Raw genomic sequence first — 57,671 nt, 5'->3', positions numbered from 1 at the left:
CGGCACCAGATCCAGAGTATTTTTGATTCCAGACTCAACATAGCCGAGGGAAGCGACGGAACCGGCGTCTCCGCCCGCATAATGCTCGTCGTAGCCCATAATAATCACATAGTCGGCCATGACTCCCTGCTCTCTGCGGTTGTAAAAACGGTTATACGGAGCCGGTACGTAATTGTCCACGGACAAAACCAGCCCTTTCTTCCTGCAGGATACGGACAGCTCCCTGATAAACTGAATATAGTGGACTCCGGCCGCCTCTTTCAGACTTTCAAAATCCAGGTTGATTCCGTCAAAACCATAGGTGTCGGCTTCGTCCATCAGACTGCTGATCAGCTTCTTCCTGACGGAAGTTTTAGACAGCAGCTCCTCGGACTGTACATTTTTGCTTATTTCACGGCTGAAATTGTCCACTACAGCCCAGACCTGAAGTCCCATCGCATGAGCCTTTTCCACATAGCTTTTGCTGGCCAGGGATTCATAATTCCCTTCATTGTCGCTCAGTGTAAACCAGGTCGGGGCGATTACGTTCACGCCCTTAGTGGAAGCAATCAGTTCTTCCATTGCATTATTGGCGGCATCGATTGTCACCTGATGCCAGACCATGCTGATTTTCTCGTCCAGTGATATATTCGTGTATTCCGGCGCCACAAATGTGCTGACCGGAGTCTCTTCATGAAGATTCTCGAGTTTTCTGTTCTCCATATATCCGATATGGCCGTCCTGCGTCATGACTTTAGCCCACTTATCCATGGTTTCCAGAACCACAACACTCTCGTCCTTTACAACCTCCGTGATGATTGGGCTCTTTACCCCGCCCTTAATCCGGAGCTTTCCATTCCGTCTGACGGTGGCAATCGGAACAGGCGACCAGGTATTCTCAACATAAATGCGTTTCTGATCTCCGCTGTCATAGACATTCACCCGGATGTCCGTATAGTTCAGGATAAGTCCCAGCGCCAGGTAGACATTGCCGTTCTTCTCCAACAGGATCTTCTTTCCTCCCGTACCGTCTGTCTCCGCGTTCGCTGTGACCACCTCTTCCGGAAGGGCATAGACCAGCAGCTTCTCCCTGGCATCCCAGTAAAAGCGCTCGTTCAAATTGGCATTTACCCAGTCTATGGGCAGATAAGTCTGTCCGTCCTCGTAAATCCCCCTGATGTCCTGCTTCCCGTAGTTCAGGAAAACAGAAACTTCATCTTCCTTCCCATTATACAACCGGCTTAAATCGGCCCTCTCATTGGTAGGCATATATCGTTTATAGCCATAAACTCCGGCTGCACATACCACCAGGAACAAAAGCACCAGAAACAGGGCTTTAAGCGGCGATCTTCTTCTCTTCATCTCTTCCTCCGGTATCCCATCATGTCTTTATATTACTATCATTAATACAGTTAGTATATCACACCTTTTCCGGGGATTGTTGAATTTTTTCTTACGTTTCTTTATGATCGGGCAATTCAGTTTCTTCCGTCTTCCTCCTGTTTTATTTATAATAAACCCTGTCAAAGCGAATTTCCATCAGCCGTCCGGTATCGGCTCCAATATAGTCTCCCATATAAAAAGAGCCGTCTTCTTTCAGTTCAAATATTTTATCGTACTCTTCGGGCGGACACTCTTTGCCGTCTATCAGGATCGGGATTCCCCTCTCCCTGTACTTCTTTAAACCTTCCACAAATATACGCTGCTGTTCTTTTTCCCGCCTTTCTTTCTCAAGCTGCCTTTTTTCTCTTTCGTTCATCGCTACCCCTCGAATCTCCGGGGACGGGATCCTGGGCGGTATAAGGCGCGCTTTGCAGGCCTTACACTTCATCCTGTCAGAGACCTCAGGAAAGTATATTGTGATATATCAGTTCCCATCCCACTGGTATTTCAGGAATCTCCCAAAGAAAGCCATGACTTCTCCGGTAATGGTAAACGCATCCGGCTGCCAGGGAATACGGTTGACGCGGACTTTCAGACACCGCATGATCATATCTGCAGTCTCTTCATTTCCAAAAGCCGAAAAATATTCCCAGCCACAGTCACGTCTTGTCCGGGAAATCTGCTCCGTAAATGCCTCCAGCTTCCATTCGCTGAAAGCCCCGAGCAGAAACTTTCGGTCACATCTCGAAAAATCTTCTTCGATTCCGTCACCATATACTCCAAAATCCAGAATCACCGTGTTGAACCCCTGCCGTTGACATTCCAGCAGTTCTTTTCTGCCGGCTTTATTATAATAAGAGACTCCATAGGTAATAAACGTCTGATTCTGTCTGTTTGTGACAGTTCTTGTCGAATAAATTTTCTGTATTTTCCCCAGATCTCCGCTGTCGTTCCACTCTAAAACCGCCGCTTTCCCGGCTGAGATTCCTGTCAGATAATTAGCGAGAAGAATGGAAAAATGGGTCACCCCAACGCAGCGGCCGCTTCCGGCAACCCCAATGAGCTCCGTCCTGCGGCGCTCTGTCTCTATCTGTCTTTTATTCCGTCCGCCTCTGCGGGGATGTGGAAAAATCCTGTTATTCTTTTCCGTACCGCACTTTTCCTCTCTCTCTTTCCTGTGCGTTCTTCCGCCAGTTTTCTTATTCTTTGCCCGCCTTTTGTGCCGCCGGCCACCGCTTCAAAGAAACGGCCGAAGTTTGTATCCTCGGGTGCCGTAAAGCTGGGCATTCTGTAAAATGTGAGTCTTGCGATATCTTCCGGCAGTACGATGTCCGTTCCGGAAGAAATATGATTAAAAATGACACGCAGATTTGAGTTCTGCGCCAGATAACGGATCGCCGTTATGGACTTCCCAAGTTCCCACCACTTTCCGCCGCATACGAGAATGAGAAGATCACACTCCTCCTCGGAAACCGACTGGAGTTCAGTTCCAAAGTCCCCGACTACGGCGTCGTATTCCGGCTGTTCCAGCCTGACGCGGCTTCCATACCTCGGTTTCAGCTCCCAGTTTCCCATATGAAAAATTCCATACTGGTCCGGGCTTTGCTCCAGATACCCCGCCATCGACGACACGGCCCCGGAGTCATTATTCTCCTGGTACAGATTTGAGATTCCTTTCTTTGTCAGATACGACGATACGCTTAAAGATACATGGGTTGCTCCCATGCCGTGACTGCTGCATGCTACAGCAATTTTGAGAAGTGATATTTGCTTTTCTTTGAAAACACCCTGTTTTAATTCCATAAGATCCGTGAGCACCTGGCCGACATCCCCGTAACGCTCTTCTCTGTCCCGGTTCATACACCGCCCTGTTATGGCCTCCAGCCTCTCTTCCCATCCTGTTACCGCCGCTTTGCCTCCCGCTTTCCCGCCTTTATCCTCAGACGGTATGTCCCTGGATACAGCGCCTGCGTAAACGTCCGGCAGTCTCCCCTTCCACATATAGAAAAGGAGGGCGCCAATGGCATAGATATCGGTCCTCACATCCACCGGCCCGTCCATATATTGTTCCGGAGCGGCAAAACCGGGCGTCCCGTAACGTCTTTCGGGCATCGTGGCCTGGGCAGCTGAAACGGCCTGATCAAAATCGATCAGCTTCAGTGTTCCTTTGCAGATTAAAATATTATGGGGCTGTAGATCTAAATACAAAATTGGATTGGGTTTAAACGAATGCAGATACTCCATGATTTGACAAAGCTCCATTCCGTATGAAACGATCTTTGTCCCTGTCAGACTGCCCTGTCGGTTCACAAGGGCATATAAGGACTCACCTTCAAGATATTCTTCGATGAGATAGTAATAATTTGAATCCTCTTCTAAGTCATATATAATCGGGATTCCCGGATGCTTCAGCTCCTTCAGTACGGCTGTCTCCCTGAAAAAACCTCCGTCTCCCTTCGGCACTCTCTTGATGGCCCGGAATTCTCCAAGTCCAAGATGCTCCGCCAGAAAAACGGTACCGCTTCTTCCTCCGCCAATCACCCGACATATCTGATATTTTCCAAATAAAATGGTGCTTTCTGCTCCTACACCTCCCTTCGGAAATATCACTTCTCAGAGCTTCATTCTAATACATTGAAGAGGGATTTACAACCTCTTTTTTAAATTTTTTTTAAACATAAGGACGGGGCCGGTCCCTACGCGGTCTTCGGTCCCGTCGATCCCCTGACCTGGGGAATTCGAGGAAAAACTTTCCGAAGGGGACCTTGGAGTCCGTCAGTGCTTGATGAGGTCTTCAACAAATCCAGCACTGTTACGCACTCCACAAGCGAAAGTGAGTCCCCGTAGGAATTTTTTTCCTCGAATTTCCCCTCGCAACACCTTTCCCCGGGACTGAAGACTCACCACTCCCTACCCCGTCCGCCATCCCCCCCAGGCGTCCCCGCCTTTCAACGAAACAATCCCTCTATCAACTCCCATATCCTCCTGAAAATATTCGCAATCCGGTGGAAAATACTCCCGTCCGAGTGGAATTCTTCGTCCACACTGTTTCCGCTTTTTACCTTTTCCTCTTTGATTTCCTCGGTCCGCAGCACGATCTGGATTGTGCGCGGGGACGGGTTTCTTGTGGAGGTAAAGGAGACGGGCGCGGCATCCGGATCCACGTTCAGGATTGTGGTGTCTTCGGTGGTGTACTCATCCCACTTGTCGTCTATCATATCCTTGATCGTGTTTTTTGCGCTCCTTAAGACGTTTGTCTGCCCCAGGCCTTCTCCTGCATCGTCCAGGATGGCCGCCAGACCGTTCAGCGTCTGTTTTGTACTGCTGTTCAGCGGGTCACTTATGCTCTTTAACTGGTTTTCCAAAGCCGTGCTGAACACCGTCAGGGATATCAGGCTGTTGTAGGCGCTGTCTGTCAGTTCTCCCATATCGTTCAGCGTGGACAGGATTTCATCGTGGTGTTCGTCGACTGTCCTGTTAATAGTGTCTACGGAGCTGATGACGTCGTCCGCCGCGTCACAGATGTCCGCTGCCGTGTCCGCGATATCACGGATATTTTTAAGAGCGCCGGAGACACTTCCCCTCTGTGCGGCCAGGGCCTGCAATATCGTCTCAGACTGTGTGATCAGAGCCTCCACGTCGTCCGTCAGGCTGGTATTTCCGATTGTGCCGTCCACTCCCTCCACTATGGCGTCCAATGCGTCCATCAGTCCCGCCTGGCCGGCCCTGCCGGCCTCGGAAGCGGTTGCCGCACGGTCATTTTCCGGCATCAGGTATGCCACAAGCGTGTCTATCTCATCAATGGTGTAATCCATATTGTTGAATAAATAGGAGGCCGCCTCGTCCTCGTCGTAGATTCCTGCATCATCCAGCTCTTCGGCCAGTTCTTCCAGTTCCTCCCGGTCTACCAGCGCGGAAGCTTTTGTTTTCACCGCCCCGGCAGATGCGATCAGGCTCGGGACTGCGCTCGCCAGCCCTGCGACTCCGCCGCTCAGCTCACGCTGGGACACTTTCAGGTTTTCCAAATCCGATTTTGTCTTTTCCATCTGGCGTCCGATACTCTCCGCCGCCATATCCACCGCGGGGTGGTTGATGGCTTCCCTCAAATCATCCATATCATTTCTCAGACCAGCCACGTCATGTCTGAGTTCCGACAGCAGAGGAGACAGTTCATCCAGGGATTCCACCAGATCGCTGATATCCAGGTTTAGATCGTTCAGAAGATCCCGGGCCTCCTTCATATGAGTGGAAAATGGGGCAAACTTCTGGGCCAGAGCGTCCATATTGCCGATTGCCACATCCGCCGCATCGTAAACCTGGGCCTTCGAACCGGCAAAAATCTCCCTCGTCTCATTCAGCCCCCTGATTCCGTCCGCCGCATCCGTCATGCCCGCCTGCATTCCATCCAGTGTATTAAATATTACATCCAGGCTCTCACTGATGGAATCGGCCGAATCCTCCAGCGTCTCTTTGGCATCCCTGATATCCGCAACCTTGTCAAGCTGTGCGGCCGTAAGGGGAACCATCGTAAATACCAGACCGCTGAATTTAAAATCATTGGTTCCGATCCGGATGGAATAGTGCTGTTCCTCTCCCGGCAGGGCAAAAAACAAAACCGCATTCAGATTTCCCATCGCCTGTATCTGCGTCCCCTCCGCTTCCAGGCTCAGGTTTTTATCCATATCCACCACGGTTGTGGCCATCAGGGTCATATTGTTCCGGTAATAGTCCGAAACCCTTTTATTGGGAAGTAAATCTACATTAATTTCGATCAGGCCTGCCGCCCCGGCCAGTTCCTCCGCCTTTTTCTCCTGCCCATTCAGACGGTAACCCACCCGGATCGTCCATGGCAGCTCCTCCTCTTTCACCTGGGTGACTCCCTCAAAATAAAAGCGGTCCGCCGGTTTTTCAAGTTCGAATATTACTTTCCCGCCATCGACCGACGGCTCGGAGTGATCCGTCATATTGGTAATTCCGTCATATGTACCATAATCCTCTATCCTGCTGCAGCCGTTAACCGTATAACCCTTGACGACGCTGCTCTCCCTGATTTCCCCGTACTGGTTCAGAGTGACATAAAGAGTCTCGTCGCAGACGGGTTCGTCTGCAGCGGCCCCGGCCGTCAGCACCGTGCCAAGCCCCAGAACGGCCGCCAGCACCGCCGATATGATGCGTTTATTTCTCTTCATGGCTTTCCCCTCCTTCTCGTTCCGGTTTTACTTCGCACGGCTTTGTTTCCGCCACTTCGATTCCAGCCGCTTTCTTTTCCCCCCTCCTTTTCATCCTCCGCTCCCTGCGTCCGGCCGCTTTCATCTGCTGCCGCCTGATTGGCTTGTCAAAGGCACTCAGCAGAGCGGGAAGCAGGGACAGCACGAGAACCATGCTGAGCATTGCCCCGCGGCCCACAAGCCTGCCCACCTGCGAGATGGCCTGGATGGATGAGGTGAAATACAGAAGGTAGCCGACCACGGTCAGAATCCCTCCCGACGTGACAATGGAAAGAGTACTCTTTGTTATGGCGGCAACCGCGGCCTCCCGGTTTCCCATCTCTTTGCGGAACGCCAGATAATTATTCGTCATGAGAATCGAGTAATCAATCGTGGCCCCCAGCTGCAGACAACTGACTACAATGTAGCCGATATAGATCACGCTGTCCCCCAGCACATAGGGAATCGTCATATTCAGATAAATGGCCACCTCTATCGGAATGATAACGAGAATCGGAATCAGCGGCGTCTGGAAGGTAACAAAAACCACCAGGGCCACACCCGCCAGGGAAAGGATGGATACCCTGTTGTAATCGGCCGTCAGGATTTCCTTGATATCGATCGTGGTCGGCGTCATTCCTATCACATAGGCGTCCTCCGGGTAAAACTCTTTTACCGTCTCCTGAAGTTTCCGGCTGCATTCGAATGCATAGTCGCTCTCCTGCGCCGTATCCATTGAAATCATGATTCTGGCGTACCGCTCCGTCCGCAGTTCCTCCTTCAGGGACTGTGGCAGAAAACGTTCCGGCAGGCCGGACGGCATGGTTCCCGACATGGACAGTGCATAGTTTACAAAGTCCAGATCCTCAAGCGCCTCCGTCAGCTCTCTCTCCGTCACCACGGAACCATTGGGCACAATTCCGATCATAACATTGGATTTGCCGAAAATACCGTTAATCTCATGTGTATCCTCATAAACCCTCGTTCCGGGCCCGGCTCCTATCGCGTCGTCACCGTAATAAAACACATTCATCGCCTGCCCGAAATAACAGGGCACGGCCAGAACGGCGGCCAGCAGAAAGACCGGATGGCGGATTTTGTTCATCAACTTTGCAAACCGGTCAAAGGGCGAAAGGAACGGCCGGTGAGCCGTTTTCACAATCTTTGCGTCAAACTTCAGTATCAGGGTCGGCATCAGCAGCAGCACGGTAAGCAGGCTGCATATAATGCCCTTTGTAAGCACCAGGCCGACATCCCGGCCAATTGTAAACTGCATGCTGACGAGGACGAGGAACCCGACTATCGTGGTTGCACCGCTGGCGAGTATCGAACTGCACGCCTCCCTGACGGCCTCTTCCATGGCCCCGTGGATTTCCATCCCCTTGTTTTTATATGCGGTAAAAGTGTGAAGCAGGAAAATGGAGTAGTCCATCGACACGGCCAACTGAAGAATCGCCGCAGTGGAAAACGTAAAAAATGATATACTGCCAAAGATAAGATTGGACCCCATATTCAAAATAATGGCAACAATCATGACAAAGATAAACAGAACCGGCTCCACCCAGGAAGTCGTGGTCAATGTGAGAATCAGCCAGATAATCACGAGGGACATGGCAATCGCAATGGCAATCTCCCTGGTGATGGATTCCTCACGCTCTTTAGAGGACACCGCACTGCCGGCAAAACAGCCGCGGTCTTTTCCGACAATCCCATATATCCTGCGGATTGCCGCCTTCGTTTCCGGATCGCCGTCCCCTTCGGTAAATACAATGTCCATCACGGCGTTCCCATCGCGGTAATAATCATCCATGGACAGTGCGTCAATCGACATCAGATCCGTCATGCTCTGGGTCAGGAAGGATGCTCCCATATAGACATTCGTCGTCACATCGGGGCCGATTACCATATCCACACCGTCCAGCTCTGAAATCTGATCGCGGATATGTTTTGCCTCCTGCAGAGAGACGTCCTTCACCATCACTCTGGCCATGCCGGGGTATCCGAACTCGTCCTCCATCACATCCAGCGCCTGTTTTGTGGGCGCCGACTCCGGCAGGTATTTGCTCAAGTCGTAATTCACCCCGACAAACGGAAAGCAGAGCGCACAGATTACCGTGAAAATGAAGAACACCTTTTCTATTATTTTTCCTTTGTATACAATAATCTGGATGATCCTGTCAAAAAAACTGTTGTCGTTTTTCATATCCGTTCTCCATTATTGTTTTATTTTCGTTTACTGTATTATTATTGACTTTTGAACACATGTGTATTATAATTCAAATGTCAATAAGTTTCAATAATCAAAAGTCCCCGCCTGATTCAATAATGGCCACGGACCCGGTTACGTGTACATTAACGGATATATTTTCCAGAATTGTTCACCCGTTTGTTACCTGGCACAGTGCGAACAATAACTCTTATTTATACACATACTTTTAAAGGAGATATGAAATATGGACGGACAAAAACAGGATCGAAGAATCCGCCGGACCCAGAAAATGCTGAAGGACAGTCTGGTGGAACTGATGACGGAGAAAGATTTTAAGAATATTTCAGTAAAGGACATCACCGACAGGGCCGACCTCAACAGAGGGACATTTTATCTGCACTATTCGGACACCTATGACCTCCTCCAGAAGATGGAGTCCGATGTTCTGAATGATTTCCAGGAGATGATCGACGCATATCTGAAGGGTCCCAGAAAGGGCTCTCTCCTTCCGGTGCTGCTCCCTATCATCCACTACATTGAACAGAATACAAAAATCTGCAAAATACTTTTCGAAAATACGGCCTCCAATGATTTTGTAAACCGTTTTCACAAGTTGATTTCCGATAATGGAACCGTTGTCATCACAAAACAGTATCCGAATATCAGCGAAGTCATGCTGGCTTACTTTCTGGAATTTATCACTTACGGCCTGACCGGCGTATTAAAACGGTGGATTGATACGGGAATGAAAGAGCCGCGGGAACAGATTGCGGAGATCGCGGACAAGACAACAATGGAGATTGCAAGAAACCTTTTGGCATAAATGCCGCGATTTGCGGTCTTTTTGCCGTCTTAAGCCATGCTTCCATAAATTTTAATAAATTTTTTTCATATATGAATTGCCAATTGCTTATATTATATAGTATATTGAATATGTAAGCTTGGTACTTTTAACCTGAAAAGACAAGGAAGTGAGCCTATGAAAATCGAACGTATCAATGAAAACCAGATTCGTTGTACACTTTCCAGTTTTGACTTAAGTGTACGCGACCTGAATCTGGGTGAATTAGCCTATGGCAGCGAAAAAGCGAAGAAGCTTTTCCGTGAGATGATTCAGAAGGCTTCCAACGAAGTAGGTTTCGAAGCAGAAGACATTCCGTTGATGGTGGAAGCGATTCCGCTGTCCAATGAGAGTATAATGCTTATCATTACAAAGATAGAAGATCCGGAAGAACTGGACACCCGTTTTTCCAAATTTTCTCCAATGGCCGAGGAAGAAGAATCCCTGTCCTCGCTGGCCAGCGAACTGTTAGAAGGAGCTGACGGAATTCTTGGACTCTTTACCTCCAAGACTGCCGGTGATGCAGTGCCTTCCCCGCTTTCCGCTGCCGCAGGATTAAAGAATGTGGAAACTACCGCCTCCGACGGCCAGCCCTCTGTCCGTTTTTTTACATTTGACAACCTGGATCAGGTTTGTCATGCCGCCAGAATAGCAGGACAAGTGTTTGACGGAGCCAACACGCTCTACAAGAATCCGAAGAACAACCGCTATTATCTGGTCATCAGAGAGCCGGAGGAAGACAATGACTCCTTCAAACGAATCTGTAACCTCCTGTCAGAGTACGGCAGCACTCTGAAAGCAGACCCTGCTGCTGAAGCCTACTATCAGGAACACTATGAAATCATCGTAAAAGACCGCGCCCTGCAGACGCTTTCCAACCTGTAGGACACTATGAAGAACTCTTTTACAGTAAAAGTAAACAATAAAAAAGACTTCCGTTCAGAGGACTGGCCTTTGACGAAAGTCTTTTTTATTAAATCCTGCTGCTCTTATTTCGCAGCAAGGTATTCGTTAATTGCAGAAACTACCGTATCCACCTGGATTCCATGGACATAGCAAGCTTCCTCAAGAGATTCTCCCTGTGCGGAAGGGCATCCCAGACAATGCATTCCTGCTCCCATAAGAATCGGGGCAATGCCTTCGTCTACCATGAGAAGCTGGCCGATTAACATATCTTTACTAACCTGCATGTTTCTTAACCTCCTTTTGTAATATAATATTCATGTCGTGAATATGAGTCTCCGACGGAATTCAGCGCCAGGCTTTCTGCGGCAGGCGCAGAAATCTGCATGCGCGTGATATAATGTCCGCGTTGCGTACATTATATCATAACTGTTCTGAATCTTTAAACAGTTATATCTATCCATACTATAATACTTTTCCACAGGCTTGGCAAGAAATAAAATTACCTGTATTCCTTATTTTGCGCATTGCTCCTATTTTTAAACATAAAATACAGTAATTTCTTCTTGAATAATTCCCAGTAATAGTATAGAATAAATGCAAAAGTTAAATTCTAAAGGAGGTACTTAATCATGGCATATGTAATTACAGATACATGCGTTAGCTGCGGTGCTTGTGCTGGAGACTGTCCAGTAGGCGCTATCTCACAGGGAGACAGCAAATATGAAATCGATGCCGATGCATGCATCGACTGCGGTAGCTGTGCTGGTTCATGTCCTACAGGCGCAATTGAGCAGGCATAATTAAGCGGAATGCTTAAGATACATAAGAGGCTGTCAGAGATGACAGTCTTTTTATGTTATATAAAACAGGGATTTTTCAGAGACCGTAAAGAGAGGTGCAATATGAATAAACCGGTGATTGGCCTGACAGCCTCCCACGATTTAAAAACAGATGATCTAAGAATGGGACATTTCTATATCGACGCCATACGGAAAAACGGCGCGATTCCCCTCGTCCTCCCTCTGACGTTAGATGAAGAGGAAGCCGGACAGCTTGCCGACACACTGGACGGTTTCCTGTTCAGCGGCGGACCGGATGTCCATCCGTTTCTCTTTGGCGAGGAAACACTGACCGGATGCGGGGATTTCTCGCCGCTTCGCGATTCCTCGGAGCTGCTTCTGCTCTCCCAGGTTTACGAAAAGAAAAAGCCGGTCCTTGGCATTTGCCGTGGAGCCCAGCTTCTCAACATCGCCCTGGGGGGAGATATCTATCAGGATATTTTTTCTCAGGTCCCGGAACGTTTTCCTATCGCGCACAGACAGCCTTTTGGTGCGTCGCATCCGGCTCACCGCGTAACACTGGAGAGCGGCTCCCGCCTGGCGCAGATAACACAGTCCCTTTCACTGGAAGTCAACAGCCTTCACCATCAGGCTATCCGGAATGCCGCCCCCTGCCTGAACGTCTGCGGGCGCGCTTCCGACGGCATTATCGAAGCAGTCGAACAGCCGGATCATCCTTTCCTGGTAGGCGTCCAGTGGCATCCGGAGCAGCTCGCCGGGAAGTATGAACATGCCGACCGCCTCTTCTCCGCTTTTATAAACGCCTGCCGGAAAGTGTAACAGCGGAATTCCCTGCCTGGGATTTGATTCACGGAATTCCGCCGGACTTTCCTATTTTCAGCCGTGATGGAAACTGCTTAAAGCTTGTTTCCGTTGCGGCCGAATTTTTTCTTTTTAAAGCGAAAAAACGGAAATCCCGTAACAGAAGCGGCAGCTTCCGCCCTGCCCTGGTTGTCCCTCTGATAAGCGCGGATTACTTCATCGAGCTGTTTAAACCGCTCTTCTTCCCTTTCATCCGACACGCGCATCAGATACTCCATCTCCTTCATCAGCTTGTCATGTACCAGATAACTGATGTCCTGGCTCAGCTTCTCGCTGTTCTCTTCCATAGCCCGTCCAATAATATGGTTCATCACCTTCTGGAACTGTTCCATTTTCTCTCCGGCCAGCAGCGCCTCCACGCTGTCCTTGTCGAGAGCGGTAAGTCCGGCCGGTTCGCCGTTCTCACCGGCTTGTCCATCCTTTACCTTGCCGTCCGTCTGCTCTCCTCCGGCCTTTTTTTCATTCCCTTTCTGCTCTTTCATGTCCTGTTCTCCTATACCTGTTTCTTTCAATGCGGCAATCACATCCTCTTCCAGGACCTCACTCGGGATAATCACCTTACCGTCCTGAAGAGATTTTGCCAATGCAGTCTTAATTGCTTTTAACTGATATCCCTTTTCCTTCAGCACTTTAACCTGTTTAAAAAGACGGATGTGAAAATCCGTGTAATATCGATGTCCCATCTCGTTTCTGGGGATAGGAAGCTCCAGTTCTTCCTCCCAGTACCGCAGCACATGTGCTTCTACATCCACTTTTTTCGACGCATCTGAAATCAGATAATGTATCTCAGCCATAATAAATCCTCTCCTTTAGTCCACAATATTTCGTAGCTTACTATTACTATATGCCGGGTTCAGAAGGAATATGAGTATCATGTAAAAATTTTAATACCTGTTTTTTCTTATTTATACAGGAAGTATCTGTCTATTACTGGAAATTTTTTCTTTTTATTTGACAATTAACCCGGTGCGATGGTAGAATTTCAGTATAAGCACATTATGCCGTTATCTGTGTAATAGAATAAGCTTAGAGGAAAATTATATGAAAGGTGGCTTGAGGATGGATTATTACAATCTTGCTATTAAACGTGAATCAACGAGGAGTTTTAAGAAAAAACCGGCTTTGGAAAAACAGTTGAAGGAACTTCAGGACTATTTCCCGGAGTGCAGAAAACTGGTACAGGACATTCGGGTGTCCATTGAACTTCTTGGGCCTGAGACCCATTCCATCCTGTCAGGATGCGCCGGATACCACAACTTTATGATCGAGGCTCCCCATTACATCCTGGTATCTTCACCAAAAGAGGATTACTATCTGGAAAACGCCGGATACATCGGCGAGGATCTTGTTATAAAGCTGACCGAGCTGGAACTGGAATCCTGCTGGATTACAATCGGAGACAGCTCCGAGGTTAAAAAGCGCCTGTCCCTCCCGGAAGATATGGAACCGTGTGCACTGATCGCATTCGGCAACGCCACTATCATGCTCCCCTCCTCCAGACTGGACATTAAGAGCATTTCCGACGTTTCAATTAAAAAACGTACCGGCTTCGTCGCGCCGAAACTTTCCGTGGACCACGCCGTTTATACGAAAAACTGGGGCGAAAGCGCAGAGATTTCCTCTCTTCCGCTTAACAACAGCCTGTATCAGGCATTCATCTCCGCCTGCTGCGCTCCTTCCTATTTAAATCTTCAGTCATACCGCTTCATCCTGGATGGGGACATGATACTCCTTGTTACCCTCCCCGATGAACTGACCACACCGGATGATACGCGCCTCAACGCGGGCATCACGATGCTCCACTTCGCCGGCGCCATGGAGAATCACCACCTCTCCGAAACCGGCTGGACTCTCGGAGCGCCGGAAGGTAAATACGAGCTGCCGGAAGGGGCAAGGATTGACGGGTACTACAGCACCCGGTAAAACGACATATTAGCGAAATGCTCATTTTACACACGTTTCGCGGGAAATTAAGAATAAACGCCAGTACCTTCATCACAGGGTACTGGCGTTCCTACAGGAGAATCAATTATAACATGAACGGCGCTCTGCTTATAACCTGGCTACCCCCGTCCTGACCGCCGCCTCCTTCACGGCCTTTGCGACAGTTTCCGCCACCCTGCTGTCAAATGCGGACGGAATGATATTGCAGGCACACAGGTCCTCATCACCAATCAGACCGGCGATCGCCCTGGCCGCGGCAAACTTCATTTCATAGTTGATATCTCTGGCACGCGCGTCCAGTACCCCGCGAAATATCCCTGGAAAAGCGAGTACATTGTTGATCTGGTTCGGATAGTCGCTGCGCCCGGTCCCCATTACCTTCACCCCGGCGGAAACGGCGTCCTCGTAGGTAATCTCCGGAGTGGGATTGGCCATTGCGAACACAATCGGGTCGGGAGCCATTGTTTTTACCATCTCCGGCGTCAATGCGTTTGCGACGGAAACTCCTACAAAGGCGTCCGCTCCCACTACGGCATCGGCAAGCGTACCCTGTTTTCCTTCCGGGTTTGTAACCTCACAGAGCTCCCATTTGTGGCCCTGCGGTTTCTCGCTTCTTTCCTTATGCAGGATTCCGTGCTCATCACAGGCAATCACATTCTTAACTCCGGCAAACATAAGCATCTTAATGATGGCGGTTCCGGCGGCTCCGGGTCCGTTCAGCACCACCTTCATCTCCTCAAGCTTCCGGCCCGTCAGCTTTGCTGCATTTAACATGCCGGCGGTCACTACAATCGCCGTTCCGTGCTGGTCGTCGTGGAAGACCGGGATATCCAGCTCTTCCTCCAGTCTTCTCTCAATTTCAAAACACTTGGGTGAACAGATGTCCTCCAGGTTGATGCCGCCGAAGGTCGGAGCAAGCACGCGTACCGCCTGGATAATCTCCTCCGTGTCCTGGGTTCCCAGGCAGATTGGAAAGGCATCCACATCACCAAACTGTTTAAATAAAATACTTTTTCCCTCCATGACAGGCATGGCGGCCTCCGGGCCGATATTTCCAAGGCCCAGCACGGCAGAGCCGTCGGATACCACCGCCACCAGGTTCCCTTTGGCTGTGTAACGGTAGACATCCTCCTTATTTTCATGGATTTTCCGGCATGGCTCGGCAACCCCCGGCGTATAGGCGATGCAGAGTTCTTCCCTTGTCTTAAGCTCCACCTTGCTGGTCACCTGAATCTTTCCTTTTTTCTCCTCATGCCTTCTTAAAGCTTCTTCATTAAAATTCATTTTCTCACCCTCTTTTCTCCGATAATGCGGTAAGCATGTTGTATAGAAGCTCCAGTCTCGGTTCAATCGTGTTAAGCTGAAGTGATTCTTTCTTCCCGTGAGCCCCGTCTCCTGCCGGTCCGGCCCCGTCTATGACAGCGGAGCCAGCAAAAGCCGCAAAGTTACCGTCGGAGCCTCCGCCTGTCTTTACCCATTTCATATCCATACCGATGAGCGCGGCCTGCTCCTCCATGAGCGCCATCAGGGATTCTGTCTTTTCCGTCTTATTCATCGGCGGTCTGAAGCCGTCTCTCACTATGGTTACGGACGTTCTCGGGTTAACCCTCCGGCTCTCCAGCCTCTTCAGGCTTTCCTCAATCTTCTCATGCTCCCCGATGGTGTCAAAACGGGTGTCGACCACACATGCCGCCAGATCACAGACCACGTTGGATGCCGTTCCTCCAGAAATCACTCCAACATTAACGCTGGTTCCGATCTCATAATTGTTGAGAGCCTGTAACTTAAGAATCAGTTCGGCCAGCTCATAAATGGCGCTTGCCCCATCCTGAGGCGCTATCCCCGCATGAGCCGCGACTCCTTCCACCGTCACCGTGTACCGCGCAAGGCCCTTTCTCTCATTCACATATTCCCCGTTCTTTCGTCCCGGTTCCATCACGATGGTAATATCCGCTTTCTCAGCCAGTTTTTTAATCCATTCCTGAGAGTCCAGGGAAGAAATTTCCTCATCACTGTTGTGAGCCACACAGATGTTTAACCCTGTGCCATCCTCCACCAGATTCTTAACAAGGTACCAGGTGGATAACAGGCCTGCCTTCATATCCATAATGCCCGGTCCATAACCCAGCTCTCCCTCCTCCCGGTAAGGTCTCCGTTCCGGCTCCCCGGCTGGAAATACCGTATCCATATGTCCGAGAAAAAGGACGTCGATTTTCTCCCGCTCTGCATAGCTGCGGATTTCCAGACAGGGCCCCAGGCCCTTTTCGGATTCGATCCGTTTCACCGTAAGGCCGAGTTCTCTATACTTTGCTTCCATGTAATCCGCCATGAGGGATGTTCCGCCCGGCACCCGGCTTCCGCTGTCGATATTAACCAGAGTCTCCAGTTCATTCAGATATTCTCGTAAATTAAAGTTTTTCATTGTCTAATCCTTTCGCGTTATTGCGGGATATCCGCAATGTTTTCTTAAAACATCAGAAACGTTGACAGTAACAGGGCAGCCAGGCCTCCCGCCATCGGAATAGCCGTACGCTTTACAACGTCAACCGGGAACAAGTCCGCGCTGGCGCTTACCGCCACGATAACGGAGGTAATCGGGGAAATGCTTCTGGCAATACCGCTTGCCAGCTGCATCGGCATAACCATCAGAACGGTAGAGATACCGAAGGCGGCCGCTACGGTCGGAGCAAGGGCGGCAAATGCGTAAAAAGGAGCATTTCCGGACCCCATTACAATGGAACATACGGTAATAATCAGGACCATAACAATGGTCATTGGGACGGGACCGAAACCGGTAGCTTTACAGCTCTCAATAATCGTGTCGATCGCTCCGATTGACATAAGACCTTTTGCGAAGGTCTCTCCCGCAATAATCAATGTTACAATTGTAGCAAACTGGCTGCCCATTCCGTTAAAGAACACCTGAATATCCTTTGCAACTGCTTTGCCGTTTCCTCTTTTCGTGATGAACTCAAAAATCAGGGCAATTGTCACGCCGAGCAGCATGGCCGTGATAACGTTCATGGAAATAGAACTGATGACTAATTTACTGAACACAAAAAGGAAAATCAGCGGAAGCAGAGGAAGAATTGCATAAATCTTCGGAACCGCCTTTTTCTCTCTTTTCCCGTCGGCCGCTGCATCCGGAATAAAATTCATCTTCCTGTCAAAATATTTCTGTACCAGATAGTGAAGAACTGCTATCGTCACCACAACCACTCCCGCTACCGGAAGCTGATACTGCACAAAATATAACATCGGCTCCAGGCCTGCCGTCTGAGCCGCCATGTTCGAAGCGCCGGAAGCCGGTCCCAGATCCAGACAGGCCGCGGTACCGATAAGAGCCGTTGCCGACAGGCGGCTGACTCCCAGTTCAACAAGCACCGGGAACAGCGTTGCCATCAGAAGTACACTGAGTCCCGCCGCACTCGGAATAAATATGTTTAAGAACTGTCCGACCACATAACTGAGAGCCAGAACCAGATACGGCTTATTGAGCGCCTTCAGCGGCTTGATACAGATGTCCACCATTGCGGAGCTTGCTCCAATGTGCTCCATGTAAACGGCAAAGCCGCCGACTGCCATGATAATCATACCGGTCCCCGCCGCGTCGGCTGCAAAAACGGTTTTCATATATTCAAAAATATCAAAGAGCCAGAAGCCGGTTGACTTATCAGCCGCCATAATCTCCCCCAAATGGAACACGGAGGCAATGATCATCAGAAAAATTCCTGCCGCAAAAAGCACGGTCTGCGGTTTATACTTTTTGATAACGAAATACCCCACCACAATTGTTACAAGTAAAGCAATTAACACACTAAACATAACACCCTCCTATTTTGTTTCATCATCTGCCTGTTCATTTGTTGCTTTGTTGTTGGCTTACCTATTTACGGTTATATTAAAGACGTCTTTTATATTTCCAATTATATCACGCAAATCATTAATGTAAATGATAATAATTATTTTCGTTAAAAAGGAACAATTAAAACGTCCGTAATTTAGTAATAAATCACAAATTTCTTTTTTATCCAGCTTACCGGTACCCGCGCGAAGTTCCTCTGTTGTAATACCCTTTATTTTTTGTTATACTGTATAACAAATTACAATGTTTGAAAAAGGTGGTGTTTTTGTGAGAATTGCGATACTGGCTACCGCATATCTAAAAGAATATTTAGAAAAAGAAGTTCAGACGCTTGATTTGGACTGTGAGACAGAACTGTTTGTCTATTATAATTATGAACATATTGTGGAGCTGTACCGCAGGCTGGAATCCGGGTTTGACGGCTTTATCACCACCGGCCCCGGCCCGATGCTTTCTATTCAGAAAAGTGTTCCGGACTGCAAGCCCATCAGCTTTTTCCTCTGTTCCGCAGGCAATTACTACAAAACTTTTTTTGAGGTAATTTATAAATATCAGGATTGGAATTTCGAGCACGGATATTTTGATTTTTGTGATTATCTCTGTCCGGGAGAAGAGAGTTCGCTGATACAGTATCTGAGGGAGGGCACCTTCGAGGAATGGCTTCAGCGCAATAACCGGTATATAGGGGAACTGTCCCCGGAGACGGTCCACAAAACCTCGAAGCAGAAGCTGCAAAAGCACATTGAATTGTGGAATTCTAAGAAGATCAAGTATTCCCTGTCACGTATGAGCCCGATCATGCCGGAGATTCTGGAGGCAGGCGTGGAGTGTTACTATATTTCTTTCAGCAGGGAAGATATCCTGGCCGGTTTTCGCCAGTTGACACACGAAATTCTGCTCAGCACACTGACTAACAATCTGGCGGCTTCCATCGATTTGTTTTTGCCGGCCGCGTCCAGGGAGGATCCCGCCTCCTGGGAGCAGTTCCAGAACCGGTATGATCTGCTGGAAAAATTACTGACCGCCTTCAACAAAAAATATCTATACGATTTCATCATCCGGGATACCCGCTACGGTTTCCGAATCTCCACCAACCGAAAGACCGCCGAAAAGGTGACCGACGGCTTCACCTGCTGCCATCTTCGGGATTATATAAAGGAAAACGGGGGATTCGAGCTGGCGATCGGCTACGGCCTTGCCGAAGATTTGAGTCAGGCGGAGGCCAATGCCATAGTCGCAGCAAAGGAATCCCGCATTACCGGGAACCGTGTCAGCTACCTTTTCTCCGAGAGTCAGGGGCTCCTCGGCCTCCTGGGAGAGGAGGGCGCCGGCCTGTCGATCCAGAGCGCCGTCACGCCTTATATGCGCGAACTCGCCGACCGCACGGGCCTCTCGACCCTGACCGTGCAGAAGCTTTGCTCCGCCCTCGCCGTAACCGGTACGGAGGAGGTTACGACACAGGAGCTGTCCCGCGTTCTGCGCATCACGATGCGCAGCGTAAACCGTATTATTACAACCCTCGTAAAATACAACCTTGCCGAAGTTATCTATACCCGTCAGACGAATACAAAAGGACGGCCCAGCAAGGTGTACCGAATTTCTATTAAAACAAATTAATTCTTAAACCGCCCCGGGTCCGACTCTTCAATCTTTAAAAGAAACAAAAATGCCTCTCACTGATGGAGAGGCATTTTTGTTTCATCTCAATTTTCACTGCCGCCCGGATGCAGCTCTCTTACTCAAATCTTTTTATCTTGCGAATAACTGCCTGAACTCCTTCACCTGCGTTCTCCCAATCGGCAGCAAATCTTTCTCATAATATCTCATCTTAAGGCTGTACCCACTGTTATAGGTTGGAATCATCTCAAGCACATAGTCAAGATTCACCAGATAACTTTTATGTATTCTGAAAAACCGGCAGTTTCTCAGCCTGGTTTCATAGTAATTCAGGGATTCATTCTGGAGGTATGCCTTTTTGGCCGTATGGATCTTGCAGGAGCGCTTTTCCGTCTCAATAAAAACGATATCCGCCACATCCAGCACCTGGAAGCTGGCTCCGGCATTCACCATGATTTTATTGATGGCCATCTCCCTTGCCCCTGCTGCCTCGACTCTTCTCTCCTCCAGCCTGCCCATCGTCTTCCTCACCCGGTCCAGGTCAAAGGGTTTCAGAAGGTAATCCGTGGCCCCCAGTTCAAATGCCTTCACCGCATATTCCCTGTATGCGGTGGCAAATATAATCTGAGCCTCCGGCAGCTTGCTTTTTATCATAGACGCCAGCGTCGTCCCATTGGCCCCTCCCAGATCAATATCCACAAAACAGACGTCAAATTCCTCCGTATCAAGAAGCTGCATCAGCCTGTCACTGCTCTCGGCCTCTGTGATTTCCACCCCGGGACTGCACTGTCTGATCAGGTACACCAGCTCGCTTCTGGCAGGGCGTTCATCATCTACTACCGCTATCCTCATCCGTCTTCTCCTTCTGGTTTGGAATGATCATGCGCACAATGGTCCCCGAACCGCCGGAAATAATCTGGAGGCCGGCGCTTTTTCCATAGATCCCGGTCAGCCGCCTCTGGACATTCAGCATTCCGATTCCGTGGCTCTCATTCTGGTGCGGCAGTTCCGTGCTGCTCTCATAAAGCCGGTCCACGATCTCTTTGTCCATTCCGGGCCCATTATCTATCACATCGATCATTGTTGACTTTTCTTCCTTCCTGATGCGGATTGCCACCTGCCCCTTATCCCTTTTCATCGCGCCGTGACGCACTGCATTTTCCACGATTGGCTGCAGTATCAGGTTCGGCACGCGGCAGGTACAGTCTTTCGGCTCAGCTTCGATTTTGATTTTCAGGTGTTCCTCGAACCTGGCCTCCTCCAGCATCAGATAGGCTTTCACATGCTCAAGCTCCGTCTCCAGTGTCACCCTGCTGTCGATATCCTCCAGCATGTTCCGGAAATAGGAGCTTAAGGCCATCAGAAGTTCCCTGGCCTTCTCCGGCTTTTCCCGGCAAAAGCATGAGATTGTATTTAAAGCATTAAAGAGAAAATGAGGGTTAATCTGGGACTGGAGCGCCTTTATTTCCGCTTTTCTCAGATGTTCCTTCTGTTTCTCCATATCCACCAGTTTAAACTGGGTTGCAAAATAATTCGCGATACCTGTTACAAATTCAATATCGGCCCTGTAAGAATAGGCATTCTTTCTGACCATCATGACAAAAGAGAGCACGTCGTCCTCCCCGCGGACAATCGGAGCCGAGAGAATCACATTCTTTTCATACAGCGGATAAAACGCATCCTCGGGCAGAGGCACTTTACTGATCCTGGTGGTCCTGTATGTTGCGGTGGCCGCCAAAAGCCTAGGGTAAGAAGTCTTATTAAGCTCAATATCGTCAAATGCACTGCTTCTGCCCAGAAATTCATATCCCTTTATCACCGCCACCCCGACGCATTTATATTCGGACATGACGATTTCTATAATCTTCTGCATGCTGCTGCGGTTCGTCTCCGCATCCCCCAGGTAAGGGGCGCATCGTTCCGCCGTCCTCAGGGCCAGCGCCACGTTGGCCGCCACCTTCAGATCTTCATTGTTAAAAATCGTCTTGAAAATGCTGAAAAAGATAACCATTCCAAAGGAATTTATGATAACCATGGGCACCAGGACGATTTTTACAATCTCCAGCGCCTCAATAAACGGTCTTGTCAGTATGAGGATCAGAATCATATGAATCGCTTCCGCGACAAATGTGCTCATCAAAAGAAACCAGTTGGAATACTGCCGGTTCTCCCTCCTCGCATATCCAATCCAGGAACCAATGATGCCATGCAGAATTGCCGCCAGGATACAGGCCAGGGTGCTGATACGTTCCGGAAAAATCTGATACCGGTGGATCGAGGCAATAAGGGCCGTGGTCATTCCCGAAACGGGACCTCCCAGAAAACCGGCGGAAAGCACGCCTATGACACGGGCATTGGGAAGAGCTCCCTCCACCTGTATCCCGATATAGTCGGAAATAATGCAGAAAACGCCGAAAATCCCACCCAGGACAAGCTGGTTCCTGACTTTCCTCCTGACATTCCCGCCTCCGTTTCCATTCTCATCGTCCTCATTGAGCAGAAGCTCCTGGACAAACTGGATTTTGGTCAGCATCAGAGCCAGGACAATCAGCAGAGAAATATTCATACAGACACTCATAATAACATCATATACCATAGTGATCCCCCAATTCCTCACCGCCGCAGTGCGCTTCTGCAACTATTTACCTCTGCGCGGCATGTGCATCCTCGCGGAGCGTTTTCAATTCATAGGACGTAATTTCCTATGAATTGAAAAAGGGGCGCCGCGGAATCCTGTGCAGTCCCGCAGCACCCCATCATGCCGGTTTTAGTAACCTCTAAAAAAGCTACGTCACCATTGTAACATTTTTTTTCGCCAATGTCTTCTGTAAAATGACGATCGCCGCGCAGATGGCAATGCCGATAATATCGGTGATGAGTCCGCTGTCGATCAGGAGGTAGGCACCGACAAAACAGAGGATCCGCAGTGCAACGTTTACCTTCTGGAACAGGAAACCTTCCACCGCCACACTGATCAGGAATACGCCGACGGCCGCCGTGATGGCTACCTGGATTCCTCTGGCAATCGGTGTGTCGAGGAGCAGAAGTTCCGTATTATACACAAACATGTAAGGCAGGATAAATCCGGCCAGGGCCAGCTTCACCGACGCCCATCCCGTCTTCATCGGACTGCCTCCCGCTATGCCTGCCGCGGCAAATGCAGCCAGGGCAACCGGCGGCGTCAGGTTTGCAAACATTGCAAAGTAGAAACAGAACATATGGGCCGCGATAGGCGGAATTCCCAGTGTTACAAGGGCCGGGGCCGCAATCGTGGATGTGATGATATAGGAAGGAATGCTCGGAAGCCCCATGCCGAGAATCATACACGTTACCATTGTAAACATCAGGGTGAACATCAGGTTCTGGCCGCCAATCTGGATGATGGTGCTCGCCATGTTGAGGGCGAAACCGGTGATACTGCTCACGCCTACGATAATGCCGACGCAGGCACAGGCAATGGCAACCGATACGGTCGACTTGGCGCTTGCCACCATGGCGTCGATAATGTCATCCAGGCTCATCCTCGTGTTCGGACGCAGCTCTGCGACAACGATTGTGAAAATAATAGTATAGAATGCAGCCATAATTACCGTCTTGCCGCTGAAGAACAGCATGTAAACCAGGAAAATCAGCGGAATCGCCAGATGGCCGTATTCCTTCATAACTTCACCTATCTTGGGAAGCTGATCCTTCGGCGTCCCCTGCATCCCCATTTTCTCAGCGCGCATCTGGATCTGAAGCAGGATTCCAATATAGTAAATGACGGCCGGAATAATTGCTGATACAAGCAGAGTGCTGTATTTAATACCCAGCGTTTCCGCCATGATGAATGCCGCGGCGCCCATAACAGGAGGCATTAACTGACCGCCTACGGAACCGGTCGCAACAATGGCGCCCGAAAACTCATTGTCATATCCCGTTTTCTTCATAAGCGGTATTGTAAACGAACCGGTTGTCACAACTACGGCCACCGCCGCGCCGTTGATCATGCCCAGAAGACCGGATGCCACAACCGCCACTTTGGCTGGGCCGCCTTTACTTCCGCCCGCAAGGGCATTTGCAATATCATTGAAGAATTTGCCCATGCCGCATTTGTTCATAATCTCGCCGAATGCAATAAACAGGAATATGTAGGTTGAGGCCACGTTGACCGAGGAGCCGTAGATACCCTCCGTATTGGCGAAGAAATGGCTCATCAGCTTCTGCCAGGTGTAACCTCTGTGGAGGAAGATTCCCGGAATATCGATTGGAATCAGCCCCTGTTTTGTGCCCATCAGGCTGTATGCAATAAAGATAAGGCCGAGAATCGGAAGCGCCAGGCCGCATACGCGTCTTGTGGCCTCCAGCACCAGGAGCGTAAGCAGGGTTCCAATAATGACGTCCATGGAATTCGGCTTGCCCGCCCGGTTGATAATATTAAAATAATCAAGCCACATATAAAGAGGCACTGCCGCCGAAAGCGCCATCAGGATATAGTCGTACCATGCAATCACCTTGCGGCTGGCTTTTTTTGTTGCCGGATACATGGCAAATGCCAATATCAGAATCATTGACACATGGAGAGAACGGTGTTTCAGCGTCTCAGGCATCCAGAAACCGGATGCAAATACAAGGTGGTACAGTGTCACCGCAATCGCAAAAATCTTATATACCCTCGCAACCATCGGTGATACAAAGGTGCGCGTCTTGCTCTCTTTATCAAACTTTTCAAGGAGTTCCTGCTTTTTTGCATCCGTCAGTTCAGCCTCCGGTTTCCCATCGGCATTTGCCGGTTCCGGACTTGCTAATGCCGCATCCCCGAACGCATCGGCGTCCTTCTCAGAAGCAGGATCCTGTCTTTTCTCTTCCTCGCTCATTTCATATCCTCCTTTCCCTATTCGATACAGAGCACCATCTTCTCATGGTGAGGCATATCCTCGCCCCTGATCAGAAGCCGGCCGTTTAGTCCTATCTCTTTTAATGCCGTCTGTGAATTAATCCAGTTAAACTGGGGAAATTCACTCCCTATATCGTCCATATAAATCAGTCCGTCTTCATACCGGTAGGTGCAGTCCATTTCCGCCGGAATTCCGGCGCCGAAACCCGCCACCGAAATTGTGTTTAAAAGAAAACTCCCGTCTTTTTCTACCTCATAATATTCATTCCATGGGATATGCTCAAAAGAATGCTCCCAGCCGAAGTTCAGTTTGTCTCCGGTCTCCACCGGCACTCTCACGTAAGTCTCTCCCGTCTCCTGGTTCCTGATGACCAGGTACTCCCTCTGCCGCAGTCCGAAGGCGGCGGCAGAGAGAATGACCAGAGCTGATGCGATCAGCAGGAGGGTAAATTTAGTTCTGCGGCGTTTCATATCCGTGATCCTGCCACCATTTTGCAGCGCCGTCGTGGAGTGGGATCTTGACGTCATCGACGCCGAAGCTTATGTCGATGTTCTTATCCGCCGTGTTGTGGGAAGCTTTGATACTTCCGATATCATCAAAAATGCAGTTCATCATGTCATATACCATGTCATCCGAAAGGTCTTTGTTGACGATCATGATATTATAAACAAATACACTCTCAACATCTTCCTCATTGTTATAGGTATCGGCCGGAATGATGCTTGCCGCAAAGAACGGATACTTCTCAACCAGATGGTCTCTGCCCGCCCCGTCGATCGGCACGATTACCATGTCGTAGCTGAATGCCAGCTCGCTGACTGTGGAGTTCGGAAGTCCCGAGGTTACGAATGCAGCGTCACACTGGCCGTTTTTCATCTGGTCAATGGCCTCGCCGTATGATAAATAGTCCACGTCACTGTCTTCATAAGTCATCCCATATGCCTCATAAATCATGCGTGCATTCAGCTCCACACCGGAGTTCGGTGCACCCACGCCGACACGTTTGCCCTTCAGATCTTCCACACTCTTAATCCCGGTTCCTTCCGTTGTTACAAGCTGAACATAGTTCGGCCAGAGACGCATTACTGCGCGGAGGTCGGAATTGGGCGTATCAAAAGCTCCAAAACCTTCATAGGCCTGCATAACGGAATCCTGCATCGCAATAGCCAGTTCGGCCTCCCCGGCGGAAATCAGGTTGATGTTCTCAACGGAAGCGCCCGTTGCCTGTGCCGATGTCTTATATCCCGCGTTGCCCAGAACGGTTGCAAATGCTCCTCCAATCGGATAGTAAATACCGCTGGTAGGACCGGTCGCGATAGTAACAAATTCTTTTGCCCTGTCAATGTCCACAGTAGATGCCTGGCCGCTGTCCCCTTCAGCCCCCTGCGTGGCCACTGTCGGCACCGGCGCGGCGGAACTTCCCGCATCTGATGTCCCCGTGCTGCCCGAGCAGCCCGCAAGCGACGCCGCCATTGCCAGACAAGTAATACATGCAATCACTGATTTCATTTTTTTCCTCATATCCCGTACCCTCTTTCTTAAATGTTCACTGACTTTTTATAATTATTTAATAATTATGAGCTAATTTTACAGTTCCTTAACATCATCGTCAACGGACCTTGTACAAACTGCCCAAAATGGCGCGTGAAGCGCAGAAATCTATGTATAAAATGCAGACAAAAAAAGCCGTTTCCGGCGATTCCGGAACCAGCGGTAAAATCCGGTGCGGACAATGTGTAAAACAGGGCTGGATCATGACGGAATGATTTGCTACAATAAGCGGAGATAATAGTGAAAGGGAGGAAGCTCATATGGACTACCGCAGATTTCAGAACACAATCATAGCAAGGATTGACAAAGGGGAAGAAATCCTCGAGCAAGTAAGAGAAATAGCCTTAAAAGAGAACATAAGACTGGCCGGTGTCACCGCCCTGGGCGCGATCAATGATTTTACAACGGGAGTGTTTAAGACCGGGGAGAAAAAATATTATTCCAATGATTTTAAGGGTGATTATGAGATCGCATCCCTGAACGGGACGATAAATACCATGAACAGCGGATTTTATTCCCACCTCCATATGAGCGCGGGAAATGATAAAGGAGAGGTCTTCGGAGGCCATTTAAACAGAGCGGTCGTAAGCGCGACCTGCGAGATGGTAATTACCGTGATAGACGGAAGCGTGGACAGGGCTTTTGACGAAGAAATCGGTTTAAACTTATTCAAGTTTTAAAAAATAGAGAAAAGGAGACAGAACATGAAGAAGAAATTTGCTTTTATCCTGATGAGCGATGCCTATAACCCGGAGGAACACCAGGCGTGTTTTGAAAAGGGCAGCATGACAAGCTATATTTACACGGTCCGCAGCTTCGACGAGGCCTGCACAAAAATGAAGGAACTCGCAGCGGAGGGCTTTGGAGCGGTGGAACTCTGCGGCGCATTCGGCCCGGAAAAGGCGCAGAAACTGATCGAACTGACGGACAACAAGATAGCGGTCGGTTATGTGGTCCATAACCCGGAACAGGACAGCTTATTCGATGCATTCTTTTCAAAATAAGACTGCGGATAGAACAAACGGACTGCGCTTCTTCCCATAGGGGATGAACAGGCGCAGTCCGTTTTTAATATATAGTGAACTTCTTTATATGGCTCTCTTACATGCTTCTCTTACACGTCTCTCTTAACTTACTTCGCGAGATTGGCAAACTTCGTCAGCTCAGGCCTCCACATCAACTGAATGGTGCCGATTGGGCCGTTTCGCTGTTTCGCAATAATTACTTCCGCAATGTTGGGCATATCCGTGTCTTTATTATAATAATCGTCACGGTACAGGAACATAACGACGTCGGCATCCTGCTCGATGGCTCCCGACTCTCGAAGGTCGGAAAGCATCGGTCTGTGGTCGGGTCTCGTCTCACAGGCACGTGACAACTGGGACAGTGCGATAACCGGGGCATTCATCTCCCTGGCGAGCGCTTTCAGGGATCGGGAAATCTCCGAAATCTCCTGCTGCCTGTTATCTCCGCCCTTGCCGTTACCCGACATCAACTGAAGGTAGTCGATAATAACGACGCTGAGCCCGTATTCCAGCTTCATCTTACGGCACTTCGACCGCAGTTCCATAATAGAAATACCCGGCGTGTCGTCAATAATCAGTTTGGAATTTCCAATGACTCCGATTCCTTCCACCACGGCATCCCAGTCCGAATCGGTCAGCGTACCGGTACGCAGCTTCTGGGAATCCACGTTGGATTCCATTGAGAGCATACGGTTTACAAGCTGTTCCTTGGACATCTCCAGGCTGAATACCATGCAGGGCAGACCTTTTTTGACGGCCACATGATCCACGACATTCAGTACAAACGCCGTTTTACCCATGGACGGACGGGCCGCGATCAGGATAAAATCCGATGGCTGGAAACCGGATGTCCGGTAATCCAGATCAATAAATCCGGTCGGCACACCGGTAACGGTTCCCTGGTTTTTGGATGCCGTCTCAATCTTTTCCAGTACATTCAGGGCCACCTGCCGGATCGGCACGAAATCTCCAGAACCCCTGCTCTGAAGCAGATCAAAGACCGATTTCTCCGTATGGGCCAGGATGTATTCCAGCTTGTCCTTCCCGGCGTAGCAGAGACCTTCTATCTCCTCATTCACCTTGATAAGCCGCCTTAAGACAGCTTTCTCTCTCACGATATTGGCATATGTTTTAACATTGGCGGACGTCGGCACGGTCGTGACAATATCCCGGACAAATTCCAGGCTGCTTACTTCCGGCGGCACATCCTTCTCCTTCAGGCGGTTCTGCAGCGTTACCAGATCGACCGGCTTGCCCTCGTTGAACAATTCCACCATGGACTCAAACATCACGCCATACTGATGCTGGTAAAAATCGGCGCCTGTCACAATCTCAGACGCCGAAATAATTGCCTCTCTGTCCATCAGCATTGAGCCGATGACCGACTGTTCCGCTTCTACGCTGTGGGGGAGTACCCTTTTTATCAGCGCTTCATCCATCTGTAAACCTCCGATTTCCTCTGTGAGCGGTATTCTTAGCTTTCCACTACCTTAACAGCCAGTTTTCCGGTTACATCTTTGTGAAGTTTAACAGGCACTTCGTGGGTTCCAAATGTTTTAAGCGGTTCCGGAAGAACCAGTTTCTTTTTATCAATTTCCATTCCGAGCTGGTCCTGGATTGCCTTTGCGATCTCCTTGGATGAAACGGAACCGAATGCTTTTCCGCCTTCCCCTGCCTTGATGGAAAGTGTAATTGATTTACTTCCAATCTCTGCCGCCAGATCCTTGGCCGCCTGTAGCTGCTCCGCAGCAATCTTGTCGGCGTTGGCCTTCTGCAGTTTTAAGTCGTTAAGGTTCTTTGAAGTTGCTTCAATTCCCAGTTTTTTAGGCAGGATAAAGTTTCTGGCATAGCCGTCGTTCACCTTTACGATCTGTCCCTTTTTCCCTAATGCTTTTACGTCTTCCAATAATACAACTTCCATTTCTATATATCCCCTTTCTCGAGCATTACTGTGATAATCTCTTTTAATTTGTCCTTTGCTTCCTCTATCGTCGCGTCTTTCAACTGGGCGCCTGCTATGGTTCTGTGACCGCCGCCCCCCAGTTTTTCCATCATGATCTGGACATTGATCTCGTCGATGGAACGCGCGCTGAAATAGATGGTATCTCCCAGTTCCGTAAGGACAAAGGAAGCTTTAATCCCTACGATATCGAGCATCTCATTGGCCGCCTGGGCACCGACTACCGTCGGGCTCTCAATGCCTTCGGCCGGGCATTCTGAGATGGCAAAATAGTCTTTAAATATCTCCGCTTTCTGGATGGCCTCGGCTCTCGCCTTATAATCCTCCAGCTTATCGCGGAACAGCTTTCTGACCCTGACCACATCGGCGCCGTTCCTGCGCAGGAACGCTGCCGCCTCAAAGGTTCTGACCCCGGCCTGGTTCATGAAATTATTTGTATCGATTACAATTCCGGCATACATAGCGTCCGCCTCGGCCGGTTTGATCTTAATGCCATCGCCAATATACTGGAGCACTTCCGCAACCATCTCACAGGTGGAGGACGCATACGGCTCTACATAGGACAGCACCGCATTGTCGATAATCTCGCTGCTCTGTCTGTGGTGATCCAGCACTACAATCGTCTTAATCTGTTTCAGCAGTTCTGGCGCTTCCGCAATGCTCGGCCTGTTGACGTCGACAACAACCAGCATCGTATTGGCATCCGCCCAGTCCGAAGCCTCTTCCCCTGTCATCAGCAGATCGTCGGGGTAATCGGGATTATTCTGAAATCTCGCCATCATCGGTTTAACGGAGGAATTGACGCTGTTGACCACAATCCTTGCCTTCTTGTTAAAAGAGGTGGCAATCCTGTAGATACCGATGGCTGCGCCGAATGAATCAATATCGCCGATATGGTGCCCCATAATTAATAATTTGTCTTTTGTATCCATGAGTTCACGCATTGCATGGGCTTTAACACGCGCCTTCACGCGGGTCGTCTTCTCAAGCTGCTGGGATTTGCCGCCGTAATAGCGGATTCTGGCCCCATCCTTGACTACGGCCTGATCGCCGCCGCGCCCCAGAGCCATATCGATGGCAGTTCTGGCATACTCATAGTTTGTAATATAGCTGCTTCCGTTCATACCCATACCGATACTGAGCGTAACAGCCATCTCGTTACCGATGTTTACCGTTTTGACATCTTCCAGAAGATTAAAACGGTTCTCCTGGATCTCTTCCGTATACTGCTGTTTGATAACAAACAGATATTTATCCTTCTCCAGCTTCTTGACAATACCGTCCATATTCGAGATGTATTTATTGATCTTGCGATCGATCAGCGCGGACAGCAGGGAACGTCTTACTTCCTCCACACTTTCCAGCGCCTCCTCGTAGTTGTCCAGATAAATCAGTCCTGCCACGAGCTTCTGGTTATCAATCTCCCTCTTATAAGAGAGCACTTCCGTCTCATCAAACAGGTAAACCGCAAGCAGCAGCTCCTCCGGGATTTCCTGCGTCTGGTTGAGTCTCAGACCTTCGTTTTCATCCATGTAAATCTGTCTGATATCAACACGGTAAAACTTTCCGTCAAATGAAGAATGAATACAGGAATTTCCTTCTATCTCATCCAGCATTTCCTTTGTAATCTCAGGGAACAGCGCCGCCAGATTCTTCCTGCAGCCCTTATCCTCCTGCACAACTTCGGCAAAAGCCTTATTCATCCAAATCAGATGGCCCTCCGCATCGGCTACTGCATATGGCATAGCCATCTCGGAAAGTAACTGTTTCTGGACCCCGGCATATTCTGCCGAGAATTCCACCAGCCCGCCCATGAGCCTCTTTCTCCTGTACAGGAACAGCCATAGGGCAACCACAACATAAAGTAACGTAAATCCGGACATGGCAATACCGGCCTTGGGGCTTATCGCTCCCACAACCAGATTCGCTGCCATCAAAAAGACCGACAATATCAATGGCCATTGCAGGTAAAACCGCAGTTGGCCTTTTATTTTTGTATTTTCTCTCATTCTCTGTCTCCCGTGAAAAAACACCCACCTATTCTCAACATTATAACATAAAGAAATCTGTTAGTCCAGAAATAGATTAGGCCACAGGCGGCGGACGGCGGCCGCAGCCGCTCATTTGCACGGTTTCTGCGTGCTCCGTTTCAACAATTGCGGCAAAAAATAATGTGATTTGTCACCTCTATCTTGACTTAGCGGATGATATGATAAATGATAAGTAAAAAGGAGGAAATCTTTATGAAACTAAGCCATTCATTCAGTGGTTCATTAAGGCAATTTTCATATTGGATTGCGAGTGGAACCGTGGGTTATCCGCTGTTAGAGGGGATTGACTATATAAGTGTTTTCAGGGAAGAGCCATCTCTCCTGGAGTGTGCGTATGCAATTTTCGCAAACAATATTGAAATGGACGATAATGGCACGGTGCTCAATGAAAAGTATGCCGAGCAGCGCGCCGCACAATATATCAGACAGTATTGTGACCCCGCCTATACTGCGACACCCGGGTTTGACGGTTCTGATGAATGTGAGCTGTACTGATTCCATTGCATATTCTTCCGGGTATATCTGCCGTAATATGCAAACAAAAAATTTATCGCGTACAAATGAGGGCTAATGAGTATGATTCTATTAAGCATGATCGACGGGGAAGCAGAGCTCTCCAAATTTCGCCATATCTATGAGCGGTACAAAAATATGATGTATCAGGTTGCTTTTAATGTTGCCAAAAATCAGCATGATGCAGAGGATATCGTTCAACTTTCATTAATCAAACTTATTGACATTTTATACAGAATTGACGAGAATGAAGTTGAAACGCCGCGTTGTAAAAATTTACTGATTACAATAACAAAAAACACCGCAATTGATCACATCAGAAAAGCCAACCATGCACCAATCCCCTTTGAAACGGTTGAAAAAACTGAAACCGGCAGAAGCACAGAGGATCTGTATATCGAGACAGAAGATTACAAAACAGTAATTCAACTCATAAACGAACTGGACGACAAGTATAAAGAAATACTGCGTCTGAGAATTCTTCACCACTTAACTTCCAAAGAAACAGCACAAATCCTGAACATAACCGAATATAACGTCAACACACGTCTTTCCAGAGCGAAAAAAGTACTGGCCGAAAAGTTAAAGGGGTGTAAAAATAATGAATGACGATTTAATGAAAAAGAAAAGTGATTATTTGTTAGAATTAGCCCTGGAGGAGCAGCTTGAATCCGACGAAGAAATGAAGGCTTACAAACTCGATCCGGAAAGCGTCCACACCTTTTCAGACGAACATAACCGCAGGGTCGATGAAATCCAGAAAAGGGCGGAAAAACGGAATTTATCCCCCAAAATATTCCCAAAGAAACGGCTGCAGGCAGTCGTCTGCCTGTGTTTCGCATTAACAATCAGTGTTTTTGCCGTAACCAGGGTAGAGGCGTTTCGTTTACCGTTGATACGGTTTTTCACGGAGGTTAAAGAAAAGTCAACTAAGTTTAACTTTCAGGGGGAGAATAACACCAACTTGACAAAGAACTACCAGGCCTATGAACCGGGATATATTCCTGATGGCTATAGTTCTGCTGAGGTGAGTGAGGGGAAGGGATCATTTTTTATAAAGTATGTGAACAGCACAGGAACTCAGTCTTACATCTTCTACTACTATGGTAATCCTTCGGCCATCGCAATTGATACAGAAGAAGCCGGAGTGAGCAAAGTTTTAATTAATGGAAATGAGTCTTATGTGATTCAAAAAAATGACGAATTAAAAGTTTTGATGAATAAAGATAATCATCAATTTTATATCCATGGTACACTCTCTTTGGATCAAGCCTGTAAAATTATGGAGAGTATAAAGTAAGTTTTAAAATCCGATTTTTTATCTTATCTAAAAACAGGTGGTGAAAGTAGTACTCAACTTTCACCACCTGTTTTTAATTTATTCAAAGATCAATCAAATCAAAACAGCGTATATCAGGTAACTAAGTACCAGGCGCTTCGTGTAAAATGAAAAGAGCCACAGGTATCCATATTTTCATAACTTCGGTGCTCATCGCCTTCACATCTTTCTGATAAATCTTTTGACTTACCATTTTCTCTCCTGTTTATTGTACTGACAAAATAGGCATTATATATCAATATTCTCATATCTTGTTATATTTATAATCTCCTATTCGTATAACTAAGAGAAAACAAAAAGGAGGAATCTGTGTATGAAAAACAAGATTCGAAAAATCATTGTAACTTTAGTTGTGGCTGTTTCTATGGTAACCTGCCTTGCCATGACTGCATTTGCGAACACCCCTCAGCCAAGGTGGTCTCACTGGGCGATGCTGAGCGGCGGCATCGAAGTTCCGTCCGACAATCTGGCGGAATGCACTGTTTTTGCCGATTGCAGCCCCGCGGAGGCCGATAATATCAAAGTGACCTGCGAACTGCAGCAGTACAAGAGCTCTTGGAAAACCATAAAATCCTGGACAGAGTCAGACCCCGACGGCACAACACTTTTGATGCAAAAATCTTATGGGATTGCCAAAAACTACAGCTATCAGTTAAAGGTAACTGCAAAAGCCTATAAAGGCACAAAATTATTAGAAACTGTAACGGAGTATTTTTCCTATGGTTATTATCAATAAACTAATTACAATATTATAAAATATCCACAGGGAGACAGCTAAACATAAAAAATTTGGCTGTCTCCTTTTTCATTGCGGCAGCCTGTATACAATATGTACAAACCATGTTAATTTGGAATAAAAGAACGTGAAGTGTTTTCCGTTATTATAAATCAGAAGGGTAAAATGGAAAGGAGCCGGTGGGTCTATTCCCACCGGCATGAGTATGAAAAAGTCTATGTAAAAGGGTGTGTCCCTGTTTGATTAATACTATACAGGAAATGTGTGACGAAAGTTTGACCAGTGGATAAAGAAAAAATAAAATTGATTAAGACTTTCTGGCAAAAATGTGAAGAACAGTAAAACAGACCCAAGAAGAACCCGGCTTGAATTTATTTATATCATAGGAACACTTTTCTATTTATAAAAAGGGGGAGCCGGCCAGGATTGCTCCTGCCGGCATGAGTATGAAAAAGTCTATGTAATAGGGGGTTTTCCTGTTTGATTAATACTATACAGGAAATATATGGCCAAAGTTTGGCCTGGGGATAAAGAAAGAATAAAAAGAATAAAGACTTTCTAATAGAATTATTGACAAAAGTAAATTACAGTGTTACACTCACCATCAACAGGGAGCTCGTAAGCGGGCTGAGAGGAAGTAATCAAACTTCGACCTATATAACCTGATTTGGGTAATGCCAACGTAGGGATCATACATGACGGATATTAAAAAAATCAAGTCTGGGATCTGTTGGCCCAGGCTTTTTTGTTGCAGAAAAATAGCCGCGATCCCTCCAAAAACAAAAAAAGCAAGGAGGACATGAGTATGAATTACACCACCCAGATGGATGCCGCAAGAAAGGGCATCCTGACCAGAGAAATGAAAAATGTAGCCGAAAAAGAGCATTTTGATCCCCAGGAGCTGATGCGTCTGGTTGCCGAGGGGAAGATAGCCATTCCGGCCAACAAACTCCACACCTGTCTGGAACCGAACGGAATCGGCTCCATGCTGAGAACCAAAATCAACGTAAACCTGGGCACTTCCAGGGACTGCAATGATCTGGATATGGAGCTCACCAAGGTAAATGATGCCGTAGCCATGGGCGCCGAGTCCATTATGGATCTGAGTTCCTTTGGCGATACTGGAAAGTTCCGCCGCAAGCTGACCTCCGAGTGTCCGGCTATTATCGGAACGGTTCCCATTTACGACGCCGTCGTCTACTACCACAAGCCCTTAAAAGAGATTACCTCCGAAGAATGGATTGATATCGTGAAAATGCATGCCAAAGACGGTGTGGATTTCATGACAATCCATATCGGAATTAATAAAAATACGGCAAGCCGGTTCAAAGAGGCAAAGCGCCTGACCAACATCGTATCCAGGGGTGGTTCCATTATTTTTGCCTGGATGGAGATGACCGGACTTGAAAATCCATTTTATGAGCACTTTGACGAAATCCTGGATATCTGTCAGGAATATGACGTGACACTGAGTCTGGGAGACGCCTGCCGCCCCGGCTGTATTACCGACGCTTCCGATATCTCACAAATAGAGGAACTGATTACCCTGGGAGAACTGACCAGAAAAGCCTGGGAAAAGAATGTCCAGATTATCATCGAAGGCCCAGGCCACATGCCTTTAGACCAGATTGCCGCCAACATGAAAATTCAGCAGACCATCTGCCAGGGAGCCCCCTTCTATGTCCTCGGACCGCTCGTGACGGATATCGCGCCTGGCTATGACCACATTACCGCCGCCATCGGAGGCGCTATTGCCGCGGCTTCCGGAGCTTCCTTCCTCTGCTATGTCACCCCTGCGGAGCATCTGAGACTGCCGGATCTCGACGATGTGAAGGAAGGAATCATCGCTTCCCGAATCGCCGCCCATGCCGCCGATATCGCCAAAGGAATCAAAGGCGCCGCCGACTGGGATCACGAGATGAGCGAGGCCAGAAAACGGCTCGACTGGGAGAGAATGTTCGACCTCTCCATTGACCCGGAAAAAGCCAGACGCTACCGCGCCGCAGGCAAGCCGGAAAAAGAGGATACCTGTTCCATGTGCGGTAATTTCTGTGCCGTTAAAAATATGAACCGCATCCTGGATGGGGAAATCGTCAGCATTTATGACGAATAATGAAAAATACCCCTAACGCTTCATTGACATATATTACCCGGTACATACCCCGCATTGATACCCGGATGTTACTGCATCGTGGGCAGAATCTAAAACAGTAAGGAGAATCTAAATGAAAAATCAAACTACCACATTATTCGGAAATAAAGAAACTGCCGCCCCGTCTAATCATACACAGGACAGAGCTGCAAACACGCTGAGCCTGAAAAAGACGGTCCTTGGCGGCATGCTGGTGGCCCTGACCGTGGCGCTGTCCGGCTTCTCCGTTCCCATCGGAGCATCCAGATGTTTCCCGGTTCAGCATTTTATCAATGTCATTGCCGGCGTTTTCCTCGGTCCTTTGTATGGCGTCTGCATGGCCTTCTGCACGTCCCTGATAAGAAATCTGATGGGAACCGGAAGTCTTATGGCTTTTCCGGGCAGTATGGTCGGCGCTTTCCTGGGTGCGTTTCTCTTCCAGAAAACAGGCCGTTTTGTCCTTGCCTACCTCGGTGAAGTAGTCGGAACCGGAATCATCGGCGCCCTTCTCTGCTATCCGATAGCCGTTTTTCTGATGGGAAAAGAGATTGCTCTTTTCTTCTACGTGGTGCCGTTTTTAACCAGTACCGTATGTGGAACCGCCATGGCCGTGGTCCTTTTGGAAATCCTGCGCCGCTCGCCCTTATTTTCCCACCTTCACAGAATGATACAGAACTGATTCCAGCCTCAAAAGAGAAGAGGGACAGAAAATTATGATAAATGAGCCATTCTCAATAAAATCTCCATTTCCGGAAACAAACTCTCTATTCCCGGATGAAATCCTGCTTCTTCCGCGGCTCATCCGGGAGCGGCGGCCTCTGATTCACTGCATTACGAACTATGTGACCGCCTGTGAAGTTGCCAACATTATTTTGGCCGCCGGGGCCGCACCCGTTATGGCGGATCATCCTGATGAGGCCGCCGATGTGACATCCCGCAGTGACTGCCTGCTGCTGAATTTCGGAACTCTGAAGGAGTCATCCGCCGTTTCCATGAGCAGGGCGGGCAAAAAAGCCGGAGAGCTCGGCCTCCCCCTCATCCTGGATCCGGTGGGTATCGGCTCTTCCCCGTACAGGACCTCATCTATCCTGAGCGTACTGAGCCAGGCGAAACCTGCGGTAATACGCGGAAATTCCTCGGAAATCAAACGGTTGTACCTGGAATTGGAGCGCGGGGCTGCTGCGGAGCATAAAAGCCCATCCCTCCAAATACAGGATTCCCCAAGAGGCGTTGACGCCTCACAAAAGGATAACATGACAAAGGCAAACATTTCCGCCCTGACCGAAGCCGCGCGCGGTTTATCGGAATTAACAGGAGCCGTTGTCGTCATGACGGGTGAAACCGATCTTGTAACCTCCGCTGATAAAACCATGCTGATCCACAACGGCTGTCCTATGATGTCGCGCATCACCGGCAGCGGCTGCATGCTGGACGGAATCATTGCCGCCTACGTCTCAACCGCGATACTTTCTGCTGCTTCTGCCACAGAATCCGCCGGAACCGCAATACTTTCCGCCACGGCTCTCGCAGTCTCGGCGGCAGGTCTCTGCGGGGAGCTTGCTTACCGGAAAGTGAAGGAACGCAGTGAGGGAACCGGAAGTTTTCTCCGGTATTTTACAGACAGTGTCAGCCTGCTTGATGAAGAAACACTGAAAAGAGGGATAAAAATTGAAATTCAATAAATCCGCCTGCCTGCTGTATGCAGTGACAGACCGGTCATTTACCGGTGAAAAGACACTGGAACAGATGGTCCGTGAGGCTCTGGCCTCCGGTATCACGATGCTTCAGCTCAGAGAAAAAGACCTGGATGAACGCCATTTTCTGGAGGAGGCGCTGATGATGCGCAAACTCACGAGATATTACGGCGTTCCCCTGATTATTAACGACAATGTGGAAATTGCGCTCCGCTGTCAGGCCGACGGCGTTCATGTCGGACAGGATGATATAAGCGCCGCCGAAGCCCGGTTGGCAATTGGTCCCGACATGATTCTGGGCGTCACCGCCAAGACCGTGGAACAGGCAAAACTGGCCGTAGCGCAGGGAGCCGACTATCTCGGTTCCGGCGCCGTCTTCGGCAGCCGGACAAAAAAAGAGGCTCTTCCGATGACACTCGATACCCTCTCGGCTATCTGTGAAAGCGTCTCTATCCCCGTCGCCGCAATCGGGGGCATCACCGCGTCAAACGTCACAAAGCTTTCGGGTACCGGAATCGCCGGAGCCGCTGTTGTATCGGGTATCTTCGGTCAAAGCGATATCTCTCTGGCCGTCCGCACGCTGAAAGAAAAACTTATAAAGGTGGTTAATCCATGATGCGCGTTCCTTCCATACTTACCATTGCGGGTTCAGACTCCGGCGGCGGGGCCGGTGTCCAGGCAGATATTAAAACCGTCACGGCGCTGGGTCTCTACGCCTCCAGCGTCATTACCGCCGTCACCGCCCAGAATACACTCGGCGTCCAGATGGTCCGTCCGGTTGCCCCTGAGCTTTTGACCGCCCAATTGGACAGTGTGTTTTCGGATCTCATGCCCCAGGCTGTAAAAATAGGAATGCTGGGCACAAAAGACGCCATACTGACCGTAGAAGACAGAATTAAATATTATTCTCCCGACCATATCGTTCTGGATCCCGTCATGGTATCCACCAGCGGAAAAAGACTTTTGGACAAGGAGGCATTAGCCGCATTGTCGGAAAACCTGATCCCCCTGGCATCTTTAGTTACCCCCAACATACCGGAGGCCGAGGTACTTTTGGGCGGTATTACAATCCAAAACAGGGAAGACATGCAAAAGGCCGCCCTCCGGCTTTCCAGGTACTATCGCGTACCCGTCCTGCTGAAAGGCGGCCATTTATCCTCGGGAGCCTGCGATCTTTTATGCATCGGCGAAACGATCCACTGGTATTCCGCTCCCCGTATCGCGAATCCCAACAGCCACGGTACCGGCTGTACGCTCTCTTCTGCCATCGCCTGCGGCCTTGCAGAAGATATGTCCCTGGAACAGAGTGTCGCCCGCGCAAAACACTATCTGTCCGGTGCTCTGAGCGCCGGGCTTGACCTTGGAAACGGAAACGGCCCTTTATACCATGCTTGGAATATAAACAGTGAAAACCGGTAGGCAAAGCTTACCGGTTTTCGTTTACTCGATAAATCGTTTTTTCAATAAAACTGCTTGTTCTGTTTATCGGTCACCCTGGTATACGATTTTTCCGCCGTTAACCGTAAAGAGAATTCCCGACGGAGCCAGACCGCAGACATCCACCCCAAACTTTGCCCTGTCTGCAATCGTTTCAGGGTTAAAGACAACGAGATCCGCATCACAGCCGACAGCCAGCCGCCCCTTGGAATCAAGTCCCATACGCCTGGCCGGAAGCAAGGTCAATTTACTGATTCCGGTCATCAGATCCATCAGTTTCCGATCACGGACAAAATGTCCCAGAAATCTGGCCGGACTTCCCGCCCCTCTCGGATGTCCCAGAATGTGTCCATCCACCGTGGCCTGCATATTGCCGTCACTGCCCACCATCACATAGGGCAGTTGGTACGCCGCTTCCACATCCTCTATGGGCATCGCATTGTGGCATGCCGTCATAATACTTTCCGGCTCTTTTCTAAGACGCTCAAACAGCTCCTCATTGCAGTACTGTCCCGCATATTCCCCTGTCAGAATCTCCAAATCCTCTACGGAAAAATTAAAATTATCAAAAGCCCCCTCGTCAAATACCGCCGACTGAAGGACGGTAGACCAGACGTTGTACGGATACATGTCGCAGGTAATGTCGGCTCCCGACGCCCTGAGCCTTTTGTCCGCCCAGGCCACCTTTCCTTCTCCGTAAACATTGGCGGCAAAGTGTGAGATCTCAAACTTCGCTCCCGTCTTCTCCGACAGGGCAATCACTTCCTCCAGCGTTTCCTCCACCTTCTCCGGATAGCCGTAACGCATATGGACGGAAACGATCCTGTCATTAGCAGCCGCCACCCTGCATAATGCCTCCTCCTCTTCCCAACAGGCGGCCGGATCGTACTCAAGGCCAAAGGACAGGCCGATGGCCCCTTCATCAATCATTTTCTGAAAAAGTGCACACATCTGCTCAATCTGCTCCCGGCCGGCCCGGTCATAGCTTCCCAGTCCCACCTGCCTCCTGAGCGTCACATTGCCCGCCATCATATAGCAGTTGCATGGATATTCGCTCTGCCTGACCGCCTCATAATATTTTGCCGCAGAAGCGGAAGAACTTCCACAGTTTCCCGTAATAATAGTGGTAACCCCTGTTTTTACCGCACACTCCGAAATTTGTCTCGGCAGCATAAGTTCCTGGTAATCGGAAATATCATCTTCATGCGTATGTATATCAATAAATCCGGGAGCGGTCACCAGTCCCCCGGCATCTATCATCACGGCTGCCTCCACCGGCTCTTTGGTAACAGATAGAATCTTTCCCCCTGAAACCGCCAGCGCCCCCACGGCGTCGTATCCACTCTCGGGATCCATAATCCTGGAATTGTAAATACAAAGATCATACATAAGAACTCCTCCTCTCTTTTCCCTGTCAATCTGTTTCCATTATAGTCCCGGCCACGGCAAACTTCAATCTGTAAGGCCGTTATCCTCCCCTGTTATTACAAAAGGCCGGGAACAGTTGTCCCGGCCGGTATATTAACAAGGTGCAATCGGGTTATCAATTAATGATGCAACCCTGAATTCATGAGTATGTCCATCTGCTGTAGTAGTGCATGCTTTAGCAAAATGAACATGTCTTCCGTCTCCTACCGGAATAGCCGGGGAGGACGTTCCTGTAAATTTATGAAAATGTCCGTCGTATGCATCCGTGCGGAAAGTCACTTCGTGAACATGGCTTCTGCCACATGGAATAGCTTCCCCGGAAACAGTCGCAAACCGGTGGTTATGAGCTTCTTCACAGGACTCGGCTATAAATGTGCTGCCAACCACTTCGTGAACATGCTGTTCCCGGCGAATGGGGTAAACAGCGGCTTCCTGGTAGTTGTTACATGAGTCATACATAGTTGAGGTCCCTTTCAGATTGTTTTAATATTAGTATATGGACAAGAACAAAAAGTGTGATAAATGCATATTACACCTGCCCGCAGGCACACATCCGCCCAGTGGGCAGGTTTTTATTGAGTGGCAATGAAAAGTTCGCGAAGCGTGCTTTTCGTTGTTCTCCCGGGAGCTTTCCTGTAATCTAAAAAGGGGTCCGGACTCAACATCCGGACCCTGCCGCCGCTCCTTACAGAGCGCCTTAAATCTTACCGCCGCTGTTATTTAACGGCTTCACACAACAACTCTACACATTTCTCGAGGCCCAAGTCCCCGCTGTTCAGCATCAGATCGTAATTCTCGCGGCTTCCCCACTTCTGGTTCGTATAGTTCTCATAGTGGATACGCCTTCTCTTATCAGTCTGGTACATAAACTCATCAATATATTCTTCAATCTCTCCGTACTCTTCAATGGCCCGCCTCTTCCTGATATCGCGGTCCGCGTAGATGAACACACGCAGTACATCCGGACGGCTCTTCAAAATATAATCGGCACAGCGTCCTATAAAAATACAGGGGCCTCTCTTGGCCGCTTCCTCAATGGCCTTCTTCTGCGCCTGATAAATCTGCTCCGTCAGCGGAAGCTCCGTAATTTTAGGCTCTTTAGGATAGGAAATTCCGTACAGCGTTCCCATGGCAAAATTGTAAAGCAGGCTGTTGGTCAGCCTCTGTTCCCTGTCGGCAATCATATCAACAGGAAAACCGATCTCTTTTGCCGCGGCCTCGATCAGTTCTTTATCGTAGAACTCCATGCCAAGTTTCTTAGCCACCGTCAGTCCAACCTCGCGGCCTCCGCTTCCGTATTCACGGCTGATTGTAATAATCTTTTTTCCCATAATACAGGCCTCCTCCCATATATCTGCAGTTGATACAGCACTGTAATTCCTACTTATATAATACCACAACGGGAGGTAATTTACAATCAACTATAGTCCGCCGCCGGAGGGCTGCATCATAGCAAGGCTACCGGGCATTACGGAGCGTTTCTCCAGGTACGAGGTGAAATTTAATCATACAACAATTGATTAATCCCAAAGGTTTTTATAATATCCGCTATACAGCGCCGCAATGGGATTGTGCCCCAGAACACGGTCCTTTGTAACTAATGTCGTTACCGGAGCCTCGGAATATTTTGTAAACAGGCTGTCGTGGCCCACACAAAGACCGATGATAACGTTCAAATCCGTTTCCGCACGGTTTAAAAGTCTTGCCTGCATAATCGGATTGCACATCGGTTCAAAACTTCCGGGAATGATTTTACTTTCTTCCGGAATTCCTATAGACGCCTTGTCTGTGCTTCCCACCTTGCAGATTACACTGTAATACTCAATATCATTCTTTTTTAAAATCTTTGCGAATGTCTTTGCCTCCTCAATGAGACCGGCGCAGGTGGCAATCCCCACCTTTTTCGCACCAATGGCTTTTATGAACATGACTGTCTCTTCCACCCGTGTTTTCTTCATAAAATTCTCGCCCTCAATGCAGGCGGAACTGCGGGCCATTCTCCCGTCAACGGTGTCGGAATTATAGATATTGACAGCCTCCTCCATGTCTTCTTCAGACACTTTGTTTGTCGTAAGACAAAATGGAGGATACTTTGTTTTGTGATGGCGGCAATTATATAAACCGCAGTCGGTACAGCTCAGTTCATGCCTGATATTCTTTTCATTTTCCATTTTAACTGTTCTTCTCCTTTCCTTCCCGCCTTATTTCTCCGCAGCGGAAGCTCCAATATAGTCAATGTCCAAATCATCCGGGATTGTCACATTCTTCAACCCATAGACCGCATACAAAATGGCTGCAACAATGATCCCGCCCAGGGTCAGAAGAATAGACGGCGTAAGAGAATACAGCAGCGAATATGCCAGTACCAGAGAAATCAGGGATGCTACCACAGCCCATGGTTTATACATACTGGTCGGAAGTTTAAGACTGGACTTTTCAACACTTTTCGGATATTTTTCCACCAGACGGAACAAAGTCGTAATTGTCAGAATTCTGATAATCAGGTTAATCGCCGTGCTGAGACGGGCTATCACGGAAAACTGAACTCCGGTCACAATCGGGAACATGCCGAACAAGTAAAATGCCACAAGCAGTTTCCACGGAACTCCCTTTGAGTTTACGGTGCTTAAAGAGCGTGGGAGCATTCCGTCGTCGCAGGCGACGAGAATCGGCTTTACAACCCAGGAAAGGGTGGAATTTAAAGTAGAAGCCGTCGCGCCTAATGCCGCTCCCACAACAAAAATATAATACATCGGACCCGGAAGGATTTCACGAGCCACAACCGTCAGGTTCTGGTTTGCAACCTGTTCAATCGGAAGCACGCCGCACGCTGTAATCGCGACTGTAATGTAAACAAATGCACATAAAATTGTGGAGAGTACGATAACAGCCGGAATATCCCTTCCCGGATTCTTGGCCTCGCTGCCAAGCTGGGTAATGTTTGCAGCGCCGCTTGTTGCAAAGCCCAGAAGGGCGATGGCGCTGATCAGACCCATTGTACCGTGGTCAAACAGGTTGGTTGTGGTAAAAACATAGTCTAAATCCGTTTTCGGAAGACCCAGAGCCGCAAAGGCCAGAAGGGAACCAATCATCACAACACTGACCAGGGTATTTACGATGGCCGCCTTCTTCGTTCCAACAATATTTACAAGAAACATAACCGTCAGGATTACAGCGGCAACAAAGTTCTGCCCCAGCCCCGTAAGCAGGCTGACCGCATAGGATGCAAATGACAACGCATACATAGACAGATTCACGTTTGTAATGATAAACAGGACAATATACACAAAACCCGCTCGTTTGCCCCAGAGTCTCGATATGTACCGGTAAGGCCCTCCGGAAACCGGCACGGTCCCCCCGAGTATCGCCTGCGGAAAATCAGTAATCAGTGTAATAATCGGGGAAATCATAAATGCCAGCGCCACCCCCGTACCGGTCATGCCGATAGCCGTTCCGGTCATTGTCATGACTCCCGCTCCGATAATCTGACCAATTGCAATTGCCATTAAATTTGAAAAAGTAAGTTCCCGTTTCAGCTTACTCTCCTGTCTCTCTGCCATTGTTTTTCTCCTCCTGCCCCTTTATCTTTTCCGCATAAGGTCTCATAACCTTTACCAGACGCTCCAGCCCCTTCATCAGCACCGATTCGGGACATGCCAGGTTTATTCTTTCAAATCCCCCGCCGCCTTCTCCGAATTCATACCCCGGATCCAGAAACAGATCGCCTTCCTCCACCAGTATCCGCTCCAGCTCCCTGTCTTCTATTCCAAAAGCGCTGAAATCCATCCACTGCAGATACGTCCCTTCCATTTCGGTTAATTTCACTTCCGGAAGATTGGCTTCAATGTACTCTTTTAAAGCGAGCCTGTTACTGTTAATAACCGCAAGCAACTGCTCCAGCCACTCGTCACAGCGGGTATATGCAGCCTCGTAAAGCTGAAATCCCAGTGCATTAAAACGGTTATACTGGCCATGTCTGAGCATCGTCCTGATAAACGTATCACGCAGTTCCCTGTCCGGAATAAAAATCGTGCTTGCCTGCATTCCCGCCGTATTAAAAGTCTTACTCGGTGACATGCAGGTAATGCTGCAGTTCTGAAACTCCTCCGACAGCGATGCAAACGGAATATGGCGGTGGCCCGGCATTATCAGGTCGCAGTGAATCTCATCCGATACAACAAGCACGTGATTTCTGATACAAATTTCTCCGATTTTCCGTATTTCCTCCTCAGTCCAGACACGGCCCACCGGATTGTGGGGATTGCTGAGCAATAACAGTTTGTTGTCAGGGTCACAGGCCTTTTTCTCCAGATCATCAAAGTCAATCTCATAATATCCGCCGTTGTTGATCAGAGTGTTGGTCACCAGCCTGCACTGGTTTCTCTCAATAGCGGCAAAAAAAGGATAGTAGCTCGGCGTCATGACAATCACTCCGTCTCCCGGTTCTGTAAATGCATCGGTCAATATATGAATTGCATTGACAATACCGTGGGTCATCACAAGCCAATCCTTTTCCGTCTCCCAGTTGTATCTTCGCTTCGTCCAGTTGCTTACCGCATCGTAAAATGCATCCGTACCAACCGTATACCCAAGCACTGCCCGATCCATGTAATCCTTCATGCTCTGAATCATTTCCGGCGGATTCTTAAACTCCATGTCTGCTGTGGAAAATGGAACAATATCGTCGCCGACCGTGGGCTTTTCCGCTTTCATGTCCTCCCATTTGGAAGCTCCGATGTTATGCCGGTTTAACACTGTTGTAAAATCATACTGCATCTTATATCCTCCTATTTTTATTAATATGCTTTTATTTTAAATTGCTTAATAATTAAGTACCTTTAATTATTAAGTGTAATATAGCACCGCCCGATAACTTTGTCAATCGTTACAAGGAGGTGCCATTAATTTTAGTGATATTAGACAATTATTACATATTTTTTTGTTTATTATTCCCTAAGTCTTTCTGTCCCAACTGCATACGGCTCTCCTCCACATCCAGAACAAAGCTTTTATTCATCTTTCTCTGAATCGCCATATAGAGCCGGAAGTCTTCCTCGTCAAACTCCTCCAGCTCTTTGTACGTACGCATATAACAGCGGGACTCAAACTGTTCATGATCCTGGAATATCTTCTTCCCTTCCTCCGTCAGAAACAGGTTGTATTCCCGGTTGTTCTTCTCATTTCTCGTCTGTTCGATCCAGCCTTTCTGGCGCAGTTTTTTCACAATCTGAGAGCATGCACTGGTGGTCTTTTTAAGTTTTGCCGCCAGTTCCGAGGCCGTAATTCCCGGCATGCTGCCCGCCAGATGGATAAGCTCCGACTCCGCCTGGTATAACGTAGCGCTCCCATAATCATGAGGAACGGAATCGTATTCCACCATTAACTCAAACGCTTCATCCAAAACTGAAATCATTTCCTGGTACAGTTTATAACGACTATTCATATATTCTCATCCTTTACTTTTAGCTACTTTACTGTTAAGTATATTTATATATTAGCACAGACTCCCGCCATCTACAAGGCAAATCTTGGCGGGAAATGAGGTCCTGGAGCGGTTCCGGCAATATGGTAATATTCCTCTCTAAAGCGGAACCCAAATTCTAAAAATGCCGGAGGTTTGATGTGTTGGCGCAACATCAAATCTCCGGCATGTAACCTGTTTTTTAATTTTTATTCGGCTTTATGAAAGAACTCCGGCTTACGCATTTCTTATTCCGTGTCCTTTCTTATCTTCCGATTCTCCTGATTTCTTTTCTCAGTTTCGGTCCGACCAGAATGGCCAGAATAATCTTAGCGGCATCACCGGGAAGGTAGGGTATCACGCCCACACCGAGACCGGCGGTGAAGCTGATTCCAAGCTGCCCTGCCAGCCATATGGTTCCAAATACATAACATACCATTGTTCCGATAACCATGCCCAGTACATGGATCATGTATTTTCCCTGGAAATGGTCGATCATCCAGCCTGCAATGACTGCCATAAAGATAAAACCAACCAGATAACCGCCCGTAGGACCGGCCAGCTTTCCCACGCCGCCCGTGAAGCCCGAAAACACCGGAAGTCCGGCAAACCCAACCAGCAGATAAACGAGATAGCTTATTGTTCCTGCTTTCATACCCAGCACATATACGGTCAAATAAATAGCCAGATTAGTAAATGAAATCGGCACCGGGCTGATAGGCAGCGGAATTGCAATCGGCCCCAGGATACAGGTCACTGCCGTCATTACTCCAATCAATGCCATCTGCTTTGTTGAGAGAGCGGTTTTCCTCGTCACTCCCTGATTTGCTGTTTTCTCCATGATTATCTGTCCTCTTTCCTGAAATTCATTGTTAATCCAATTTTCCAGCCTACACGGCCGCAAATCCCATAGCCGTCAGCATCTCGATGTCCTCGGCAATCTTATTGCCCGAGGTGGTCAGCATATCGCCTGTAATTGCGGCATTGGCTCCGGCCCTGAACGCCTTCTCACCCGAATGTTCCATCCCGTTCCTGCCTGCTGCCAGCCTGACTTCCGCATCCGGGTTAATGTAGCGGAACATGGCGATGGTTCGCAGTATCTCTTCCTCACTCAGAGGCGGAAGGGACTCAAACGGCGTGCCCTTAATCGGCTGAAGGATGTTGATGGGAATCGAACCTATCTCCATCTCGTACAAACTGAATGCCATATCCAGCCTGTCTTCCCATGTTTCCCCCATACCTATGATTCCGCCCGAACAGACCGTTAAACCGGCGTTTCTGGCCCTTCTAATCACTTCCAGCTTGTCATCATATGTATGTGTGGTACAGATGTTGGGGAAATTCCGCCGCGACGTCTCAATATTCGCATGATAGCGGGATACCCCGGCCTCCTTCAGTCTCCTGAAATCCTCCTGGGAAAGCAGTCCGTGTGATGCGCACAGCTCAATCCTGCAGTTTTCCTTCATGTTTCTGTATGCTTCCAGCGCCTTATCCATCTCTTTGCCGCTCAGAGCCCTGCCCGATGTCACCACCGAATATCTGCCTACCTTTTGTCTCTCATGACGTTTGCAGTCCTCCAGAATCTCGTCCGGTTCCAGAAACGGATACTCTTCAATCCTGGCATTATGGCAGGCCGACTGGGCACAGAACTTGCAGTCCTCGCCGCAGCGGCCGCTCCGGCCGTTGATTATCGAACACAAATCTGCTTTGTCTCCCCGCAGCTCACGCCGTATCTTATCCGCTCCGCCGCAAAGTTCATCGAGGTCCTCCTCCAGAAAAAAAGATAAATCGTCTGTCCGAGTCAGACGTCTTCCATTTATTATTTCAACTGCTAATCTTTCGCTCATTGCAATCCCGCCTTTCGATATTGCCTATTATAAACAGGCTTTGCAAAATTGTCAACCATATTTTTATATATGGTTAACATTAGCAGTTCCTCCGGGTAACAGTTCAGATAGGTCTGCGCATTTCTGCAACCTATGAAAACAATGCCGTGAACGGCCTGATGCTCCTGTCCAGTATTTTGGTCATGCATGCTATCGCAATCCCGTAATTTGTCATAGGAACGTTCTGATCAACCGCCATTCTGAGACGGTATTTCATTTCCCTCTCATTTAACATGCAGCCGCCGCAGTGGATCACCATATGATAACCGGACAGATCCTCCGGGAACTGGGTCCCGGAGGTAAACACAAACTCCGGTTCCCGGCCCGTGTATTCCCGGATCCAGGCAGGCAGCTTCTGTGTACCGATATCGCCGCATTGGCGGTGATGGGTGCAGCCCTCGGAAATCAGAATCCGATCGCCGTCCTCCACCGTTTTAAGCGCCCTCGCTCCCTGGCATGCCTGGTGCAAATCGCCCTTATATCTGGCAAACAGGATGGAAAATGAGGTCATTAAAATATGCTCCGGAACCATTTTATCCACGGCCGCAAAAACCTGGCTGTCCGTGATGACAAGCTTCGGCTGCCTGTTCAGGGAAGAAAGCACCGTTTCCAGTTCGTCCTCCCTGCACATCACCGCCGATGCTCCGGTATCCAATATATCACGGATCACTTGCTGCTGAGGAAGGATCAGCCGTCCTTTCGGGGCCGCCTTATCAATCGGAATCACAAGTACAACGAGATCCGACGGTTTGATCAAATCCGCCACCAGCCTCCGTCCATCCCCTTCCGGGGTTACAAGACCTGCAATCCGCTCTTTGAGCTCGTGAATATGGTAGCCCGTGGCCGCGCTGACCCATATCTCATGCCGCTCTCCGCCCGACTCACCCTTCGCAGCTCCTGTTTCCGGTTCCCCGGTCAAATCCGTCTTATTATATGCAATCAGGTAAGGAATATTTTTTTTGCGGAAAATATGAATCAGCTCTTCTTCCTGCTTTCCCTTACCGGCTGCGGCGTCAACCACCAGAACCGCTATGTCCGTCTTATTCAGTATCTGACGGCTTTTTCCAATCCTCTTTTCGCCCAGCTCACCCTCATCGTCGATTCCCGGAGTGTCGATTATCATAACCGGCCCGAGGGGCAGAAGCTCCATGGATTTGTAAACGGGATCCGTCGTTGTCCCTTTCACTTCCGAGACAATAGCCAAATCCTGCCCCGTTACCGCATTGACCAGACTCGACTTGCCCGCATTCCTCTTCCCGAAAAAACCTATATGTATTCTTTCTCCCGAGGGAGTCTGATTTAAACTCATCCGCACACCTCCCGACTTGTGACGTTAAAAACGGAAATCTCTTTTACCGTGTTCGATTTCATCCAGATTTTTCAGGACGATTTCACGCACTTTTTCCTTAGGTATATTTTTTATCTCCTCAAGAATCAGTTTCTCCCCTATTTCCCGCGTATCCGGAGCCGCATAGTCTTCCAGGTACTCTTTAAGCGTCATCAGCGCATTGGGATGGCAGCAATTCTGTATCTGTCCGCTCTTGCAGAGGCTCATAAACCGGTCCCCGGTTCTGCCCTCGCGGTAACAGGCGGTACAAAAGCTGGGAATAAATCCCTGATCCATCAGCCAGTGGACTACCTGATCCAGAGTCCGGTTATCACTGACGTCAAACTGGGCGGAATTTTCTTCCTCCGGCTCCTCCTCAGCATATCCTCCCACGCTCGTCCTGGAACCGCCGCTGATCTGCGAAACGCCGAGTTTCAGCACTCTCTCCCTGCAGCTTTTGCTCTCCCTGGTGGAAATAATCATTCCGGTGTAGGGCACAGCCACCCTGATACAGGCAACAATCTTTTCAAATGTATCGTCGTCAATTCCATTGTCAAACTGGGCCGGATCAATATCATCGGCCCTCTTGATTCTCGGCACACTGATTGTATGAGGGCCGACTCCCTGAGCCGCCTCCAGATGTTCCGCATGCATCAGAAGCCCTGCAAATTCATACCGGTAAAGTTCCAGCCCGAACAGCACTCCAATGCCCACGTCGTCGATTCCGCCCTCCATGGCCCTGTCCATGGCCTCCGTGTGATAGCAGTAATCGTGTTTCGGTCCTGTCGGATGGAGTTTCTCATAACTCTCCCTGTGATAGGTCTCCTGAAACAGGATATAAGTCCCGATTCCGGCATCCTTAAGTTTCCTGTAATTCTCCACCGTAGTGGCGGCGATATTGACATTCACCCTGCGGATCTCACCGTTTTTATGCTTGATTCCGTAAATGGTCCTGATGCTCTCCAGCACATATTCAATCGGGTTATTAACCGGATCCTCACCCGTTTCCAGCGCCAGCCTCTTATGCCCCATATCCTGAAGCGCAATCACTTCCCTGCGTATCTCATCCTGGGTCAGTTTTTTCCTGGCAATGTGCTTGTTCTTCAGGTGATACGGACAGTAAACACAGCCGTTGATACAGTAATTGGACAAATAAAGGGGGGCGAACATGACGATTCTGTTTCCGTAGAAATCCTGTTTAATCTGTCTCGCCAGCTCGTATACCTCCTCTACCTTCTCCGGTATCCGACAGGCAAGAAGAACTGATGCCTCCCTGTGATCAAGGCCTTTTCTGAGTCTCGCTTTCGCAATAATCCGGTCTACCAGCTCCTCATTATCCTTGTTGGCCTCGGCATAGGCCAGGGTTTCCATGATTTCCTCATGACTGATAAACTCTTCCGCTTTCTTTGATGATGGATTGTACATACATTTTTCCTTTCTTTGGAGTCAGGGAACGGGACCGGACAGCCTGTCGGCAGCCCTGCTTTTACCGCAGGAGCCGGATGCGCCGGCCTTTCTCTTCCTCTTTAGTTTGATTTATAGTCTCCACGGTTGACCGTAACCCTGTATCCAATCGCCTTCATGCTCTTTTTCAAAGAATTCAGGCTCTCGGCGGCTTCGTCTCCCGTACAGATTTTATTGTCATAGAGCAGATATTTTTTCCTGACGTCAAGCGGTGAAAGATTCGGCATCACCACATTGGCTCCGGCCAGAATTCCCATCTCTCTGCCCTGGGGATGGATTGTCCCGAGAGCCGTTGTGGCTGGTAACAGCACCCGCGGCATCATCAGGCGGAGCAGTCCTAAAAGCCATAACGTCATCTCAAATGAGCCTGCCTTTTCGTCTTTAAACGGCGTGTCATGCTGTGGGATAAAAGGTCCGATTCCCACCATCTGCGGCTCTAATTCCTTTATAAACTCCATATCCTTCGCCAGATATTCCGCCGTCTGCCCCGGGGAACCGACCATAAAACCGCAGCCCGTCTGGTAACCGATCCGTTTCAGTTCTCTCAAACATTGGATTCTGTGTTCCAGTGTAAGTTCCCCCGGATGGAGCATCCCGTAGTGGCCGGAGTCGGCCGTCTCATGTCTGAGCAGGTAGCGGTCTGCTCCTGCATTGAAAAATCGCTGGTAGGCGGACGTGCTTTTTTCTCCCAGCGAGAGGGTCACCGCACAGTCCGGAAATTTCTCTTTAATCCGGCTAACTACCGTCTCCACCCAGTCGTCGGTCATCACAGGATCCTCTCCCGCCTGCAGTACGAACGTCCGGAACCCGAGCCGGTATCCGTTTTCACAGCAGGACAGAATTTCTTCCCCGCTCAGCCGGTAACGCTGCGCATTCCTGTTTCCCCTTCTGATTCCGCAATAATAGCAGTCATTTCTGCAATAATTGCTGCATTCGATCAGTCCCCGGATGTAGACGTCCTTCCCGTATTCCCTCTCTCGCACGGCTCTGGCATTTTCAAACAAATACTCTGCCAGTTCCGGCGTCCTTCCGTCAATCAGTCTGATCCACTCCTCCCGGCTCAGCATCCCCGACTCCCGGAGTCTGTCGATCAGCGTTTTCAGTTCAGCCGTTCCCATCCGATTTCTCCTCTTCCTCCCTGTTCCTGGTGACCTTGGAATAAACAGCTTTGGAAGTCACTCCTGGCAGCATTCCAAGCTTACCCGACAGGGCGCTGATCACATCGGACGGAGCGTCAATCACCACACTGATAATATTGATTTCCCTCTTATGATAGGGAATTCCCATACGTCCCACAATATAATTGCCGTATTGGTGGAGCAATTTATTAAGCGCCTCCACCGAGCTCTCTTTTTCTACCATTATCCCAATCAGGGCAACTCTTGAATCCATTTTTCTCCTCTCCTGTATAAGAAAAATTCCGATCCGGAGGGCTTTTTATATTACAGGAACACTCCCCAATAATATAAAAAGCACCCTGAAAAAGGGTGCAAAAATACCGCTGTCTGCTCCTCTTTCACCTCAGAATCTTCTTTGTGTCAGTGCAACATCTGAATTATAAATTATATATCATTGCCGTCATCCTCGCCGGAAGAACGGGTCTCGCGGCTTGGAATATTTTGTTCATCGTATCACAGATGTGGTGGAGCGTCAAGTGTGGCATAAGAGACATATTTTTCAGGTGCGCGGATACTGACGCTTCCTTAATGCTCTTTTGAAAAGCCCTAATACAATTTAAATAGAAAATGCGTTAGTATAGGGGCAACTTAAGGAAGGAGGCGCTAAAAGTGATAGAACTAAAGCGTATACACAAATCATACAAAGGTAAGAGCGTTTTGAAAAATATCAGCCTTACTATCAAAACAGGTGAATTTTTTGTCCTCATCGGATCTAGCGGCTGCGGAAAAACGACTCTGCTTAAAAGCATTAATCGGCTAAATTCCATTGACGAAGGTGATATCCTTATTAATGAAGTAAATGCAAAGGAGATTCCCGGTGAGGAATTGCCGCGTCAGATTGGCTACGTGGTTCAGGAGGGCGGGTTATTCCCCCACATGACCGTGGCGGATAATATCGCGCTGGCGCTTAAAATAGCCGGCGAACCCCGTGACCAAATAGGCGGCAGGGTTGATACCATGATGACTCTGGTGAATTTGGCTCCTGATACCTATCGTAATCAGTACCCCTGTCAGCTATCGGGCGGACAGCGACAGCGGGTAGGTGTAGCCAGAGCCTTCGCCGCCAATCCCCAAATCATACTCATGGATGAGCCGTTTTCGGCCCTTGATCCCATGACAAGGGCCGAACTGCAGGACGAGATCCACCGTCTCCAAAAGCAGTTTCAAAAAACCATCGTTTTAGTGACCCATGACATGGACGAGGCGATTAAGCTTGCGGACCGCATTTGCATTATTGAAAATGGCCAGGTGGCCCAGTGCGACTGCCCGGAAAACATCCTCAAGCATCCCGCCAACGAGTATGTGGAGCGGTTTATTGGCAAAAACCGTCTTTGGGCAAACCCAGAATATCTGAAGGCCTCCGACATCATGCTGCTGCGTCCCTATACCATTTCCAAGGGCCGCACCGTTGTCCAGGCCGTGCAGATTATGCGCCACCACAGCATTGACAGTTTGCTGGTAACTGATAGCAGGGGCTATCTGTTGGGTGTGGTACGGATGCGGGATATCCTAAAACCTAAAGCCTATACCGAGCCGGTAGAAGCCTACATCTCTAATGATTACATTTCCGTATTGGAGGACACCTCACTGAAAAAGCTGATCAGCACCATCGACTATGAGGTTTCCGGCATTCTGCCCGTGGTCTCCCACTCTGGCATGGTATTAGGCTATCTAACCAAGAGCAGTCTTCTTGCCACCATGAGCAAACAATTTGTTCCCGAAGGATCAGAACATGAAAGGATTGGTACCATATGAACGCATTTGTGCAAGTCTTTTTTGACAACCGCGGAGAACTTTTAGAACAGTTTTTGCGGCACTTGAGCATGACCAGTAACGCGGTGTTTATTGCTATTATGGCAGGCGTGCCGGTTGGCATAGCCATTACCAGAAATAAAACTGCCTCTGGCATTGTAATCGGCATCGCCAATATCATGCAGTCCATTCCCTGTATTGCTCTGCTCGCTTTCTCCATTCCCCTTGTGGGCATCGGGGAGAAGGCGGCCATTCTGATGGTTATCGTTTATGCCCTGCTGCCTATCATTAAAAATACTTTTACCGGCATTTCCGGCGTCCCCCCCACAACTCTTGAAGTGGCTCGGGGGCTGGGTCTTTCACACTGGCAGCAGTTGTTTGTGGTAAAGCTGCCTATGGCTGCACCCTATATTATGTCCGGTATACGTATTGCCGCCGTGGCAGCGGTAGGCACCATGACCATTGCTGCCTTTGCAGGAGCGGAGGGTCTGGGCTGGTTTATTAACCTTGGCCTTAACTCAAGTAACATCCCTCTTGTTTTGTTAGGTGCAATCCCCGCCTCTCTGCTGGCGCTGGCTGTAGACTTTCTGCTGGGACGGCTGGAGCACGCTGTCACCTCAGAGGGGCTTTTCTCCTCCGCAGACCAGATTAAAAATGAGCCTGTCACCAAACGCCGTCGTGAGCTATTGATCATCTCCGTCCTCTGCGCCTCTATTGTGCTGGCCCCTCTGGGCACCAACCTGATACGGACCGCCTCTGCGCGGGGGCAAAAGACCATTACCGTAGGTTGTGCCAACTTTACCGAATCCTTAATACTCGGTTACGTCTATTCAGAACTCATTGAGGAGAACACCGACATAAAGGTGCAGCAAAAGTTTGGCCTCAGCAGCGCTTCCTTCTGCTTTAACTCCTTGCAAAGCGGCGAACTTGATATGTTTACGGAGTACACCGGCACGGCCCTGTCCACCCTGCTCAACCAGCCTTTGTCTACCGATCCCGAGGAGGTTTACAACACTGTCGCCACTCTGATGCACAATGAGCACGAGATAGAGACTTCTTATCCCCTTGGCTTTAATAACACCTACGTCATGAGCGTCACACCGGAGACTGCCAAGAAATACGGTCTTGTCACCTTGAGTGATTTGATGAAAATCTCAAATAAGCTGACTCTGGGTTGCACTGTTGAGTTTATCGACCGGGCGGACTGCCTGAGCCTCCTAAAGAGCACCTTTTCCACCGATTTTAGCAGTGTGAAGGGCCTTGATTCCAGTATACGTTACAAGGCAATCGAAGCTGGAGAGGTGGATGTAGTAGATGCATTTTCCACGGACGCGTTACTCTCCAAGCTGGGACTGACCATGTTGGAGGATGATGTACGCTTTTTCCCGCCCTACTACTGCGTCAACTTCACCAGAGAGGATACTCTCTTTGAATACCCCGAGCTTAGTCCCATTTTGTCAAAACTGGATGGCCTGATCAGTGAAAATGAAATGGCTGCTATGAACAGTCAGGTGGATATTGATGGAAAAGATGCCAAAGAAGTGGCCCACGAATTCCTTCTTCGGCACGGTTTGGTGCATTAAACTATGGTTATAAAAATCACAAAAGCTGTGAAAAAATGATCTCTCATTTTTTCACAGCTTCATAACTGATATCCATATTTTATTCAATCCGCTCTCCCAACAGAAAACGAACCGTCATCCGACATCCTTATTCAATAAGAATTAGTCACATGTGTATGGCATAAGAGCGATGTGTCTTGCTCTCTTGATAGCTACTGTAAGAGCCCTCTGATGTTTAGCACAGTTTCCTGTGATTCTTCTCGGAAGGATTTTTCCTCTCTCAGATACGTATCTTTTTAACTTGTTAACGTCTTTATAATCGATTACTCCGTTTTTCTCTCCACAGAATACACAAACTTTTTTTCTTCTGCGCATGCCGCCTCTTCTCATCTTGGAAGCGTCTGCTCTATCACCTTTATTGAATGCCACTTAAGTTACCTCCTTCACAAATCAGATGTCCATATAGTCCTCGTCCGACCGACAGGGGACCGGTTCCCGTCTCTTAGTTAAACGGAAGACCTTCATCTTCTACTCCGTCAGGAATATTCATAAAACCATCACCGATTGCACTGGATGGAGCCGGGCGTTCTGCCGGACGATAACCGCCTTCGCTTCCGCCTGCCGCATTCTTGCTCTCTGCGAATTCCTGATCCTCTACGATTACTTCTGTAGTATATACTTTCTGACCGTCTCTGTTAGTGTAGCTGCCAGTCTGAATCCTTCCGGTTACCGCAACTTTGGTACCCTGGTGGAAATATTTCTCAGCAAACTCTCCTGCTCTGTCAAATGCAACACATGTAATAAAATCTGCTGTCTGTGCGCCGTCGTCTCCACCGCTTCTGCGGCCTCTTCTGTCAACAGCCAGTGTATATCTGGCAATTGCCATAGCGCGTTCGCCCTGGGAGTATCTCACTTCCGGGTCTCTGGTCAGTCTGCCCATAAGAATAACTTTATTCATACGATCACTCTTTCTCTATTTATGCATCCTGTCTTACGCATAAGTATCTGATTACCGGCTCCATAATACGGATGTGTGCCTCAACTTCGTTCGGGCATACGGAATCAGACTCGAAATGGATGAAGTAGTAAAATCCTTCTTTCATCTTCTGAATTTCGTAAGCTAACCTCTTCTTACCCCATTCATCAATGTCTGCAACAGTGCCGCCGAAACGTGTAATGTAACCTGTCACCTTTTCGATTGCTGCTGCTCTCTCTTCATCTTCGAGTTTTGCGCTAAGAACAACTGCTAATTCATATTTGTTCATGCTCTTTTTACCTCCTTGTGGTCTCTGACCCCCTGACTCCAGCAGGGAGTAAGGATATTAGTTAATATATCACGAATATTTATGATACCAGATTTTCCAGGTGTTTGCAAGCACTTTCTTCCTGTTTTTTCACGGTTTTACATATGATTTCCTTAAAATTCCGCCATTTTTGCAATCGGTTATATGCCGTTTCCCCGAATTGCGTCATAACACTGTCCGGACCTGCGTTTTTACTGCATTCCGGCCTGCTCCGGGTTCTTCTTTTTAAGTCCCCTCGTGCTTTTCTCCACCAGGGTCCTCGCCATCATGACCTGATGGCCGCATCCCGTACATTTCAGGCGGAAGTCCGCCCCCACGCGCAGAATTTCCCACTCATGGCTGCCACAGGGGTGCGGTTTTTTCAGTTTGACGACATCGCCTATCTCATATACCATCTATGTCTCTCCCCTTATTCTTGCTTTCTCTATCTCACCGCATCAGTCCAGGCCGGCGGCTTCTCCCAGCACCTTACCGATGCTGTCGCAGATGACGAGATCCGCCTGACTGTCCCTCGATGTCACGGATTTATTAATCAGGACCAGCTTTGAGCCTCTGTAATAATCAATCAGCCCGGCCGCGGGATAGACGGTGAGGGATGTTCCGCCTATTATAAGAACATCCGCCTTTCTGATAAAGTCAACGGAACGCTGGATTACATCGTTGTCCAGGCCTTCCTCATAAAGGACCACATCGGGTTTTATCATACCGCCGCACTCACATTTCGGCACGCCGGATGCCGTTACAACATCGTCAAGGCTGTAGAACCTTCCGCACCGTGTGCAGTAATTGCGGTGGACGGAACCGTGCAGTTCAAGAACCTCACGGCTTCCCGCCGCCTGGTGCAGCCCGTCTATATTCTGGGTTATCACCGCTTTCACTTTCCCCTCCTGCTCCAGCTTTGCCAGAGCCAGGTGGGCTCTGTTCGGCTTCGCATCGGGGAACAGCATTTTGTTCTTATAAAAGCGGTAAAATTCCTCCGGTTTCCTGACGTAGAAAGAATGGCTGATAATCGTCTCAGGCGGATAGTCATACTGCTGGTTATAAAGTCCGTCCGTGCTTCTGAAATCAGGGATACCGCTTTCCGTCGACACTCCTGCCCCGCCGAAAAATACAATATTGCCGCTCTCCTCAATCCACTGTTTTAATACCGCAATCTCATCCATTCTGAAACCTCCCCTTTCCATCCCGGATTTTAAATATATTTCGTAAATTTATACTGCTTACTTATATTTTTTCTTAGGTTATATACGTGCTTCGCTTATATGCGTGCTTTGTTTATATCCGTGCTTTGTTTATATCCGTGCTTTGTTTATATCCGTGCTTTGTCCATATCCGTGCTTTGTCCATATCCGTGCTTTGTCCATATCCGTGCTTTGTCCATAT

56 protein-coding genes and 1 riboswitch (1 of these 57 running past the window's edge) are annotated in these 57,671 nt (G+C 48.8%); of the genes, 19 read left to right on the top strand and 37 right to left on the bottom strand.

The window, feature by feature from the left end; translation table 11 throughout:
• From QZT18_RS06995 to QZT18_RS06970, 6 genes are all read right to left on the bottom strand, one after another.
• On the bottom strand, window positions 1-1,341 hold the 5' portion of the coding sequence (locus QZT18_RS06995) for a glycosyl hydrolase family 18 protein (RefSeq protein ID WP_294145961.1). It extends 324 nt beyond the left edge of the window; only the first 1,341 of its 1,665 coding nucleotides appear in the window; the start codon lies at window positions 1,339-1,341; its stop codon lies off the left edge, out of view.
• A gap of 142 nt (window positions 1,342-1,483) precedes the next feature.
• Window positions 1,484-1,738, bottom strand: coding sequence for a hypothetical protein (locus tag QZT18_RS06990; RefSeq protein ID WP_125141188.1), 255 nt, complete (start codon window positions 1,736-1,738; stop codon window positions 1,484-1,486).
• A gap of 108 nt (window positions 1,739-1,846) precedes the next feature.
• Entirely contained in the window at window positions 1,847-2,389 is a 543-nt protein-coding gene (locus QZT18_RS06985; protein ID WP_294145957.1) for a hypothetical protein, read from the bottom strand.
• Between the two features lie 59 nt (window positions 2,390-2,448).
• Entirely contained in the window at window positions 2,449-3,972 is a 1,524-nt protein-coding gene (locus QZT18_RS06980; RefSeq protein ID WP_294145955.1) for a serine/threonine-protein kinase, read from the bottom strand.
• 338 nt (window positions 3,973-4,310) lie between these two features.
• The gene (locus QZT18_RS06975; RefSeq protein ID WP_294145953.1) at window positions 4,311-6,551 is read right to left on the bottom strand and encodes a hypothetical protein; all 2,241 of its coding nucleotides are present in this window, start codon (window positions 6,549-6,551) and stop codon (window positions 4,311-4,313) included.
• Complete coding sequence (locus QZT18_RS06970; RefSeq protein WP_294145951.1) at window positions 6,538-8,772, bottom strand: RND family transporter; 2,235 nt, start codon at window positions 8,770-8,772, stop codon at window positions 6,538-6,540. The genes QZT18_RS06975 and QZT18_RS06970 overlap by 14 nt, the downstream gene beginning before the upstream one ends.
• Before the next feature lie 250 nt (window positions 8,773-9,022).
• Between QZT18_RS06970 and QZT18_RS06965 the strand changes: the two genes are divergently transcribed.
• On the top strand, window positions 9,023-9,601 hold the full coding sequence (locus QZT18_RS06965) for a TetR/AcrR family transcriptional regulator (RefSeq protein WP_294145949.1): 579 nt from the start codon (window positions 9,023-9,025) through the stop codon (window positions 9,599-9,601).
• 156 nt (window positions 9,602-9,757) lie between these two features.
• Window positions 9,758-10,504 carry an adaptor protein MecA gene (locus QZT18_RS06960; RefSeq protein WP_294145947.1) on the top strand — a complete coding sequence of 249 codons (747 nt, stop codon included), beginning with the start codon at window positions 9,758-9,760 and terminating at the stop codon, window positions 10,502-10,504.
• Window positions 10,505-10,608: 104 nt separating this feature from the next.
• On the opposite strand, the gene QZT18_RS06955 is transcribed toward QZT18_RS06960, so the two are convergent.
• A complete protein-coding gene (locus QZT18_RS06955) occupies window positions 10,609-10,809 on the bottom strand; it encodes a DUF1858 domain-containing protein (RefSeq protein WP_125141192.1) in 201 nt (66 codons plus the stop codon).
• Between the two features lie 345 nt (window positions 10,810-11,154).
• Here QZT18_RS06955 and QZT18_RS06950 point away from each other — a divergent pair, with 345 nt between their 5' ends.
• Together QZT18_RS06950 and QZT18_RS06945 are read left to right on the top strand one after the other, a co-directional pair.
• Window positions 11,155-11,325, top strand: a complete 171-nt coding sequence (locus QZT18_RS06950; protein WP_125141194.1) for a DUF362 domain-containing protein — start codon at window positions 11,155-11,157, stop codon at window positions 11,323-11,325.
• A 102-nt stretch (window positions 11,326-11,427) separates the two neighbouring features.
• A complete protein-coding gene (locus QZT18_RS06945; protein WP_294145940.1) occupies window positions 11,428-12,144 on the top strand; it encodes a gamma-glutamyl-gamma-aminobutyrate hydrolase family protein in 717 nt (238 codons plus the stop codon).
• A gap of 77 nt (window positions 12,145-12,221) precedes the next feature.
• Here QZT18_RS06945 and QZT18_RS06940 read toward each other — a convergent pair whose 3' ends face one another.
• The gene (locus QZT18_RS06940; RefSeq protein WP_294145938.1) at window positions 12,222-12,980 is read right to left on the bottom strand and encodes a helix-turn-helix domain-containing protein; all 759 of its coding nucleotides are present in this window, start codon (window positions 12,978-12,980) and stop codon (window positions 12,222-12,224) included.
• Window positions 12,981-13,245: 265 nt separating this feature from the next.
• On the opposite strand from QZT18_RS06940, the gene QZT18_RS06935 reads away from it, so the two are divergent.
• Complete coding sequence (locus QZT18_RS06935) at window positions 13,246-14,109, top strand: nitroreductase family protein (RefSeq protein ID WP_294145935.1); 864 nt, start codon at window positions 13,246-13,248, stop codon at window positions 14,107-14,109.
• 129 nt (window positions 14,110-14,238) lie between these two features.
• Here QZT18_RS06935 and QZT18_RS06930 read toward each other — a convergent pair whose 3' ends face one another.
• From QZT18_RS06930 to dcuC, 3 genes are read right to left on the bottom strand one after another with little or no spacing between them, the layout of a single operon-like run.
• Complete coding sequence (locus QZT18_RS06930) at window positions 14,239-15,414, bottom strand: NADP-dependent malic enzyme (protein WP_294145933.1); 1,176 nt, start codon at window positions 15,412-15,414, stop codon at window positions 14,239-14,241.
• A gap of 4 nt (window positions 15,415-15,418) precedes the next feature.
• A complete protein-coding gene (locus QZT18_RS06925; RefSeq protein ID WP_294145931.1) occupies window positions 15,419-16,552 on the bottom strand; it encodes a M20 family metallopeptidase in 1,134 nt (377 codons plus the stop codon).
• A gap of 44 nt (window positions 16,553-16,596) precedes the next feature.
• Window positions 16,597-17,955, bottom strand: a complete 1,359-nt coding sequence (gene dcuC, locus QZT18_RS06920; RefSeq protein ID WP_294145929.1) for a C4-dicarboxylate transporter DcuC — start codon at window positions 17,953-17,955, stop codon at window positions 16,597-16,599.
• Window positions 17,956-18,262: 307 nt separating this feature from the next.
• On the opposite strand from dcuC, the gene QZT18_RS06915 reads away from it, so the two are divergent.
• The gene (locus QZT18_RS06915; RefSeq protein WP_294145927.1) at window positions 18,263-19,612 is read left to right on the top strand and encodes a hypothetical protein; all 1,350 of its coding nucleotides are present in this window, start codon (window positions 18,263-18,265) and stop codon (window positions 19,610-19,612) included.
• A 132-nt stretch (window positions 19,613-19,744) separates the two neighbouring features.
• Here the strand turns inward: QZT18_RS06915 and QZT18_RS06910 are convergent, their stop codons facing one another.
• From QZT18_RS06910 to QZT18_RS06890, 5 genes are all read right to left on the bottom strand, one after another.
• Window positions 19,745-20,464, bottom strand: coding sequence for a LytTR family DNA-binding domain-containing protein (locus QZT18_RS06910; protein ID WP_294145925.1), 720 nt, complete (start codon window positions 20,462-20,464; stop codon window positions 19,745-19,747).
• The gene (locus QZT18_RS06905; RefSeq protein ID WP_294145923.1) at window positions 20,442-22,208 is read right to left on the bottom strand and encodes a LytS/YhcK type 5TM receptor domain-containing protein; all 1,767 of its coding nucleotides are present in this window, start codon (window positions 22,206-22,208) and stop codon (window positions 20,442-20,444) included. The genes QZT18_RS06910 and QZT18_RS06905 overlap by 23 nt, the downstream gene beginning before the upstream one ends.
• Window positions 22,209-22,398: 190 nt before the next feature.
• Window positions 22,399-24,468: a TRAP transporter permease gene (locus QZT18_RS06900; RefSeq protein WP_294145921.1), complete on the bottom strand. Its 2,070-nt coding sequence runs from the start codon at window positions 24,466-24,468 to the stop codon at window positions 22,399-22,401.
• A 17-nt stretch (window positions 24,469-24,485) separates the two neighbouring features.
• Entirely contained in the window at window positions 24,486-24,959 is a 474-nt protein-coding gene (locus QZT18_RS06895) for a DUF1850 domain-containing protein (protein WP_294145919.1), read from the bottom strand.
• Window positions 24,940-26,010 (bottom strand): TAXI family TRAP transporter solute-binding subunit, encoded by a 1,071-nt coding sequence (locus QZT18_RS06890; RefSeq protein ID WP_294145917.1) that lies wholly within the window; start codon window positions 26,008-26,010, stop codon window positions 24,940-24,942. Before QZT18_RS06890 ends, QZT18_RS06895 begins: the two co-directional genes overlap by 20 nt.
• Before the next feature lie 290 nt (window positions 26,011-26,300).
• Between QZT18_RS06890 and QZT18_RS06885 the strand changes: the two genes are divergently transcribed.
• Window positions 26,301-26,720 (top strand): PPC domain-containing DNA-binding protein, encoded by a 420-nt coding sequence (locus tag QZT18_RS06885; protein WP_294145915.1) that lies wholly within the window; start codon window positions 26,301-26,303, stop codon window positions 26,718-26,720.
• A gap of 24 nt (window positions 26,721-26,744) precedes the next feature.
• Window positions 26,745-27,044, top strand: coding sequence for a DUF6506 family protein (locus tag QZT18_RS06880; RefSeq protein ID WP_294145913.1), 300 nt, complete (start codon window positions 26,745-26,747; stop codon window positions 27,042-27,044).
• A 128-nt stretch (window positions 27,045-27,172) separates the two neighbouring features.
• Here the strand turns inward: QZT18_RS06880 and dnaB are convergent, their stop codons facing one another.
• From dnaB to QZT18_RS06865, 3 genes are read right to left on the bottom strand one after another with little or no spacing between them, the layout of a single operon-like run.
• The gene (gene dnaB, locus QZT18_RS06875) at window positions 27,173-28,504 is read right to left on the bottom strand and encodes a replicative DNA helicase (RefSeq protein WP_125141209.1); all 1,332 of its coding nucleotides are present in this window, start codon (window positions 28,502-28,504) and stop codon (window positions 27,173-27,175) included.
• A 35-nt stretch (window positions 28,505-28,539) separates the two neighbouring features.
• The gene (gene rplI, locus QZT18_RS06870) at window positions 28,540-28,986 is read right to left on the bottom strand and encodes a 50S ribosomal protein L9 (RefSeq protein ID WP_294145910.1); all 447 of its coding nucleotides are present in this window, start codon (window positions 28,984-28,986) and stop codon (window positions 28,540-28,542) included.
• Window positions 28,987-28,988: 2 nt separating this feature from the next.
• Window positions 28,989-31,034, bottom strand: coding sequence for a DHH family phosphoesterase (locus QZT18_RS06865; RefSeq protein ID WP_294145908.1), 2,046 nt, complete (start codon window positions 31,032-31,034; stop codon window positions 28,989-28,991).
• A gap of 234 nt (window positions 31,035-31,268) precedes the next feature.
• Between QZT18_RS06865 and QZT18_RS06860 the strand changes: the two genes are divergently transcribed.
• From QZT18_RS06860 to thiD, 9 genes are all read left to right on the top strand, one after another.
• Entirely contained in the window at window positions 31,269-31,571 is a 303-nt protein-coding gene (locus tag QZT18_RS06860; RefSeq protein WP_294145907.1) for a hypothetical protein, read from the top strand.
• Between the two features lie 75 nt (window positions 31,572-31,646).
• Complete coding sequence (locus tag QZT18_RS06855) at window positions 31,647-32,198, top strand: RNA polymerase sigma factor (RefSeq protein WP_294145905.1); 552 nt, start codon at window positions 31,647-31,649, stop codon at window positions 32,196-32,198.
• Window positions 32,191-32,889, top strand: a complete 699-nt coding sequence (locus QZT18_RS06850) for a DUF4367 domain-containing protein (RefSeq protein ID WP_294145903.1) — start codon at window positions 32,191-32,193, stop codon at window positions 32,887-32,889. The genes QZT18_RS06855 and QZT18_RS06850 overlap by 8 nt, the downstream gene beginning before the upstream one ends.
• 352 nt (window positions 32,890-33,241) lie before the next feature.
• On the top strand, window positions 33,242-33,664 hold the full coding sequence (locus tag QZT18_RS06845; RefSeq protein ID WP_294145901.1) for a hypothetical protein: 423 nt from the start codon (window positions 33,242-33,244) through the stop codon (window positions 33,662-33,664).
• 598 nt (window positions 33,665-34,262) lie between these two features.
• Window positions 34,263-34,369: riboswitch (TPP riboswitch) on the top strand.
• A gap of 100 nt (window positions 34,370-34,469) precedes the next feature.
• Entirely contained in the window at window positions 34,470-35,777 is a 1,308-nt protein-coding gene (gene thiC / locus QZT18_RS06840; RefSeq protein ID WP_294145900.1) for a phosphomethylpyrimidine synthase ThiC, read from the top strand.
• A 112-nt stretch (window positions 35,778-35,889) separates the two neighbouring features.
• Complete coding sequence (gene thiW, locus QZT18_RS06835; RefSeq protein ID WP_294145898.1) at window positions 35,890-36,474, top strand: energy coupling factor transporter S component ThiW; 585 nt, start codon at window positions 35,890-35,892, stop codon at window positions 36,472-36,474.
• Between the two features lie 34 nt (window positions 36,475-36,508).
• Window positions 36,509-37,477, top strand: a complete 969-nt coding sequence (gene thiM, locus QZT18_RS06830) for a hydroxyethylthiazole kinase (protein ID WP_294145897.1) — start codon at window positions 36,509-36,511, stop codon at window positions 37,475-37,477.
• Complete coding sequence (thiE, locus tag QZT18_RS06825; RefSeq protein ID WP_294145896.1) at window positions 37,464-38,105, top strand: thiamine phosphate synthase; 642 nt, start codon at window positions 37,464-37,466, stop codon at window positions 38,103-38,105. The genes thiM and thiE overlap by 14 nt, the downstream gene beginning before the upstream one ends.
• On the top strand, window positions 38,102-38,908 hold the full coding sequence (gene thiD, locus QZT18_RS06820) for a bifunctional hydroxymethylpyrimidine kinase/phosphomethylpyrimidine kinase (RefSeq protein ID WP_366925810.1): 807 nt from the start codon (window positions 38,102-38,104) through the stop codon (window positions 38,906-38,908). Before thiE ends, thiD begins: the two co-directional genes overlap by 4 nt.
• Before the next feature lie 63 nt (window positions 38,909-38,971).
• Here thiD and QZT18_RS06815 read toward each other — a convergent pair whose 3' ends face one another.
• From QZT18_RS06815 to QZT18_RS06755, 13 genes are all read right to left on the bottom strand, one after another.
• The gene (locus tag QZT18_RS06815) at window positions 38,972-40,315 is read right to left on the bottom strand and encodes an amidohydrolase family protein (protein WP_294145895.1); all 1,344 of its coding nucleotides are present in this window, start codon (window positions 40,313-40,315) and stop codon (window positions 38,972-38,974) included.
• A 132-nt stretch (window positions 40,316-40,447) separates the two neighbouring features.
• Window positions 40,448-40,813: a YmaF family protein gene (locus QZT18_RS06810; RefSeq protein ID WP_294145894.1), complete on the bottom strand. Its 366-nt coding sequence runs from the start codon at window positions 40,811-40,813 to the stop codon at window positions 40,448-40,450.
• Between the two features lie 257 nt (window positions 40,814-41,070).
• On the bottom strand, window positions 41,071-41,685 hold the full coding sequence (locus QZT18_RS06805) for an AAA family ATPase (protein ID WP_294145893.1): 615 nt from the start codon (window positions 41,683-41,685) through the stop codon (window positions 41,071-41,073).
• A gap of 189 nt (window positions 41,686-41,874) precedes the next feature.
• The gene (locus tag QZT18_RS06800) at window positions 41,875-42,525 is read right to left on the bottom strand and encodes a DUF1847 domain-containing protein (protein ID WP_294145892.1); all 651 of its coding nucleotides are present in this window, start codon (window positions 42,523-42,525) and stop codon (window positions 41,875-41,877) included.
• Window positions 42,526-42,555: 30 nt separating this feature from the next.
• The gene (locus QZT18_RS06795; RefSeq protein ID WP_294145891.1) at window positions 42,556-43,914 is read right to left on the bottom strand and encodes an APC family permease; all 1,359 of its coding nucleotides are present in this window, start codon (window positions 43,912-43,914) and stop codon (window positions 42,556-42,558) included.
• Window positions 43,892-45,130, bottom strand: coding sequence for a MalY/PatB family protein (locus QZT18_RS06790; RefSeq protein ID WP_294145890.1), 1,239 nt, complete (start codon window positions 45,128-45,130; stop codon window positions 43,892-43,894). Before QZT18_RS06790 ends, QZT18_RS06795 begins: the two co-directional genes overlap by 23 nt.
• Window positions 45,131-45,281: 151 nt before the next feature.
• Entirely contained in the window at window positions 45,282-45,797 is a 516-nt protein-coding gene (locus QZT18_RS06785; RefSeq protein ID WP_294145889.1) for a MarR family transcriptional regulator, read from the bottom strand.
• Window positions 45,798-46,080: 283 nt separating this feature from the next.
• Window positions 46,081-46,656 (bottom strand): biotin transporter BioY, encoded by a 576-nt coding sequence (locus QZT18_RS06780; protein WP_294145888.1) that lies wholly within the window; start codon window positions 46,654-46,656, stop codon window positions 46,081-46,083.
• A 49-nt stretch (window positions 46,657-46,705) separates the two neighbouring features.
• The gene (gene bioB, locus QZT18_RS06775) at window positions 46,706-47,662 is read right to left on the bottom strand and encodes a biotin synthase BioB (RefSeq protein WP_294145887.1); all 957 of its coding nucleotides are present in this window, start codon (window positions 47,660-47,662) and stop codon (window positions 46,706-46,708) included.
• 130 nt (window positions 47,663-47,792) lie between these two features.
• Window positions 47,793-49,010, bottom strand: a complete 1,218-nt coding sequence (gene hydF, locus QZT18_RS06770; protein ID WP_294145886.1) for a [FeFe] hydrogenase H-cluster maturation GTPase HydF — start codon at window positions 49,008-49,010, stop codon at window positions 47,793-47,795.
• A gap of 24 nt (window positions 49,011-49,034) precedes the next feature.
• Window positions 49,035-50,453, bottom strand: coding sequence for a [FeFe] hydrogenase H-cluster radical SAM maturase HydG (hydG, locus tag QZT18_RS06765; protein WP_294145885.1), 1,419 nt, complete (start codon window positions 50,451-50,453; stop codon window positions 49,035-49,037).
• Between the two features lie 101 nt (window positions 50,454-50,554).
• Entirely contained in the window at window positions 50,555-51,610 is a 1,056-nt protein-coding gene (gene hydE / locus QZT18_RS06760) for a [FeFe] hydrogenase H-cluster radical SAM maturase HydE (protein WP_294145884.1), read from the bottom strand.
• Window positions 51,597-51,884 (bottom strand): TM1266 family iron-only hydrogenase system putative regulator, encoded by a 288-nt coding sequence (locus tag QZT18_RS06755; RefSeq protein ID WP_294145883.1) that lies wholly within the window; start codon window positions 51,882-51,884, stop codon window positions 51,597-51,599. The genes hydE and QZT18_RS06755 overlap by 14 nt, the downstream gene beginning before the upstream one ends.
• 395 nt (window positions 51,885-52,279) lie before the next feature.
• On the opposite strand from QZT18_RS06755, the gene QZT18_RS06750 reads away from it, so the two are divergent.
• Window positions 52,280-53,425, top strand: a complete 1,146-nt coding sequence (locus QZT18_RS06750; protein ID WP_294145881.1) for an ABC transporter ATP-binding protein — start codon at window positions 52,280-52,282, stop codon at window positions 53,423-53,425.
• Window positions 53,422-55,005 (top strand): glycine betaine ABC transporter substrate-binding protein, encoded by a 1,584-nt coding sequence (locus QZT18_RS06745; protein ID WP_294145879.1) that lies wholly within the window; start codon window positions 53,422-53,424, stop codon window positions 55,003-55,005. Before QZT18_RS06750 ends, QZT18_RS06745 begins: the two co-directional genes overlap by 4 nt.
• Before the next feature lie 141 nt (window positions 55,006-55,146).
• On the opposite strand, the gene rpsR is transcribed toward QZT18_RS06745, so the two are convergent.
• From rpsR to QZT18_RS06720, 5 genes are all read right to left on the bottom strand, one after another.
• Window positions 55,147-55,413, bottom strand: coding sequence for a 30S ribosomal protein S18 (gene rpsR / locus QZT18_RS06740; RefSeq protein ID WP_003501068.1), 267 nt, complete (start codon window positions 55,411-55,413; stop codon window positions 55,147-55,149).
• Window positions 55,414-55,486: 73 nt separating this feature from the next.
• Window positions 55,487-55,942: a single-stranded DNA-binding protein gene (locus tag QZT18_RS06735; protein ID WP_125141233.1), complete on the bottom strand. Its 456-nt coding sequence runs from the start codon at window positions 55,940-55,942 to the stop codon at window positions 55,487-55,489.
• 19 nt (window positions 55,943-55,961) lie between these two features.
• Entirely contained in the window at window positions 55,962-56,249 is a 288-nt protein-coding gene (rpsF, locus tag QZT18_RS06730; RefSeq protein ID WP_003511098.1) for a 30S ribosomal protein S6, read from the bottom strand.
• 230 nt (window positions 56,250-56,479) lie between these two features.
• Window positions 56,480-56,683: a DUF951 domain-containing protein gene (locus QZT18_RS06725; RefSeq protein WP_294145835.1), complete on the bottom strand. Its 204-nt coding sequence runs from the start codon at window positions 56,681-56,683 to the stop codon at window positions 56,480-56,482.
• Between the two features lie 42 nt (window positions 56,684-56,725).
• Window positions 56,726-57,451, bottom strand: a complete 726-nt coding sequence (locus QZT18_RS06720; protein ID WP_294145832.1) for an NAD-dependent protein deacylase — start codon at window positions 57,449-57,451, stop codon at window positions 56,726-56,728.
• Window positions 57,452-57,671: the final 220 nt, after the last annotated feature.

The organism is uncultured Clostridium sp., assembly GCF_900547735.1.
Lineage (GTDB): Bacteria > Bacillota > Clostridia > Lachnospirales > Lachnospiraceae > Otoolea.
The sequence above is the reverse complement of the archived record's forward strand: the minus strand, read 5'-3'. Positions and strand labels throughout refer to the sequence as shown.

Excerpts from the sequence above, each read along its gene's own strand:
- QZT18_RS06900 (WP_294145921.1), bottom strand. The coding sequence starts at position 24,468 with ATGAGCGAGGAAGAGAAAAGACAGGATCCTGCTTCTGAGAAGGACGCC.
- thiC (WP_294145900.1), top strand. The coding sequence starts at position 34,470 with ATGAATTACACCACCCAGATGGATGCCGCAAGAAAGGGCATCCTGACC.
- thiW (WP_294145898.1), top strand. The coding sequence starts at position 35,890 with ATGAAAAATCAAACTACCACATTATTCGGAAATAAAGAAACTGCCGCC.
- QZT18_RS06790 (WP_294145890.1), bottom strand. The coding sequence starts at position 45,130 with ATGCAGTATGATTTTACAACAGTGTTAAACCGGCATAACATCGGAGCT.
- hydG (WP_294145885.1), bottom strand. The coding sequence starts at position 50,453 with ATGTACAATCCATCATCAAAGAAAGCGGAAGAGTTTATCAGTCATGAG.
- QZT18_RS06925 (WP_294145931.1), bottom strand. The coding sequence starts at position 16,552 with ATGAAAAACTTTAATTTACGAGAATATCTGAATGAACTGGAGACTCTG.
- QZT18_RS06800 (WP_294145892.1), bottom strand. The coding sequence starts at position 42,525 with ATGGAAAATGAAAAGAATATCAGGCATGAACTGAGCTGTACCGACTGC.
- QZT18_RS06955 (WP_125141192.1), bottom strand. The coding sequence starts at position 10,809 with ATGCAGGTTAGTAAAGATATGTTAATCGGCCAGCTTCTCATGGTAGAC.
- QZT18_RS06780 (WP_294145888.1), bottom strand. The coding sequence starts at position 46,656 with ATGGAGAAAACAGCAAATCAGGGAGTGACGAGGAAAACCGCTCTCTCA.
- hydE (WP_294145884.1), bottom strand. The coding sequence starts at position 51,610 with ATGGGAACGGCTGAACTGAAAACGCTGATCGACAGACTCCGGGAGTCG.
- QZT18_RS06865 (WP_294145908.1), bottom strand. The coding sequence starts at position 31,034 with ATGAGAGAAAATACAAAAATAAAAGGCCAACTGCGGTTTTACCTGCAA.
- QZT18_RS06720 (WP_294145832.1), bottom strand. The coding sequence starts at position 57,451 with ATGGATGAGATTGCGGTATTAAAACAGTGGATTGAGGAGAGCGGCAAT.
- QZT18_RS06860 (WP_294145907.1), top strand. The coding sequence starts at position 31,269 with ATGAAACTAAGCCATTCATTCAGTGGTTCATTAAGGCAATTTTCATAT.
- QZT18_RS06930 (WP_294145933.1), bottom strand. The coding sequence starts at position 15,414 with ATGAATTTTAATGAAGAAGCTTTAAGAAGGCATGAGGAGAAAAAAGGA.
- QZT18_RS06880 (WP_294145913.1), top strand. The coding sequence starts at position 26,745 with ATGAAGAAGAAATTTGCTTTTATCCTGATGAGCGATGCCTATAACCCG.
- QZT18_RS06735 (WP_125141233.1), bottom strand. The coding sequence starts at position 55,942 with ATGAATAAAGTTATTCTTATGGGCAGACTGACCAGAGACCCGGAAGTG.
- QZT18_RS06890 (WP_294145917.1), bottom strand. The coding sequence starts at position 26,010 with ATGAGGAAAAAAATGAAATCAGTGATTGCATGTATTACTTGTCTGGCA.
- QZT18_RS06970 (WP_294145951.1), bottom strand. The coding sequence starts at position 8,772 with ATGAAAAACGACAACAGTTTTTTTGACAGGATCATCCAGATTATTGTA.
- QZT18_RS06850 (WP_294145903.1), top strand. The coding sequence starts at position 32,191 with ATGAATGACGATTTAATGAAAAAGAAAAGTGATTATTTGTTAGAATTA.
- QZT18_RS06935 (WP_294145935.1), top strand. The coding sequence starts at position 13,246 with ATGGATTATTACAATCTTGCTATTAAACGTGAATCAACGAGGAGTTTT.
- QZT18_RS06855 (WP_294145905.1), top strand. The coding sequence starts at position 31,647 with ATGAGTATGATTCTATTAAGCATGATCGACGGGGAAGCAGAGCTCTCC.
- QZT18_RS06810 (WP_294145894.1), bottom strand. The coding sequence starts at position 40,813 with ATGTATGACTCATGTAACAACTACCAGGAAGCCGCTGTTTACCCCATT.
- QZT18_RS06755 (WP_294145883.1), bottom strand. The coding sequence starts at position 51,884 with ATGGATTCAAGAGTTGCCCTGATTGGGATAATGGTAGAAAAAGAGAGC.
- QZT18_RS06885 (WP_294145915.1), top strand. The coding sequence starts at position 26,301 with ATGGACTACCGCAGATTTCAGAACACAATCATAGCAAGGATTGACAAA.
- QZT18_RS06745 (WP_294145879.1), top strand. The coding sequence starts at position 53,422 with ATGAACGCATTTGTGCAAGTCTTTTTTGACAACCGCGGAGAACTTTTA.
- QZT18_RS06975 (WP_294145953.1), bottom strand. The coding sequence starts at position 6,551 with ATGAAGAGAAATAAACGCATCATATCGGCGGTGCTGGCGGCCGTTCTG.
- QZT18_RS06805 (WP_294145893.1), bottom strand. The coding sequence starts at position 41,685 with ATGGGAAAAAAGATTATTACAATCAGCCGTGAATACGGAAGCGGAGGC.
- QZT18_RS06725 (WP_294145835.1), bottom strand. The coding sequence starts at position 56,683 with ATGGTATATGAGATAGGCGATGTCGTCAAACTGAAAAAACCGCACCCC.
- QZT18_RS06895 (WP_294145919.1), bottom strand. The coding sequence starts at position 24,959 with ATGAAACGCCGCAGAACTAAATTTACCCTCCTGCTGATCGCATCAGCT.
- QZT18_RS06940 (WP_294145938.1), bottom strand. The coding sequence starts at position 12,980 with ATGGCTGAGATACATTATCTGATTTCAGATGCGTCGAAAAAAGTGGAT.
- QZT18_RS06965 (WP_294145949.1), top strand. The coding sequence starts at position 9,023 with ATGGACGGACAAAAACAGGATCGAAGAATCCGCCGGACCCAGAAAATG.
- QZT18_RS06845 (WP_294145901.1), top strand. The coding sequence starts at position 33,242 with ATGAAAAACAAGATTCGAAAAATCATTGTAACTTTAGTTGTGGCTGTT.
- QZT18_RS06945 (WP_294145940.1), top strand. The coding sequence starts at position 11,428 with ATGAATAAACCGGTGATTGGCCTGACAGCCTCCCACGATTTAAAAACA.
- hydF (WP_294145886.1), bottom strand. The coding sequence starts at position 49,010 with ATGAGTTTAAATCAGACTCCCTCGGGAGAAAGAATACATATAGGTTTT.
- thiM (WP_294145897.1), top strand. The coding sequence starts at position 36,509 with ATGATAAATGAGCCATTCTCAATAAAATCTCCATTTCCGGAAACAAAC.
- rpsF (WP_003511098.1), bottom strand. The coding sequence starts at position 56,249 with ATGAACAAATATGAATTAGCAGTTGTTCTTAGCGCAAAACTCGAAGAT.
- QZT18_RS06950 (WP_125141194.1), top strand. The coding sequence starts at position 11,155 with ATGGCATATGTAATTACAGATACATGCGTTAGCTGCGGTGCTTGTGCT.
- dnaB (WP_125141209.1), bottom strand. The coding sequence starts at position 28,504 with ATGGATGAAGCGCTGATAAAAAGGGTACTCCCCCACAGCGTAGAAGCG.
- thiD (WP_366925810.1), top strand. The coding sequence starts at position 38,102 with ATGATGCGCGTTCCTTCCATACTTACCATTGCGGGTTCAGACTCCGGC.
- QZT18_RS06990 (WP_125141188.1), bottom strand. The coding sequence starts at position 1,738 with ATGAACGAAAGAGAAAAAAGGCAGCTTGAGAAAGAAAGGCGGGAAAAA.
- QZT18_RS06905 (WP_294145923.1), bottom strand. The coding sequence starts at position 22,208 with ATGGTATATGATGTTATTATGAGTGTCTGTATGAATATTTCTCTGCTG.
- QZT18_RS06795 (WP_294145891.1), bottom strand. The coding sequence starts at position 43,914 with ATGGCAGAGAGACAGGAGAGTAAGCTGAAACGGGAACTTACTTTTTCA.
- bioB (WP_294145887.1), bottom strand. The coding sequence starts at position 47,662 with ATGAGCGAAAGATTAGCAGTTGAAATAATAAATGGAAGACGTCTGACT.
- dcuC (WP_294145929.1), bottom strand. The coding sequence starts at position 17,955 with ATGTTTAGTGTGTTAATTGCTTTACTTGTAACAATTGTGGTGGGGTAT.
- QZT18_RS06910 (WP_294145925.1), bottom strand. The coding sequence starts at position 20,464 with ATGAGGATAGCGGTAGTAGATGATGAACGCCCTGCCAGAAGCGAGCTG.
- rplI (WP_294145910.1), bottom strand. The coding sequence starts at position 28,986 with ATGGAAGTTGTATTATTGGAAGACGTAAAAGCATTAGGGAAAAAGGGA.
- QZT18_RS06785 (WP_294145889.1), bottom strand. The coding sequence starts at position 45,797 with ATGAATAGTCGTTATAAACTGTACCAGGAAATGATTTCAGTTTTGGAT.
- QZT18_RS06815 (WP_294145895.1), bottom strand. The coding sequence starts at position 40,315 with ATGTATGATCTTTGTATTTACAATTCCAGGATTATGGATCCCGAGAGT.
- QZT18_RS06960 (WP_294145947.1), top strand. The coding sequence starts at position 9,758 with ATGAAAATCGAACGTATCAATGAAAACCAGATTCGTTGTACACTTTCC.